Genomic DNA, 56,830 nt, shown 5'->3' with positions numbered 1-56,830 from the left:
GCATCACTATCGCAGTCGACGTCAGAACAAAGCCCGCAGCACCAATGAACGCTATTTTCCAGCTAAAGCCAAACAACATGCCCATACCCGTTAAGGCAATGACCGAAATAAGGATTTGCAAACTGCCCAATCCAAAAATCTCTTTCCGCAAACTCCATAAGTGCGAAGGCTGCATCTCCAATCCGATGATAAAGAGGTACATCACGATGCCGAGTTCAGCAATATGTAAGATAGCTGTGGGATTGTTAAAAAAGGCAAAACCAAACGGCCCAATAATCAATCCAGCAATTAAGTAGCCTAATATCGAACCTAGACCAATACGTTTAAAAATAGGGACGGCAATGACCGCTGCACTCAACAGTACAACAGGCCCAATCAGTCCTAGTGAATCTACTTCTGCACTCATCTTGTTCCCATTTTGGTTGTTGGCAATCCATGCCATTTTCACGCTATTTTAATTTTATTCACTAAGGTCTCGCCTGTACGGAGAGGACGTCTCATCGGTGATCTTTTCGTTCTCGATTTCCAAAGACTTATCATCAACACTCAACATGCTGCGAATTTAAGCATCGCTTGACCTGTCTATGTTTAAAACTATATACAGCATTGTTGCTATACAGCAAGATTTTATTCGAGGAATACAAAACACATCACTACTTCTGAACAGAAGATAATCAAGAGCAGATTTTTATAACAGATAGATACTTAACAATAGTGTTTAGTAAGATTCTATCGTCAAAGATAAATTGTATCTTTGACGATATAGAGATGACATTCGGAATTTTACTCCATCAAAATAAAATTGGACGTCATATGTTCAAGCATATTTTCTCGCCCCAGCCACACAGATAATGGCTGCCAAAGTGACGACCAACATCATCCAACTCACGCTTTCATGTAGTAATAGAGCGGCAAGTGCAAGCCCCATAAAGGGTTGGAATAATTGCAGTTGACCAACAGAGGCAATACCGCCTTGTGCTAATCCTCGATACCAATACACAAAACCCAGCAACATGCTAAAGACAGAAACATAAGCCAATCCTATCCATGCCGCTGGACTAACATGCTGAAATGAGGTGGGCATGCTCCATAATGCTATTGGCAACATCACAGGTAATGAGAGTAGTAAAGCCCAACTAATGACTTGCCAACCGCCCAATGTTCGCGAAAGTTTTGCTCCTTCTGCATAGCCCAAACCACATAGAATAATGGCTGCCAGCATGTATAGGTCGCCTTTCCATGCAGTACTCGTCTCTCCAAGTGCAGCATAGCCTGCTACAAAGAAAGCTCCTAGCACTGAAAACAACCAAAAAAGTGGCTTGGGCCGTTCACCCCCGCGTAGAACTGCAAAAATCGCAGTACTGATAGGTAATAATCCTAAGAAAACAATGGAATGTGCAGAACTTACATGCTGTAGGGCCAAAGCGGTTAAGAGTGGAAATCCTATGACCACGCCCAATGCACTGACCGCAAGTGCAGGTACGTTTGAAGCGGTCGGGCGTGCTTGGCGAAGTAACACCAGAAAAAATAATCCTAATAACGCTGCAATTGTGGCCCGTGCACTGGTTAAAAAGATGGGGCTAAAATCTGCAACGGCGACCCGTGTTGCAGGTAAAGAGCCCGCAAAAATAGCGACACCGATTAATCCGTTTACCCAGCCGCTGGTTGCCTGTTTCATGGCGTGATTCTCTTATCGTTAATCACTAAAGTTGAACATAGACCGCATGTTTGAATCGAGATACAATCCAGTACAATAAATAAAAACTGTTATGTATAAAAAGCCCATACAGTTTAGGAGAAATGGAATGCGCAGCCAAACTCGAATTGATGCCGTCATGGATGAAATTAAACTCAAAATTAGCTCACGCACCTATCTCCCCAATCATCGCCTTCCCTCTGTGCGCCAACAAGCACGTACATTGCAGGTCTCTGTTTCAACCGTTGTCGAAGCCTATGAACGTTTAATGGCTGAAGGCATCATTCTGTCTAAACCTGGATCAGGCTTTTATGTGTCTGGCCCCGTCGCGCCACTGGCTTTAGCCCAAATGGGACCTAAGCTAGATAGAGAGGTCGATCCTTTATGGGTCTCTAGACAAGCCTTGGATACAGATCACTGCACACTCAAACCGGGTTGCGGCTGGTTACCACCCGAATGGTTATATGAGACCGGTGTTCGACGTGCTCTGCGTAGCATGGCAAAAGCAGATAGCTTAGAACTGGTGGAATATGCAACACCAGCAGGACATCCTGAACTGCGACAATTAATTTCTCGTCGTTTAATTCACATTGGCATTGAAGCTTCGCCTGAACACATCATGCTCACCGAATCTGGCACGCAAGCAATTGATTTGATCTGTCGTTTTTTATTAGAGTCTGGCGATACTGTCATTGTCGATGACCCCTGCTATTTTAATTTTCATGCACTCCTCAAAGCCCACCGAATCAATATTGTGAGTGTGCCCTATACCCCCCATGGCCCAGATTTGGAGATCTTTCAGTCTGTTTTAGCTGAACACTCACCACGGCTGTATATCACCAATTCAGGCATACACAACCCAACGGGTGCAGTACTTTCTCCTGTCACGGCGCATCGCTTACTTAAATTGGTCGATCAAACCAATTTAGTCATTGTGGAAGATGATATTTTTGCCGACTTTGAACATACCCCTGCCCCACGACTGGCTGCTTTTGATGGACTCAATCGTGTCATTCAAGTTAGTAGTTTTTCAAAAACGATTTCAGCCTCTTTGCGCTGTGGCTATATTGTGGCCAAAAATGAATGGATTGAAAATCTAATCGATTTAAAGATCGCTACGTCTTTTGGTGGCGGTCGACTTGCCGCCGATATGGCACTGATTGCCTTAAAAGACAGTGGCTATCGTAAGCATATGGAAACAGTGCGCTTACGCCTTGCTCATGAAATGCAAAAGGTCATCACTCAGCTCGAAGCTTTAAATATTCACCCGTGGCTAGTCCCACAAGCGGGCATATTCCTCTGGTGTAAACTTCCCGACGGTTTCGATGCTGCGATTATTGCGCGAGAGTGTTTAAAACATGGCGTTGTTTTAGCACCAGGAAATGCGTTTAGCCAATCCTTAAATGCACAGAATTTCTTACGTTTCAATGTCGCACAATCGGTAGATCCGCATATTTTCGAAACGCTCAAAAATGTGTTAGCTCAACAGCAAAAACTCAGCAGAATAAAAGCCTCTACTTAGAAATAGAGGCTTTTATTAAAATGGTTGAATGGCTTATGAACAATACTCGTCGCGTTGATGCTCAATTAAAGACAGCGCGGCATTCCATGCTTTCAGCATCACCATTTCAATCAATTCACTTTCAAACTGTTGAGCCGTATGTTGACGTACAGCTTCAGACGGAAGATGAAGCTCTGCTCCTCCCGCCATCGCTTTAATCTGCGCTTGGCATGCGCGTTCAAGGAAATAGATCTCGTGAAAAGCACGTTGAATTGAATCTCCTGTCGATAGCAAACCATGATTACGTAAAATCATGACTCGGTTGTGCCCCAAGTCTTTCACAAGACGCTCACGTTCTTCGGTCAATAACGCCACCCCTTCATACTCGTGATAGCTAACTTTATTATAAAACTTCAAAGCATGTTGAGACAAAGGCAATAAACCCTGTTTTTGTGCAGACACTGCAATGCCATCTGCGGTATGCGTATGAATCACGCAGTGCACATCTTTACGTGCATCATGGATCGCAGAATGAATCACAAAACCTGCGGTATTGACCAATTTTCCCTGATCATAATCCGCAATAATATTGCCCGCATAATCAATTTTAACCAAATGCGAAGCCGTCATTTTTTCAAAGGGAATGCCGTATTGATTAATCAAAAAATGGCCGTCTTCGTCAGGTACACGTAGACTAATATGCGTATCAATTAAATCGGTCATGCGGAAATGCGCAATTAGACGGTACAACCCCGCAAGCTGACAACGTGCATCCCATTCTTTTTCTGACACGATATCTTTTAGACTTTTCATCGCATGTAAACTGGTCATTTATTATCCCTATTATCTCTATCCATTAAAGTTAACATTGAGCTTGAAGGAAAAAGCCCAACCCTGCTTAAGTCCGTCTCTCAACATAAACTGATTCTTCGTAAAATAGCGAAACCTGTCTTGAATGATTCTGCTATTTCCATGTGCTATCAAGCAACTTAACACGCTATGACGTCGATGATGTTTTAATACAGTCATTCACGAAGATGGTTTTGCCTTTCAGCATCGAGGGTGCAAAATCAACCATGCTGCGTAGAGTACGAGTAAAATGCGCCTGATCGGAAAAACCCGCTTCCAAGGCAATATCAATCAAACTCTGACCTGCTGCCCAGAGTTTGATAGCATAGCGAATACGCAACCAAAGAATGTAGCGCCGCATTGAAATCCCAAGTTGCTGACTAAACAAGTGCATCAACCTCGACTCAGACAGTCCCGTATATGCCGCGACTTGAGCTACTGTGGGAATCTGCTGAGGTACAAGTTGTTGAATATAACGACAGGCTTGTAAAACGCGGGCATCCCATGGCAATACCTGCAACGGATTTGGGTTTAACGTCGACAGTAGCGTTAAAACCAATTGTTTGGCTTCATCAGGACTGAGCTGCCCAGCGATCAACTTTTGAAACTGTGAATGAAACGTAGCAAGGCAAGCGGCAGGTAAAGAACAAATCTGTTCGCCATTCAGCAATGGATACAAGTGTCCATAGAGTGCATGATCAGGATCAATCATGAGCGCAAGATAAGGCTGATTTTCTGAATCAGTACTGTGCATCACATTGGGTGCCATCACCACAATATCGTGATAACGACGTACTTGGTCGTCTAAAGTGATTGCAAAAGGTGCTCCCAAGCCAATTTGTAAAAGTGCTGGAAAATGGGCATGGGCATTATTCAACTGCTCATGAGTCACATACAAAATGACACCATCCCAAGTGTAAATTTTACTTTGGTGCGCCAACCCTAAACTCGCATCCTTGCTTTGCGATAGCATATTCGTTCAAGACCATCTTTGGTTTACTGTTTAAAACTACGCCTAGTAAACACTAAAGGAGTAGGACATGTTACAGAATACCCAAACCCAAATTAAAAACAATATGCAAGATTTGGTGAATAACGCCCATCTTTCTGCTGCATTGGTTGCAAGCCCTGCTGTGCAAATTAAGGGAAGTGATGGCCGTTATAAAACCTTAAAAGAATTCTATCCCTTCTATCTTTCTCAGCATGAAGATCCCACTTGCAGACGTTTACACTTTGTGGGAACCACCTGTGTGATCGGGATTACCGCGGCTGCGGCGATGACCAAAAATGCAAAACTACTCTGGGCTTTGCCTGTGGTGGGTTATGGATTTGCTTGGGTCGGTCATTTCTTTTTTGAACATAACAAACCAGCTACATTTACATATCCTTTCTACAGTTTCGTTTGTGACTTTAAAATGTATAAAGACATTTTATTAAAACGCGTCGATTGGTAAATAAAAATGCGACTGTCTTATATATTTGTAGGGCAGTCGTTTGATAAAAATCTGACGATTATTGCTAAGGTTACTCGCCACAAAATCCCTATAAGAGCGACACTCCTTAATCGCATCTAATCAACCCATCTACTTAGGCTGCATCAACGTCCACTATACACGGCATCATCATCTGCTCTAATGCAAGGCGATCAACACTCGCAAACAGCTCAATCCAGTCACTCATTTCTCACAGGTTCAATTTATAAAATAAGTCCTTTCTTTTGACCGAAAATCCCCCCTTGAATGCTCAATTACAACCCTACTCTCTAATTCTTTTCAGTGATTAACTTGAGCTTAGATACTACTGTTTTAAAAGTTGAGTGACCTTCTTCAAGTCATCCAAAACTAAAACATAGTACCAAGAAGACAAACAATAGCGATTACAAGTCAAAAAACTCTCAAGGACGATTTACATGAAACTCAGCCCATTGGTGATTGGCATATTTGGAATATCATCTTGCAGCTTGCTCCATGCATCCGCTCTGGATCAATCAGGCCAGTCGATTCTGCCCTTTTTAGAAACAGGACATTATGCTGAAGTCAGCATTGCCAGCGTAGATCCAGACATTTCGGGGAAAATTCGCAACCGACCAGATTTAGTCAGTGATGTGACGAATCTCAATACCGGTAATATGGGAAATAGCTTTCAATATTACAACGCCGCCTTAAAACTACAGCTAACCGAAGACGTCAGTTTTGGCATTTTGTATGATCAACCATTCGGTGCCGACATTCACTATCCGCTGCAATCCAATAATACATTTTCAGATAATGAGTTCAGCCAACAAGGCACTTCTGTAAACGTGGATACCCACAATATCAGTATGCTTCTCGGTATCAGCCCATTCACAAACTTTCAACTTTACGGCGGTGCAGTTTATCAATCGGTAGAAGGTGATGTCTCACTCCGAGGCAATGCCTATGGCCCTCTTTTTAATGGATATGATGCGAAATTTAAAGAAGACCATGCAGTGGGTTGGTTAACAGGTTTAAGTTATCAAAAGCCGGAGATTGCCTTAAAAGCAGCCATCACCTATCGTTCTAAAATCGATCATAAACTGCAAGTCACGGAAACGGTCTTTGGTGAACCTTTAGAAGCTACACTTCCACAGAAAACAAAAATTTCTACGCCTCAATCCGTCAATCTCGATATTCAAACAGGGATCGCTTCAAATACCCTCGCCTATGCCAATCTGCGCTGGGTTAACTGGAAAGAGTTTAAAATTCGCCCGACCCAGTTTGGTGCTTTGACCGAATACATCTCTTCAATCATCAGTGACGGTACTTATGTCGACGGCTTTGATTTAGACAGCTACCAGCACGATCAGTGGACAACAACACTAGGGATTGGACACCAATTCACCCCAAAATGGAGTGCATCAACAGAAATCAGCTGGGACTCTGGCACAGGTGATCCTGCATCTAATTTAAACCCAACAAAAGGCTCTTGGGGACTTGGTTTCGGTGCACAATTTAACCCTACACCCCATTACTTTATTGCAGGTGGAATCAAATATTTTTGGCTCGGTGATGTTGTTGCAGAAGATGGAACTTACCATCTGCCTATATCTGGTATTCAATCCACAGCAGAACAAGCAGATTTTAAGAATAATAGCGCCATCGCTTATGGTTTAAAAATGGGGTATCGCTTCTAAATTAAGTCCATAAAATAAAAGCCACTCGATTGAGTGGCTTTTATTATTCTCGAAAAGTTTGCCATGTTTCAAAAGCATGCTGTTTATACAGTTTTAATTCTGAAAACTGAGGAAGAATCGCTTCACTTTGTGTGGGTCTTAAAAACACAAAATCATCCACTTGAATGTCGAAATCTTTAGGAACATTGACCAACTCTTGGTTACTGCTCCGTCCATACAATAGATGCGGACGACACTGATTAGGATAAACATAATCCGCCAGCCAATAACCACCATAAATAAACAGTGCTTTGGATTTATGCGGTAATTTATTCAATAAAGACATTGCAGGTAACTGTGCAAAAGGCAGAACTTTCAGCACCGGAGTCGCAATCCATAACGCCGGCTGTAAAGGCTTCAATGAGTCACTTTCAAAATCACTGGGTTTGAGCAGCATCGAACCAAAAGAGAGATCATTACAAACGCTCTTTGAGACATGAAAAGTAAAGGTCGGACTACCGCCACCATTAAAACAAAGATCACTGTTCCAAAGTGCTGGAAACTGCGTTTGAATGACCTTTTGATAATTTAAATAAATCTGCTGCGACTCTTGATAGGCCTGATCTGGTTTTTTGATGATCGATGGTATTTTAGTGACATGTGCATCGTAGCCCATCAAGCCTGACAGTTTTAAATATCGTGGATATTGCTGGATCACACTTAACATTTCAGCGAATTGCGTTTCAGACTGCATCCCACCCCGATGTAGGCCCACATCAATTTCAATATTCACTTGCAGACTTATGACATAGTCTTTGGCTATCTCTAAATATTGCAACAACCGTTCTTTGGTATCGATTAACCATTGGATATTTGCATTTGCCCACGCTGAGTTTTTTGCATAAAAAGTGCGAGCTGCTTGGGCAGGCATGGGCTTCCCCAACAAAAGATCAGCTGCGGTGAAATTTTCTAATATCAACTGGATGTGTGGCAGATGAAAGACCATAAAACGCTGTGTATTCAATTTCTCCGACAGCAACTGGAGTAAATCGAGGCTGGCCAACGATTTGACCACTAAACGTGGTTTTAACTGTTCCGCTTGAACAAGCTTCGTTTGAATATATTGGAGGTTCTGTTGTAATGCAGCGTCATCTACAATCAGTTGGGGTGTCGCAATCCCTTGTGTTTTTAAGTCTGAATTGAGTGTTTTAAAATAATGATCTAACATTCTTTTTGTCCTGTTCTGAATAAAAGCGGCCAACTTAAACCAGCTTACTAAGCGTATGACCTATTGCTAAAAGCCAAAGCCATCAACCTGAAATATGGTCAAGTCATGATCTGGCTTGCGCTTAACTAACCATCCTATCTATCACGTACAGCCCTACACTTTAGCCATAGCCTACTCACCTCAAATCATCGCCCCAATCATCCCAGAAACAACTGCTCTAAATAAGGGTTTAAAAACTTGCGCTCAGGGTCCAGCTGCTGACGCAACGCCAGAAAATCATCCCACTTTGGGTATAAATCTCGAAGCTGCATTGCCGTCATACTGTGCATTTTTCCCCAATGGGGCCGTCCCTTATATTTCTGAAAAATAGGCTCCACAATATCAAAAATTAACCGTGGGTCTTGCTTATGATATTGATGTACCGATATCGAAATGGAGTCTTGCTGATAAAACGGACTGATCCAAATATCATCTCCTTTGACAAAACGAAACTCGAGCGGAAAAAAGGTCGCAACCTTATGCTGTCGCAATGCCGCTAATACCTCTTCTAAGCAATCCAAACCGTCATCAACAGGAATCTGATACTCCATTTCATTAAATTTGGTATGACGTACTGTCGGAAAGATCTTGCTTGACCAATCCACAGCCGTTGTTGGCTTAACAAAAGTGCCTAACAGTTTTTGCACATAAGGATTCAAGGATGGAACGTTTTTAATTAATTCCGAACAGACCGTTAACAACGTATCCTCAGACGGATAGCTTTCTTTACGGGGTTGTAGCTTTTCATCTGTCTCATCTAAGGTTTTCAGCATCAGTTTTTCAGCATGGGAAAAAACAAAACATTCAATATGTCGATGCTGATGTTTCCATTGCTGAATAAACTGCATCATGTCTGCTACTGTACAGAGCTGAATATGTTCCTTCAGTTTAAAACGCGGACGATTTTGCATGGTAATTTTGGTCAAGATACCCAAACTACCTAATGAAACACGTCCAGCCGCAAAGATTTCTGGATTTTTGGTGCGACTACAGTTGAGAATTTCACCTGAAGCAGTTAATAACTCAAAATCTTCCACATAAGCTGAAATACAATGCAAGTCTGCACCCGTACCATGTGTTCCTGTTGAGACAGCACCCGCAAGGCTCTGCTGGTCAATATCGCCTTGGTTCATTAAAGCTTGATTGATGGGTTCTAGATATTGATCCAAATTGTACAATCGAGTCCCTGCATAAATACTGCACCGACAGTGCGCTGTATCTGATGAGGCTACACCAGAAATTTGGTTCAATGACACCAAAGTTGCATCGGTGCATACTAGGGGGGTAAAGGAATGTCCTGCCCCCACAACCCGTATTTTCGGGTGACTTTGTACAATATGCTGTAACTCCAATACATTCTCAGGGTGCAAAATGTGTTGTGGATGAGCCTGTTGAAACCCTGACCAGTTCGACCACGTATATGTCTCTTGAGTTTTCATGAACGAATCACTCCACATTCGCCCAGTACATACACTTTACTCAGCCGACTCATTTGATTTTCTTGCTTTGTCCAATCCTTTGGCTTCATTTGATTTTCCTTTCATCACGATGTTGAATTGATCTGCGCTTTGGCATATTGAAAGTTAAACAAAATTATGAGATACCAAAAAGGGTTGAATGATCGCTATTCAGGGGGGCAAAACGGACTTATGCCTAAACAGTCAAATTACACCGTTCATACACGGCAATATATCCCACCCACAATATTGGCGGGGCTGCTGCATTATGCAGAACAGCAGAATTGGGATTACAGCACGTGGTTCCAGCATTCAGGCGTGAATATCAATCAAATCCAGCAAGCCCATGGCTATGTGAGTTTTACTCAGTTATGTCATGTGATTCAAAATGCCTTGGCTTCGAGCCAGCACCCTAGCTTAGGCTTAAAAATTGGCAGTAGTGAAGGCCTGATTTCCATGGGTATTTTAGGTTTTGCCATGCAGTCTTGTAAAACTGTAGCGGATGCCTTAGAGATTGCTCTACGTTACCATCAAGTTTCGGGTAGTGTTTTAAACTTGAACTTTACAATTTCTGGGGAGAGTGTTGAATTAGAGTTCATCGAAAATATTACACCGACAAACCTCAAAATATTTTTCTGTGAGGAACTGCTGAGCAGCATCATGGCCTGTTTCAACGCCATGTTAGGCGATCATCAAGATATTATTCAGTTAGAGCTGACTTATTCTCCGACCACGCATCTTGCCGAATATCAAAAAATTGTCTCCTGCCCGATTCGGTTTAATGCAGACAGAAATGTCATTCGATTTAAACGAAGTATGCTAGAGCGCCCACTCAAAACTTATAGCCCTGCCAACTATGCAACTGCCATCCAGATTTGTGAACGTGCACAACAAGAAATTGATCAGCTCAATAATGCACAATATGCATATTTATTAGACCAGCTCATCGATCAGCACCTTCCTGTACGCTTTGATATGCAACTCGCATCAGACTATTTACAAATGAGCGAGCGTCATCTTCGACGCTCCTTATTGCTAGAAGGCATTAGTTTTCAACAAATTCGACAAACCGTGCTAGAGCGAAAAGCGAAACAGATGCTTGAAAACAATCTCTCCATTGGGGACATTAGCCAAGCTTTGGGTTTTAGTGAGGTACGTGAATTTCGTCGGGCATTTAAACGCTGGACAGGTCAAGCGCCATCTGTTTATAAAAATGGTACCGAATGATCTTAAGCTGACACAGAGGCCTTTTTTTTGTTTTTATTCATTCCCTCTTTAAAAGTTGAAGCTGAAATGTGTTCAATTAAAGCAACCAAACTGCTTCAGTCAGCTGCTTAATTTCATCCATATCATGGCTGACATACAACATCGGAATATGGGTTTCATGTTGGACGGTTTGAAAAAAAGGAAGGATTTCCTGTTTATGTGCCGCATCTAATGCAGACAATGGTTCATCTAATAATAATAAATTTGGCGAATACAACAGTGCCCGACCCAATGCAACACGCTGCTTTTCACCACCTGAAAGCTTCATCGGCATACGACTGAGTAAATGGTCGAGTTTAAGCAGTTCAATAATATAATCGGGATCAAAACGTCGGCTTTCAGGCGGAATGCGCTTATAGCCAAACAATAAGTTTTGCATCACCGTCATATGTGGAAACAGTTGTGCATCCTGAAAAACCAAACCAACATGACGTTGCTGTACATTTAAATTAATCTTATTTTCAGCATCGAACCATGTCTGATGATTGATTTTAATCCAACCCTTGACTGGAGTATTAAGTCCTGCAATAGCATGCAAAATACTGGTTTTTCCTGAACCTGAAGCCCCAAATAAACCAACGACAGGATGTTCAGTTGAAAATGCCTGATCGAGTTTAAATTTGCCTAAATTTAACTGAATATGACAGTCAATCATCGTCTTAATGCCCCCGTTTGTTTTTCTGATAGCGATGGAACCACTGGGCAAACCACAAAGCCAAAAATGCCACAGTTAATGACAGGATAATCAGTCGCCAGACCGCCTGTTCGGTGTCAGGTTGCTGCATCAGGCTATACATGGCCAAGGGCAAGGTTCTGGTCTCCCCTGCAATATTACCGACAAAAGTAATAGTTGCGCCAAACTCGCCCAGACTGCGACAAAAACATAAAATCGCCCCCACCAATATGCCACTGCTGGCTAAAGGCAAAGTGACATAAAAAAAAGTGCCCAAGGAGGAAGCACCGAGCGTTTTCGCCGCCATTTCTAGACGTTGATCCACCAACTCTATGGCCAAACGAATCGATTGAACCAAGAGTGGAAAACCCATCACGGCTGAGGCCAAAACTGCACCTTTCCAATTAAATGCAAAATTGAGTCCAAAGGGCTCAAGATACTTACCCAGTATCCCGTTTCCTCCAAAAACCTGTAACAGCAAATATCCTGGCACCACAGGCGGCAGCACCAGAGGTAGAAAAATAAACGTTTCAAATAATGATTTGCCAAAAAACTCTTTACGTGCCAAAACCCAACCCACTGCCAACGCAGGGATCAGGCTAAATGCCAAACAGGTTGCAGCCACTTGGCAGGATAACTTGAGTACTTCTATTTCTTCAGCCGATAAAGAAAACATCATCACTTAGCAGCAGATAAAACGGTAAAGCCATATTTTTTAAAGACTGCATGTGCTTGTTTACTTTGTACAAACTGATAAAACGCTAGCGCATCTGAATTATTTTTGACAAGACCTAAGGGATAAACAATTGGGGTATGGGTGCTGATAGGGAAAACGCCAACGACGGTGACATCTTTACTGATAGCAGCGTCGGTTGCATAGACAATGCCAAGCTGACATTCACCACGTGCTACAAAGTTGAGCGCAGCTCTGACATCCTCAGTTTCAACCAATCTTGGTTCAAGTTTTGACCACCACCCCAATGCGGTCAGTGCTTGTTTCCCGTATTTTCCGACTGGGACACTTTTGGTGTCCCCTGTACAAAGCTTGCCCTGAAAGGCAGTAGAAGGATCAAAACTTTTATCCATTTTTATTTTGACGGGCTTAGCTTTTGGCGAAATTAGAACAAGACGATTGCCCAATAAATTCACACGTTTATTCGGCACAATTAACTTTTTATTTTGCAGATAATTCATCCATTGTTCATCTGCCGAAATAAAAACATCCGCAGGTGCACCCGCTTCAATTTGCTTGGCCAAGGTCGACGATCCTGCGTAAGAGGTTTTCACGCGTACTCTTTTTTGTTGTTCAAACATTGCATCGACATCTGCTATAGCATTGGTCAAGCTGGCCGCTGCATAAACGGTAATGGCTTGCTCTGCATGTACCTGTGCCCCAAGAGCCAAACCACAACACAACATCGCATATTGCATGCACTTATTCTTAAAATTAAGCAGCACCATATTCCCCTTAAGCGTTATAAATTGACCGATATGTTTTCAAAAATATATGGATACACAAGCAACGTCAATTCTAGAAACAGATTATTTATCGTTCAAGTTAAAGTGTTTGTATCTTAATCACGTGACTGATACTGCTCTTACAATCGAGTGAGTAGATAAGAGGTTTTATCAAATAGAGGAAGCTTATTCATGTATGCCATGAATCAATATGAGAAGGATCTAGCTGACCTGACTAGGTTATTGTTTAAGGTGTCGAGCTATTTCTGCAAAATCCTGTTCAATTGCAAGGCGTGCTTTTATTTCCATCTGTCTAAATTGACTTAAAATACTTTCGCCCAAGTCTGTGAGTTTTGCCCCACCCCCATGCGTTCCACCTTTTTGAGTTTCGACCAATCCTGACTGAAAGCTATGATTCATAGTTTCAACCAACTGCCATGCACGGCGGTAACTCATATTCATACTTTTTGCAGCTTGAGAAATTGAACCTGTACGACGAATTTCTTCCAATAATTCTGCCTTACCCGGCCCAAATGCAATATCTTGATTGAGAAGTATTCTGAGCTGTAATTTTAATTTGACGTCCTGCATACATTCACTCAAATAAAGACCTGTCATCGACACAGATGACCTAAAGAAAAACCTTTTACTTTTTATACAGCAAAATTTTGAATATCAAGTATATAAAACAAAACCATCACCGCGGCAAAAACTCGCTAAGGTCAAACCTGACTGCTTTGCCATATTAATCGCCATACTGGTTGGGGCTGAAATACACGCCAGCAAGGCAATATTTAGTTGAGCACACTTACGAATCAACTCATAACTGGCGCGGCTGGTCATCACGACAAATCCTTGATTTACATCATAATGATTTTCTGCAATATAACCCAATAGTTTATCTAAAGCATTGTGTCGGCCTACGTCTTCAAATAAAGCCACTATTTCCCCTGCTTCAACCCATGCAGCCGCATGTGCACCACCCGTCATTTGGGTGATTTTCTGTCGGGTATTAAGTTGAGCAATGGCTTGCGGTATTTGAGCCAACCATGACTCAGTAACTTGCGTGGTAATTTGAGGTAAATCCAAATGAAGCTGCTGTAAACTTTCAATTCCACAGAGCCCACAACCCGTGCGTCCAACCATCATCCGCCGATGTTGTTTGAGCGCCATAAAGGCCCGAGTAGAAATCGTCATTTCGACTTGAATCCCAAATTCAGTTTCGTGTATGTCCAAAGCATAAAGCTCTTTCAAACTTGTCAAAATACCTTCAGACAAGCTAAAACCTTTGGCAAAGACTTCAATATCGGCTGGCGTTGCCATCATTACTGCATGGGAAATCCCATTATAAACCAAGGCAATAGGGTGTTCTAGCACTACAAAATCAGATTGTTCAACAGCTCTATTTTCACTTAAACGCTGAATATCAACAGCTTCATACCCCAGAGAACTCAACTTAGACGCTCGAATATCCATAATAATTTTCCAATCCTCCCTAAACACTAAACCTTTCAATCATAAAAAAAAATGACACCTCTAAATCAGGTGCCATTTCAGCATTAAATCAACTAACCTCTCGATTCACGATCTGATTGGCATCTTCAGGATCAACCGCTTGTGCCAAGTTGAAATGTTCAGGTGCTTGACCTGCATGTAAAATCACAGGCACGCTTTTCGAAGCCGGTATTTTGGCGTATTTATCATGGCTACTGAGTGCAACCAATGGATTAGTCTCTGGATAATAGGCTGCAAGGCTACCCCGTGGAATGTTATACGGAACGATACGGAAGCTTTGAACCACACGTTTAACACCGTCCGAATAAATACTTTCGATATCCACCCATTGATCTGCAACAAAACCAGCCGCTGCAATATCTTCTGCATTCATAAATAAAACACGGCGCTGACCAAATACCCCACGATAACGGTCATCGAGTCCATACAAGGTGGTGTTGTATTGGTCATGAGAGCGTGTGGTCATCAGGGTATAGACTTTTGCCCCTGTATATTGTTCAGCGTATTTATTCTCTTTATCGGCATACACTTCAGCCAACGGCGTAATTAAAAACTGTGCCTTGCCTACAGGCGTATTCCACACATGCTGATTGGCAGGATGCTCTAAGTGAAAACCACCCGGCTGATAGACACGTGCATTAAAATCATGGAATTCATCAAATACGTCTTCAATCGAATCTCGAATACGATCATAACTTTCTACATACCATTTCCACTTGATATCACTGTCTGGCAAGACGGCTGCTGCCATACGCGCCACAATGTCAGGCTCTGAAAGTAGATTCTTAGAAGCAGGCTCATTACGCCCTGCTGAAAGATGCACATTACTCATAGAATCTTCAACACTCACTGCCTGTGGCCTATGCTGTTGCATATCAATTTCGGTACGCCCCAAACAGGGTAAAAGTAATGCCTCTTTACCACAAACCAAATGGCTACGATTCAACTTCGTTGCAATCTGTACTGTTAAATCACAACGACGTAAGCCTTCTTGTGTATACGGTGTATCTGGAGTGGCAACAGCAAAGTTACCACCTAAACCAATAAAGACTTTTACATCACCTTCATACATCGCCTTAATGGTATCCACCACGCCAAAACCATGTTCACGTGGCGAGTTAATGCCGAATACTCGGTCCAGACTATCCAGCAATTTTGGGCTTGGTCGTTCATTGATCCCCATGGTTCGATCGCCCTGCACATTACTGTGCCCACGAATCGGTGCTAAGCCTGCCCCTGGACGACCAATATGCCCTCTTGCCAACATTAAGTTTGCGAGCATATGTACATTCGCAGTCCCATGCCGATGCTGTGTAATCCCCATGCCCCAACAGAAAATGGCCGTTTTGGCATCCAAATACATTTTAGCTAAAGACTCTAAATGCTCAGGGCTAAGTCCCGTATGTGTATGAATATCGGACCATGCAGTACGATCTATTTCTTCCATCATGTCATCGAAACCAACCGTGTTCATCTCAATAAATGAACGGTCAAAAACGCTCTTTTTCCCAGCTGCCAGTGCTTGAATGTCCCATTCACGTAAATGTTTCAGCATCCCAAACATGAGCGCATAGTCACCGCCTACGTTGGGTTGGAAATAATAACGACTAATGGGTGTACTGCCATTGGTCATCATCTCAACAGGTGCTTGCGGATCTTGGAAACGTTCTAAACCACGTTCTTTTAAGGGGTTAATGGCAACGATATTGCCACCACGGCGCGACACTTCACGTAAAGTCCCCAACATCCGCGGATGGTTGGTGCCCGGATTATGCCCAAAACTGAAAATCGCATCGGCGATATCAAAATCGTCTAAAGTCACCGTTCCCTTACCCAAACCAATTGAGTCACGTAGGCCAACACTGGTGGTCTCATGGCACATATTGGAACAGTCTGGAAAATTATTGGTACCAAAAGCGCGGACAAAGAGTTGATATAGAAATGCCGCTTCATTACTGGCACGGCCCGAAGTATAAAATGCCGCTTGATCTGGATGATCCAAGGCATGTAAATGTTTTGCGATTAAGGCAAAAGCATCATCCCATGAGATAGGCACATATTTATCGGTCGCGCTGTCATAGCGCATTGGGTCGGTTAGACGACCTGAATCTTCAAGCAAGAAATCACTTTGTTCAGACAGCCAACTGACCGTATGGGTCGCAAAAAATTCAGGCGTAACACGTTTTGAAGTGGCTTCAAACGCAACAGCTTTCGCACCGTTTTCACAAAAGTTAAAGGCATGTGCATCTTTCTTTTCAGGCCACGCACATCCTGGGCAGTCAAAACCCGTGGGTTGGTTAATATTGAGAAGCGTAATCGCACCTTTTTTGAAAACTTCCTGTCTCTTTAAGTTTCTTGCAACACTTAACAACGCGCCCCATCCACCCGCAGGATTGGTATAAGGCTCTATTCGTGCATAGCTGGTTTCTTCATCATGCTTTTTATCTTCAGTGTTTTCCATCTCACCGCCCTCAATATTTATCTTCGGTAAAAAGTTCTGCAATGAGCAATTCACTGTTCGCTTTGCTCATACTTGCAAGCGATTTGGATTGCTCAACCCTTTTTTATTGCTCTTTTCTTATTCATCATGCCTGCGTTTCTTGGCACAATTCCAAAAACACTTCTGATCAAAAATATCACCCTTTTGGCATGTAATTTCAATAGATGAATTATTACAAAAGACAATGACTTGATGGATCGTGTTCGAGGAATACCCTCTCATTTTTTGAAAATGAATGAACTAAACAACTTCAAGACGCCGTTTGATCTTTGAAATAAAACATTTCATACTCTCGTTTATAAAAACTAAATCGTATGTAAATACGAGGTGGAGCGACTATGGACGGTTCGACGACTACACGCTTAGAACATAGGTCAGCGCAACTGATCGATCAATTTGGCCGTCATAAACATAAACTCCGAATCTCACTGACAGATCGTTGTAACTTTCGTTGTAGTTATTGCATGCCCGATAGGCCGGAATGGTTGGCAAAAAAAGACATCTTGAGCTTTGAAGAGCTTTTAACCTTTTGTGAAATGATGGTGGGGCTAGGCATTCGGCACATCCGCTTAACAGGTGGTGAGCCTTTGATGCGTCAAGGCGTAGTCAATTTTATTGATGCTTTGAATCGGCTCAAACCACAGGGTTTAGAACGTATTTCCATGACCAGTAATGCTTTCTATTTAAACAAGTATGCACGAGCGCTAAAAGAAGCAGGACTAGATGATCTTAATATCAGCCTCGATAGCATTCATGCAGACACGTTTATGAACATGACCAAACGTCCGATAGCACCTGTTCTCGAAGGCATCGCTGCAGCTCAACAAGCCAATCTCCCGATAAAATTAAACTGTGTTTTGGTGGTAGGACAAAATGATCATGAAGTGCTTGAACTGACCCAATGGGCTTATCAACAGAAGATCGCATTACGTTTTATTGAATATATGCCTTTAGATCAACCTGAGCACTGGCAGCCTCAAAAAGTCATCACTGAAGATAACATTATCCAAACACTTGAACCCCATTTTCAGATTCAGAAACAAGCCAGACAACATGACCCTGCAACCATTTATCTGCTCAATGATCAGTACACATTAGGCATTATTTCCACCATCAGCAAACCATTCTGTCAAAGCTGTGACCGTTTACGTATCACTGCAACGGGAGAGCTTTTTACCTGTTTATTTGCCAATACGGGAACACCGCTGCGCCATTTACTTCAACAAAAAGATCCCGCTTTATTACAAGCCCAGATTCTGAACGCGGTATGGCATAAAAAAGCGGGGTTTATTGAACATCAACACGCCCCAACACGCAAAATCAGTATGCATGCCATAGGGGGTTAATTAGCGCGTTAATTTTGAGTTTGTCCGTCATTCGACTGTATCCGCTTTTATTTTTGTGTTATCTAAATACATCATAAACTTTTTCTCTTGATCGAACAGTTTCACTTTAGATCAACACTTCAATGTTTCGGAATACTTTATGAAAAACGTTGGCATGAAGCCAGAAAGCTATCGCGTTGCAACTGCAAGCTCTGAACTGCTTGCCCCTGCACATTGTTTACAACTTCTTGCCGACGGCAATACCGAAAAAGGTGATGCTCTCAAAACAGCCCGCATAGCTGGGATTTTAGCCGCAAAACGTACCGATGAACTGATTCCGCTGTGTCACCCCCTGCCTATTTACCGCGCCGATGTCGATTTTGAACTGCTTGTCGACCGTGTGGTTATTCGTGCAACCGTTGAAACGATTGGGCCAACAGGTGTAGAAATGGAAGCGTTGACCGCTGCCAGTATTGCGGCCCTCACCATTTACGACATGCTCAAACCCCATTGCGAACCGCATGAGTTGATCATTCAACAATGTAAACTCGATCTGAAAAAAGGCGGAAAATCACACTTTAAACGTCATTTGCGTCAGCCTGTTTCTGCGGCAGTATTGGTTCTATCAGATACCGTTGCCGCAGGGCGTAAACCCGATACTGCTGGCCGCTCTGTCGTCGAGACCTTAACCGAGGCTGGTTTTGATCCAATTCACTATCAAATTTTACCTGACGAAGCCGATCAGTTAAAAGGATTGGTCTTAGAGCTCACTCAATCTTATGCCTGCATTATTACTGTAGGCGGAACAGGCATCGGCAAACGTGACATTACAGTAGACACACTTGAGCCTTTACTTGAACGTGAGCTCAATGGCTTGATGGAAGCCGCACGTGCTTTCGGACAAAAACGTACCCCTTATGCTGCGATGTCACGTGGCGTTGCAGGTTTTATCGACCGTTCATTGGTGATTACCCTTCCGGGCAGCCGTGGTGGTGCAAGTGAATCTATGGCAGCCATTTTACCTGCTTTGGTTCATATTTTTGATGTCTGCCGTGATCTACCTCACCCGGGAGGTTATGAATGAGTTGCTCTGGCGTTGGTTTAATTACACTCGATCAAGCTCTTGAACACTATAGCGCCGTCCAAACATTGCCTGTCGTTACTTTGCCTTTGGTACAGGCGCATCGGCATGTTTTAGCGGCAGATGTTACATCAACAGTTGCCTTGCCTCTATTTACCCAAAGTGCAGTTGATGGCTATGCGCTGCGCTCTGAAGACTTGCAAGCTGGAATTACCAGCTTTGAATTGGTTGGTGAAATTCGTGCAGGTATTGAAGAACATATTGAGATTCAAGCAGGACAAACCGTTCGTATTTTTACTGGGGGCAAACTGCCAAACTCAGCAGATACTGTGGCTCGACAGGAAATTATTACGCGTGGCCATAAGCAAGCGACTCTAACTCAAGCTTTGGACAAAGGTGCAGACATTCGTTATCAAGGTGAGGAGTTGTCCATCGGGACAACACTTGCACAGCAAGGCCAGCGTTTAGGCAGCGGTTTAATTGCGGCACTCAGTATGGCGGGTGTTCAGGATGTCGAGGTTTATCGCCAACCTAAAATTGCAGTGATTATTACCGGTGATGAAGTCAGTACGCAACTGGACAATGAATCTAAAGTGTTTGATGCCAATGCCCCAATGATCCTCACTTGGCTCAAAGAACACGATTTTGCTGAAGCCCATTTAGAGCATATGATTGATGATGAGAAGTTACTCACACAAGCGCTCTCGAATGCTATGAATCATTATGATGTAGTCATTACTACAGGCGGTGTTTCGGTAGGCGATTATGACTTGATTCGACCTGTTTCAATGGCTTTAGGTGCAAAAGAGATTTTCTGGCAAGTTGCACAAAAACCGGGTAAACCACTATATTTTGCTGAATATCAGACAGACCATCATCGTTCTTATTTGATTGGTTTGCCTGGGAACCCTGCTGCTGTACTCACCTGTCTTGCTGTACATGTATCGACATTATTGGCGGCTTTACAGGGGGTTACGTCTCCTGCACCCGCGTGGAAAAAAGCTCGCTTCAACGACAGCATTAAACAAGACAGCCGTGAGCAACTGGTTCGCATGGTATTAGATGTCAACGAATTTGGACAATTAACCGTTTCCAAACTCGGCAAACAACAATCCCACATGCTCAGTAATTTAAATCGAGCCAATAGTATAGTTCGAATCCCTGCTCGATCTGATGCCCCTGTAACATTGGACTATGTCGATTTCATCTCGATCTAAGAACATCGATTGGATAGTGATACAAACCAAATACTTTTTGCACACGGTCTAAGACTTGGACAGCTTTGTCTTAGACCGTACATCTCAATATTGAACGATCGTTATTGCTACCCCTATACACAGATGTTAGGTCTAAATCATGCAAAACAACCCAGCAACAACACTCCAGCAACAACACTGGTGATTTTAGCGGGTGGGAAAGCCACACGAATGAATGGGGTCAATAAACTTTTGCAAAGATTTTAGACTATTGTTTTGATGTACTGCTAAGCATAGCCCCTAAAAAAATGGATTATAGCGGTACAGTATGGAACAAATTGAAACAAGAAAAAGGCAGATAATACAGTATTTATAGGTGTTTGAGGTTATTTTGGTATGTATTGAAATAAGTAAATGGTGCGCTCAGCGGGACTCGAACCCAAGATAAAACCTAAATTTTACTCATACAATTTAATAACTTAGTGAAATATAGAGTTGTTTATAGGCTTGATATGGGAATTATGCCCTTCGACCAGGTACTTCCATGCTTCAGTATTAGAAAAATAGGATTTAGGTTTTAGGTCTGTTTTTAATTAAGTACCCTATTTGCTTATCGAGTAATAAAGTAATAGCCAAAAAAAAGTGCCTAAATAATTAGGCACTTATATAAAAATCTCCAAGTAAGATATGGAGTAAGATCCCAGTAAGTTAAATCACTGGTTAATGTAATTATTGATTTTGGTTAAGTAGTCGGGAATATCTTCGGCTATGAGTTTTCCATAGTGTTTATAAATCATTGATGTATCACTATGGCCAAGCTGATCTGCGATCCATTCTGGTGGCACCTGCCCTGAAGACAATAATTGACTTGCGAATGTATGTCTTCCCTGATTAATTCCACGGTATCGCACACTGGCCTTTTTTAAATGCCTTCTCCAGATGTAGCGCAACTCATAATAATTAAAAGGTCGATCGTACTCTTGATTGATCCACACAAAATGCAGTCGTTCCTGCTTATACGTTCGGTTATCCCGTTGTAAAACATTCACAACTTGAGCGTAACGATTGCCTGTGATTGCGTACTGTCTGCGTAGTGCCTGAATTGCGGGCTGTAATAGCTTAATTTCGCGCTTTCTGCGGCGATTCTTAGTGACTTTGTGCAATCCCTTAACATGATTGCGATTGACCTGTATTGTGCCTTTTTCGAGGTTTATATCTTCCCATGCAATAGATATCTGTTCAGAGATTGATAAGCCTGTCCAAAAAATACAAGGCAGTAAATTTTGTATGTCATGGTTGGCCATTGTTCCCAAAATCATTGAAATTTCAGTTTTGGAGAATGGGTCTGGCTCAAGATTATCCAATTGCTTAATGACGATATTTTCAAATGGGTTATAGGGAATTTTATTTTCCTGTCGCCATAGTTCATGAATAGACGCAAGCCGGGTAATCACCTCGCGAATGGTTTTGGGTGCAAGGTTTTCTTTTAACTCATTGATCCATTTTTTCACGGCTGCCGTGTCAATGTCTTTCGGATGGATCTTAGCCCAACGTGGCGTGACGTGTTTCTTGATGTGGCTGTAATAGCCATCAAACGTACTCGGTGCAACTTCCCAACGGATCATTTCTTTGTACTGAGCAATGTAGTAAGACATTTGGTTCTTTTTCAAATGTCTTGAGTTGGGGAAATGCTTGGCTAAATTGAATTGGTCTAACTCAATCTCGAGTTTAATTAATTCAGCTAATTTTTTGGCTTTCTCAACGTTCTCTGGTGAGAATGGCCAGTTTAAAGTTTCTTTAATCACGGGTTCTGATGGATGTGTTTTCATCCAAATTCGCATGCTTTTGCCGCGAACTTCTAATCCTGCAGACATGGAAAAACCTACATTTAAGTATTTAAAATATTGGGGATATTTTAGAGGAACGCACCTCCGAGCGGAGGTGCGTGAAAGGTGCTCAAATTAGTTGAAAGGTAGCTCGTTTTGTTCGTCTATGCTGCTTCTAGCAAGGAGTTCATTTTCTAAAGAGATTTTTAGATAAGGATCATCCGTTTTGCCAAGCAACCAGTGAATATTTTTATCCTCTAAATCCTTAATTGAAGTACCTTTATACTTCCCATAAAAAATATGGGTTGGATACCTAGCACTTTCAGAGAAATCGAATAACTCTTCAAAAGACGAAATTTTAGTTTCACGGACAATTGCCGCTAAAAGTGAATATGTCGTTTTACAGTCATTTAATGCTGAATGTGCATTTTTAAGACCACGTCTAGTTGCCTTGCGATCGGAACTTACCTGATAGGCCAAAGCAGTTAAATTATGCGATTCTAAGTTTGGCCATAAAAAACGAGCCATTGCCAAAGTGCAAATTGCTTTGATGCCATTCGTTGATGTACCAGCGCGATTAACTGCTGCAATGTCATAATCAATATTATGGCCAATCAAATATTCAACACCAATTTCCTTCGGAAATTTAAACTTAGTAAAAGCTGGGCATTTGACTAAGTCCTCATCGACGATGTGGTGTACGGCCATTGCCCCAATGTTAATCGGCTCACTTGGTTTAAAGCGTTTAGTGAAGTCGAATTGAGTTGGAATTAATGGAACATGCCCGCCAATCTCATGAAAAACTACCCCCATTCCAGCAGCTTCAATAATATCGCCATGCAATTTGTGGGTTTCTGTATCAAAAATTAATGCTGTCATGATTATTCCATCCACTGCACACAGTTTTCAGTTTCGCACTTAGCTGCGATATGCCCATTTACTGCACTAATTTGATAACTCAATTTCCCTGCACTACAAATTGGGCAAGGCATTTCACCACCAAAAGTTAGTTGTGGTTTTTGGGTACCATGTTTGTCTGTGATTGCTTGGCGGGCAATTGCGATCGCTTGAAAATTCATTATTCTTGTTCCTCCCAGTCAAAATCCTCCCCAAGCTGTTCGCGATTATCTTCATCAATCAAAATGACGGAAATAATTTCATAATCTTCAAGCTCTTTCATAGATGACATTTTTTCAAAGGCTTCATTCATACTAGAAAACTTGCCATGAAGAGCTCGGATCTCAGTCGCAATACACGGCCCAAGTAATTCAATTGCTGACTGATGTATTTCTGTATTTTCTAAACTTTTTCGAATACGTACTTGATAGTTTTGAATCATTGTTTTTCTCCAAGCATCAACATTACGGAAGAAATTAAACAAGAAAAGACCATGTTCAGTAGCAAGGCATTTTTGAAATTGAAGTTCATGCAGATAACTCCTGTTGATCTAACTCACAACGGCACTTACCAATACGGAAATATTCAATAGGTCCTGGTGCATCCTTTGGAGTAATTTCAAAACGATTAAGTTGGTATGTACGAACAGGTGCTTTCACCGTAATTTCATCACCCTTAATTTCGATGATTTTTCCACTGTGCGCTTTTTGGCTTACAGCAATATGCCCATTGCCTATATTTCTGCGTTTTTGGATCATGAAATTCACTTCATCGCCCACTTGGTAGGCTTCAAAATTTGGAAGGATTAAACCACCACAGTTACAACGATATTTAGACATGGACTATGCTCCCAGTACTGCAGTGCTTGGGTTATGTACCAATTTTGACAATTGGCGATTTGCCCAACGCTTGCGGTGTTCAATGTCACTTGCCGTTAAAGCCACCAAGTCTTTAAAGTTCGCCTGACGTTTAAAACTGGTATGAGGGTGTGTCTTTTTCATTTTGAAAAAATTCGGATGAATTAACTCAGGTGTTAGTACAGCGTTTGACGCTGAAGTTTTGGCAGAAACGTTTTGTAGGTTAGAATCGTTTTGCATTATTTGGTTCTCCAACTGATTGATGTGACACATACAGGAGTGGCCGCTTCTGTATGTGTGCTTTCTAAAAATTAATTGAACTGAAATCGATATCCTTTACGTCGATCAGCTAATGCTGCAAGTAATAAAAGTTTCAAAAATGCCTCTGCAATATCTTCTTTATTGCCCTCCTGTTTTTCTTCGACCATTTCAGGAGTAGGAACTTTCAGCGAATCATAAAATTCATTTGCATAAGCCCACTGGTGAATACTGGTTGGTTTTAAGTCGCCTTTACGCGTATGCCAAGCTTCGCAATTAGCACAATATCTAACTGGTGGCGCCATCGTGCGATCGACAAATACAACAATAAGCTCGCGATCTGGCTCAGGTAGATCTGTAGGTGCTTTGAATAGTTCAGTGGTTTTTGACATGGTTGGTTCTCCTAAAATTGGGATTAATCCCGTTGTGAAGTTGGTTTTTCAAAAATCCAACAGCGTTTGGTGGTACTACTAATTTTGCTTTGTATGGCTTTATTTGCTTCAACAAAGCGGTAGTGCAAACTGTGGCGTAGCGCATTTTGAAGTTCATTTACTTCAGGCAATGGATAGCGGTAATCCGCTGCGACTTTGTATAAATGAGCAAAGTTAATTGCGAACCAATCTGGTCTGGCTGAGTGATTTAGTACTGTATCGTGGTGAGTTGGGTTCTTGATGGCATCTTCCATTTCTTCGACGGTGTTCCAGAAGTTTTGGACAATGATTGGATCTGACTTGAGCACCTTGTCTCGGTTCTGCGCCATGCCAAATAATTCATCACGCACCTTTTGTTGTATATCGTTTGGAATTAAGTCTTTTAAAACATGGGTACACAAAGCATCGAATAACGCCAAAAGTTGGGCATGGTTATGAATCACACGCGAACTTTTAACGTTGTACTTTTCTTGGTGAAGTATTTCGTCGTATCTTTCCATGCCCAAGCGGTAGGATTCGAGTACGGCATTTTCTTTTTCGATACAAAGTAGAATGAACTGGCTGATTTGAGACTGTTCATATCGCTCAAGGTTACGAGAGGCGTACAAGCCTTTTTTAGACATTTGCTCTTTAGTGAATTTGTATTGAACAATACGTCCCATCACTGCTTCAGTAGACACAATTTCAGCGTTTTGGCTGATCACCAAGGTGCCCATAAATGGCGGTTCATAGGTTTCATTCCCGCCATTTTTAACCCCTTTTGCACCAAGTGAACCGTTGTCATATAGGGTTTTTAGTGCGTTCCAATCGAACTGTTTTACTGTGCCTTTGTCCCCTTCACGGTCTGACTCGAGTAAAACTACAGGTAAATTGGAAACCTGTCTGAAGGTACGTAATAAGCCTGATATAGATGATTTACTTGGATCGATACCTTCATAGTTTGAGCGACCAAATAACTTCCATAAAAATGAAAGCAAAGTCGATTTACCAGTTCCTGGTTCACCCACCAATTCTATAAATGGAAATGATTTGTGTATGCTTCGGATTTGCTGTGCAAAAAGGCTTCCAAAAAATGCCGTTAATGCCACCATCCCGCGAACATCATAGGCATCGAGTAAATCTTTCACCCATGCATCTGTATAGTCACTGGCATTGTTGTTAATTTCTAATTGAAACGGTGCACGTGCTTTTAAGTTGGTTTTGCGTGGAAGTTCAAAATATTCCTCTTTATTGATTTTAAAACGTCGACCGCTTTGGACTGCAATGTCACACAAAACATAGGTTTGATGTTCTTTGTGATAACCAACGTAATTAATGAGTTCAACTCGTTTGATGTCGCGCAGTTCCCTTTTAAGAAATGCGAGTAATTGCTTACTGTTACCTTCATAAAACACACCCGGTGCAATATGTGTTAGTCGCTCACCGAATGCACCTGCAGATGTGATTTGTGATGAAGTAAAAGTGTTTTTAATCGTTTGGCCACCACGCGGAAAATCAACCTTAAAAAAATATGAAGCTTCGTCAATTTCCTTTTGATATTGGTAATACAGACCATAGGGGCGGCATTCCATCATAATTTCTACTGTTGAAGCATGTTCCAATGCTGAGTCTCTGCGCTCGGCAATGAGTAGGTCTTTTTCTTCTTGTGCCCAGTCTGCATTGTCATCTGTAGCATGTAGACCTTTCATGTAATCGTCATATTTGTCCATGTCCAACTTGAACCAATACACTTGATTTTTAAAGTCAAAAGGAAAAGATTTCATGCCTTTATGCTTGTAGATAAGTATGCCTTTATCAACAGCCTTCTCTGCAACAAGTAAAGCACCGTAATATTTATATGTTTCTAAGTCGCTGAACTTCAGTCGATCTTGTTTATATAAATCGTTCCAGTCCTGTTTTTTACGTCCACCCGGTGGCAAAGCAACTTCACATTCGAAACCGTCTGCTTGTGCAAGTTCGATATTTTTAAAAATACCTTTATGACCTGCTTCGTCGTTGTCAAACGCCCAAACCAGTTTTGGAAAATTAATCCCTGCTTCAGTACATTTTTGTGCGATTTCATTTAAAAATATTGAAGGATAATTACCACTACTTAAAGCTGAAAAACTGGTAATACCTGAAAGCCAAAATGCAATGGTGTCGAAAATACCTTCAGTAATGAAAATTTCTTTCGATTCTAAATAATTGGTATTTGGTGTGAGCCAAGCATGCCCCATTGATGACCAATCTTCTTTAAAAGTCGTTTTAGGCAAGACATCCTGTTGATCCAATACACGCTGCCACCATCCCTCATTACCTTGTTCATCCGTAATAGGAAAACGTAAGGTTATAGAGGTGGTTTTTTTAGGCTTATAGCGGGTAATCGACTCTTGTGCATACAAGCCTTTTAATTGTTCTAATGGAAAACCTCTTTCCTCAATTAAATACGCGTTAACAGTACGTAAAGGATCTTCAGGTGTCGGTTCAAAGCGTTTTTCCCACTTTTCAAAAAGTTCAGGAAAAAGGTCACGGACATGATTTTCATGCCCGCATTCATTTTTACGTGGACAGAAAACTATCCACGGATCTTCGGCAAATGCCCAAGCTGATGATTCTTTGTGGTTACAGTCAGGACATCTGCCACGAAGTTTGTCGCCATTTGTAGAGGGCTTACGTTTAAAGCCATAAACATGCTCAAGTTTTTGTTCAACTTGTCTTTGTGTTTCTGGGAACATCATTTGATTGATTTGCCTTATTACAAATGCCGTTTACGTTTAATTTCTTCCCCTGCCAAATCGAGCATTTTTACTTGAATACGTTCTCTGACTAGGAATTCGATAGTTTCTTCAATTGAGGAAAGCCCCAACTGCTGCTGCACTTCTTGCAAGATTTTTAATTCTTGCTTTGTCAGTGCAATTTCATGTTTGAGCATTGCTTCAGCTCCTAGAAAGCTGTTTTTCCGCGCCTTCACTTAATATCTTGTACAAATTAAAATCGTCATCGGAATCATCGACTAGGGTGTGGATCGCTTGTTTCATTGCCATTTGGCGAATCAGCACGCTGATTTCTATACCTGAGAGATTCGATGCTGCTGTGAGTAAGCTTGTTTCATCGTTGGTTAAGTTGATACTGAATCGGTTATCACGAGGCTGCTTTTTAATACGACGATGTTGTAAAGACATGGAGTTATCCCTCTTGGTTGTTGCTTTTACCTTGCATATAAAACTTGGCGATAATGCTTGATTGGCTTTGATCAGTTTGTTCTGCCATTTTGTTGATTTCGTTTGCTTCTTCTTTGGGGAGATAAACGTTGAAGCGGACACGCCCACCTGTGATCTTTTTTGATCTAGGGCGATGATTTTGGGGTGAAGTTTCTGTACCCATACAGTATCCTACGGTTATAGTGATGTGCTAAGGGTCACTATAGCATAAATATTTAGTCTATCAATATGTATCGGTGAAATATATGTCCGAAAACTATGATGAGCTGTCCGCCATCATTTCTGATCGCTTTAAGTCGGAACTAGAAAGAAATAACTTGCGTGCAAAATCACTGAGCCGTGATATTGGAGCGCATGAAAATACGCTAGGAAATTACGTGCGTAATAAAGTGCCCGATCAATGGGTGTACTTGGCTAAGCTGCATGAACAAGGTATTGATATTCGTTATGTGCTGCTTGGTATTGATCCCGAATTTTCAGGACTGACGAGTGAAGAAAGTTTGTTATTAAAGGCTTACAGACAAATAAGCCCTGAAGCTCAAGAAGCATTGCTTGGACTAAGTAAAGTAATGGCCAAGGAATCGGAAAACTAAAAATGATAGCCAAATAAAAAGCCCACTTTGAAGTGGGCTTTTTTCTTATTCCTCTATTTGGCTCTGGACTTGCTCTAAGTTAAATTCGAGTGCCATAAGCTTATAAATCAGATCATTATTGCTATAGGTTACGTCTTTGTCGTTCCCTGCAGCCTCAAGTGACTGTCTCCAAATACGTAGACTGGACAATGTTTGGTCTATAAGTAGTTCTTTATCAAGTGTTTGCATGTGATTTGCCCTATCAATTTGATTTAATTGAAATTGCCAAACACGCACCTCTGCACCGTTCCAAATGGGACTTATTACCGTAAGCTCTCCATTAAACTTAGGGTATATCAAGTCATTTAGCGATTGTTTTAAGACATCGATATCTAAATCTTTGGTCGGTTGATCATTTTTAGATAGTTCATTGAGCAAATCATTCAACTGATCTGGACAGACTGAAATCAGCCCTTTGGCTGTGTCATGGTTAAAGGCAAACTGGGCCTTTACACACTGGTCAATCATTTGAAAAAGTTTTTCACACATGAGCTGGCTTTTTGCACTGCTTGCTTGTACACGCGGTGCGATAGGAACATAAGGAATTATATTATTATTGTTTGGAATCATGTGCTTATTCCCCTAAAAAAAGAATGGAGAACGTCAGCACTGCCATACAAATTTGGGCTAGTCCAGCGAATGTATTTTTGAGAAGTTTTAGATTTTTACGTTTCTTTAAGCGTTGCTCGAAAGCTGCTAAGTCGGTAATTGGTGTGTGCTCGATGATGTGAGCATTTTTTGAATGTGCAGACGCACGGGCTTGAATCTGTCTTTTCATGACTAAATTCCTTTGAGTATAGGTTTGAAACCTACCGCCATTCTTTCCACGGAATGGTGGCAGACCGACAGGGGTGGAAATACCGCACTCAAAGAAACGGCCAGTCAAAGACTGCCCTGCCGATCTACCATGACAAGTCTAGCAGATGCGACTTTTTTTAAGCAAAAAAAATCCGCATAGAGCGGTGATTAATTCTGCCCTTTGAGTGTGTTTATAGGTTTCCACGCCTATGCACCGATTTTGCGGTGCTTTTACATGTTGCCGATAGTGAGGTGTTATGTCAATATAGTGAGGTACTATTTTTTATAAGCTTTTGTTTTTGGTAAATTTATGAGTGAAGATAATTTTAATTTAAATGTTCATAGTAGTTTCATAAACTTATCAACTAATTTACATCTATTACAAAATACTTTGGAATCCACTTTAAGTGAATTTCCAGGATTAGCAACTCATGAGATTCACATACCAGTAAGTCTTATTAAAGAAATAAATAATAATGAAATCTTATTAAGAGAATGCATTAATATAGTTATAAAGCAAACTAGAAAAGTTAGCTCAATACTTAAAGATAATATCTTAAATGAAATATATCTTAGTAAAGATATTTTTAATAATAAAATTAAAAACTTAGATCATAATATTTCTTCAGTTATGTCCATATCAACTAACTTAATTAATACGTCATCAGTTTCTATCAATAATATAAAAAATTTTGAAAAGAAAAATATAGTCGCAAACCATATAAATTTTGAAACACAAATACGTAAATTCGTTCAAGAAATAAGTTATTTAATCTTAAATATTAAATCTAACCTTATTGAAATTAGCAGTTTAATTAACGAGCTGAACATTGCAATTACTTCTGAAAGATATGAATTTAGTGAATATTTAAAAGAATCCTTTCAAAGAAAAATTTCTCAAGATGCACAATTACTTTTTAAAAAAATTGAAAATAACTCAAACAAAATAATATCTAACTATGAATTTGAGGTTAAAAAAGTTCAAGATGAGTATAGTAAGGTTTTAAATGACTTCAACTTACTAAAAGAAAGTTTCGAAAATAGCGAAAAAACAAATAAGGAATTACTGTTAAAATTATCTAATTACGACAAGAAATTAAGTGAAAATTTAGAAAATAAGAATAAAGACATTAATATTAAAATGAACGAAAAATTTAGTGAAATTGATAGTTCCTGTAATACAAAATTAGCGGAAATTGAGAGTTCTTGTAATACAAAATTAACGGAAATTGAGAGTTCTTGTAATACTAAAATAGAGGAAATTGATGCGACCTATATGACAGCGAAAAATACTTATAAGCAATTTTCAAAACTAGCAGAAGGGGCAGCACTATTAAGTCTTACAGATAACTATAATCTTAAAGCTAAGGAGGAACAGGCTGAATATAAAAAGTTTCGTGGTTATACGAGTTACGCACTGTATGCTGCTATTGGCTGTACTATATTAATTCTCGGAATTCCAATAGTTGAATATTGGGCTGAAAATCCTCCAGTTAATACTAATTATTTTACAGTATTAACTAGACTGACTATCTCATTTATGTTTTTTGTACTCGCTTTATTCTTTTCAAAACAAGCAGCAAAACATTATGAATGCTATCAAGAAAATAATAGAACCTATCTTCAGCTCTCATCACTTGAACCGTTCATTGCTAATATGACACCAGACGAACAAAAAGAAATTCGCAAGGGGCTGATACCTAGTTACTTCAATCAAGGGACGGATGGGAAGTTTGCAGCTAAGGGCGATGAAGTTGACTTACCAACTAATATCCACGCGATCGTTAACAGAGCATTTGATCTAGTTGGCGAAAAGAAAGAGCCTAAAGCAGCTGAAAATACAGCTACAGACACTAAAGCCTCAGTTTGATTGAACTTTAGGGAAAGCTAAGTTAGGACTTGCATTCCTTTTTGAGGTTGTCGATAGTACCCTGTTATGGCAAAATAGCGAGGTACTATTTTTATAAACTATTCATTATGAAAAGAATTTACCCTCTAATTATTTCACTTTTAACATTAACTGCATGTTCAAATGAACCTCAAAATGCCACTGATACGGCACAAGCTGAGTTTGATAAAAAGCAAACTGAAATTCAAAAAAATATAGCTGAACAAGAAGAACAAGACCGACCACAGTTTGAACTCCCTGCAGTGGACTTCACTTCTCCAGTGGCAAGAGTTGACCTGAAAAATGATGAAGAAATTATCGCTTCGGTTGGCTTGCCTGTCGTTGAAAAAGAGTCTGGTGCTAACCAAAATGGTGAGCCAATGACAACATATTACTTCAGTGAAGATCAACGTAATGGTTTGGAACTGAGTTTAAGCCGTGAGTTTGTAGATGTAGCATGGAAGTATGATGCTGGTAATCCGCAAAAAGCTTTTGCCGTATTTGACGATGGCCAACGTATCACCAGAGCTTTATTGGGTGGAGAAATCGGAGCTGGTTTATATTCAAGTATAGTTAAAGGTTCGGATATAGATGCAATGACTTTTGAGGATGGTACAGCAGTTAATCATGCACGATGTGGCGAGTCTATGTGTCGTTATCAGGTGGTGAGATGAAAAGATATATTTATGCTTATAAATCACCTTATGGTCAACCAAAATTGTCTATTGAGCTAGAAATTTTTAATAGAAATAGAATAATTGGCATATATCAAATATTCGACGGAATAAAAGAATATCGTTCCTTATTTAAGTACGAAGATTATGCTCATTTATCTAAAGATTTTCACTTATACCCTTTGGAAAATAATACTTTTAAAAAATGCATTTTCTGCCATAAAACTTCTGATGATGTTGATTTTGAAAAGCATCCACATGTAATTCCATATCTTTTAGGTAATCATTTTTTATTACATTATGAAGAGTGTGATGATTGTAATAAACATTTTGGTGAAACTCTTGAATCTGAACTCGATAAATATTTCAAGCCATATAGAACTTTAAACCGATTAAAAAATAGAAAAGGGAACTTAATTAATACAAATTTTAATAAGAATAGATCATTTAAATTTGATGAAAATCAAAACAAATTTATGATACAACTTCAAGAGGATGAATTTAACTTAAACTATGATTCAAACAAAGTTACAATCGATTTTAAACAAGAAAAATATACTCCAGTACAAGTTTATAAAGCTTTCATGAAAATTTTCTTTGGTTTATTACCGCGTGATCACTTGCATAAATTTGAGCATTTGAGGAAATGGATAATAAATAAAGATCAAAATAAAAAAATTTTCTCACCACTAACGGTCATAAAAACTCGATTAGATGGATTTACTAAAACGCCTCTTGATGTATCTATTTTATACAAAAAAGTTTCAAGTTTAGATGAGTTCAAGACTACTCTGCCCATAAAAGAAAATTTTGAATATTTAGGATATATTCGCTTTGCAAATGTGGTTCTTGAAATACCAATATTCTCAGATTTAGTATTTGAGAAATTCAAAGTGATGAAAGACTCTGGTATGAAACTAGAATTTTCTTTTCCATATATTCCTAAACCAGGTTATCCGACTAATAATGAATTAGTTGATTTTTCTGAAACAAGGCAAATTAAGAGCAAAGAACAAATATTTTTTTCTTATGATGGTGTTATAGAAAAAAGATTGGTTAGCAAATCGGATTTTAAAAATGAGGGTTAAAATTACAGCTTATTCTTATTCTGCGGTTAGAGATCAGGTCGTGAGATATGTTAATACCTAAATGCAATCAAGAGTTTTTTAAAATTATAAATAAATGGTATAGAAATCGTTGGAGTATTACCCTCCTCTTTTGCATTTTTATTATATGGATTTTTTTTCCATTTCTTTTAACTTGGCTTGCAGAACATTTAAATTTTCAGATTCAAAATGCTGATGATGTAAATTATGGTACATTTGGCGATACTTATGGAGCATTAAATACACTTTTTAGTGGTTTGGCTTTTGCTGTACTTATTATTACCTTGTTTCTACAACGTAAAGAATTACATGATCAACGTTTAGAAATACAAAGAGCTACGGACATCGCAGAAGGTCAAAGAAAAATAACAGATCAACAAAGAATACTAATCGAACAACAAATTCATGACGTAAAGGTTCAAAATTTCTATACTCTTTTCTTTAAATTTTTAGATGAAAAACATCGAAAAGTTGAGGAAATGGATAAACGTTTGACTAATGGAAACTTCAATGGAGACACCCATTTCGACAAATTTATCTATTTTATTGAAAATCATTTTGGAGACTCAATTAGTAAACTTTCTATATATAAACCAGACTTTGATAATAATTTGCTTAAAAATGTAATTCACGAAGCAGTAATTTATGCAAATAGACATACAGCTAATGTAATACTAGATTCTGAATACATTGAGTATTTGTGCTTTATTCTTAGGTTTATTGAGTCACATAAAGAGCTTGATATTATTGAAGATGCAATTCAGATCTTTGTTTCTTACCAAAGTTTCAATGAAAGCTATACTATGCTTCTTATGACGATTTATCTAGGCGATGATGAATTGAAAAATTACATTGTACGATATGCACTTTTACGAAAAATAAAAACTTCAGCTTTTGAAAATGATAACTTTTTTAGGCTAGCTGATGCTCTCTTCGGAAAAAAATCATATTCTCCATAAATATAAAAAGGTCACTTTTCGTGACCTTTTTCTTTTTCCCTATATCCTGCCAACCACATCTGCGGTGCCTCTGCCCAGCTTCTTAAATGACTAGGTTCTTGAATTCCATAATATGAATTCATGAACCTTTCGTGCCACCATTGATACATACCGTTGTGGCGTCTTAATCCGCATGGATTCATATCTTCACAAACACTTTTATAAAATAGTTCAAAGAGTTGTTCTGGATTCACTGTATTAATCCCCTGAATAACTACTACTAGATGAATCTGATCCGCTGTCCCAACTGCTCGAGGAGCTACATTCACTCGAATATGATGGAGGAGTATAGGAGGGGTCTGGAGCATGATTCTGAATAGGACGATGAAAATCAGAAGTCATTCGACAAGGTTCAGGCTCACTGCCAACTGAATTAATCAGATTTTGCTGTTGTTGTACCAAATAAAGATCAGTTGTATCGATGCTTGTAAGCCGTCTTTCAGAAGGAGATCTAGCCGCTACAGTTTGTCGACCGATCTCTGGTTTTGGTTTAGCTTTGCAACGATGCGTTTGGAAAAACCAAGTACGTGTTCCACATATATTACATTTGGCCATGATGGTTGCCCTCTAACTTTTTAATATCCTGTTTCAGTTCATAAATTCTTGTACTCAAAAAATGATAACTAACGCCTATTAGAAAAGTGGCTTTTGAATACGTCCAATCTTTGGTAATCACTAGGGTGATTAAAAAATACATAAACCCTAGAAATAGTGAGACTAATAACGCTTTACTAATCATGGTCAGGGTCCTTTATGAAATCGTCATTTGCTGCTTTGAGTTCTTTTAACTCTTGAATGGTTGGTAACTGAATAGATGGATCGGGCGTTGCACTTGGAGAAATCACGTAAGTCAGTTCGATATTTCCGACACAAGAAAAACTACAAAGAATATTTGGACACTGCAGTCGAATTTCTTTAAGGAGTGGATGTTTTTGTTCGCTGCTTCTTATTTTTAAGTTGGTCACCTTACAATGTGGACAGATCATTCTTGGTCGTGAACTGTCCGCGTTGGTTTTATTGAAACTTACAGCCGTCATACTCACCCCAGATTAAGAATATATTTTTCACCATTCTAAAATAAAAGAATAAATATTTGTTCTTTTTGTTGAATTTTAATAAGATTTCGCCTGTTTTGCTCATGTAGAAAAAACTTATGCAAAATTTGAAATGCCAATGCTGTTTTAAGCTACTGGCAAAAGTTGGGGCTTTTGATGCATTAGAAATAAAATGCCCACGCTGTAAAACTTTAAATACATTTCAGAGCACCCTGAGTGCCTTACCTGAACGCCCAGAGCGTCAAATCGACACAGGTAAGATCGATGACAAACACTTCTGTAATTCCGCAATACAATCCTAAAGGTCACAGCTTTTCGGGCTGGCTGGGTGGTAAATCTCAACTTGCACGAACCATTATTGACTTAATGCCCGAACATAAAACCTATGTTGAAGTATTTGGTGGTGCTGGATGGGTTCTCTTTAAAAAAACGGCTTCTCCAGTTGAAGTGATTAATGACGTTAATGATGACTTAATCAATTTATACCGAGTTCTGAAATATCACTTTGAAGCATTCTTAGACGAGTTTGAAAATACCCTTTTCTCACGCACGTTGTTCAATGAAATGAAAAAGAACGATCGTGGACTGACAGATATTCAACGAGCAGCTAAATTTTATTATTTGCTTCGTGCTGCCTTTGGTTGCCAGTTGGATGGCTCGTTTTCATATAGCCGTGACCGCAAAAGCCGTTTAAAACTTGGGGAAGAGTTGCGCGAGCATTTAGTTTCAATTCACACCCGGCTGCAGAATGTTGTGATTGAAAATGCGAGTTATGATTATGTCCTCAAACGTGTCGATGGACCCGAAACGCTATTCTATTTAGACCCGCCCTATTGGGACTGCGAAAATGCTTATGGCAAAGGGATTTGGTCTAAACAGGACTTTTATGATTTGAAGGATTACCTTGATAAAATTCAGGGCAAATTTATTCTCAGTTTGAATGATACACCTGAGGTCAGAGAGCTATTCAAAGACTATAAAATCCAGCATAAAAAGATTCGTTGGTCTGTGAATAGCAAAGCAGCGCATGAAGAGCATAATGGCAATGAGTTGATCATCACCAATTTTTAAGCAGTCTCTTTGACTTGTTGCAACATATCCTTTTTAGCATTGAGCCGTGGCATTTCGTTTTTTAAACGTTGTTCTGCGGCTTTTTTGCTTTTATAGACGTGATTAATAATTTTGGGATTGGATTGGTCGCCCAATGTAACCCAATAGCGAGGTGTCGCTTTTTTCCCGATCGTGTATTGGGTTTTAATTCCTGTATAGGGCTTAATTTCCAATTCGTTATGTGCTGAGAATTTGCCTGTCTCTGGATCTAGCAATGCGTACTCGCGATCTAGTCGTGCTTGAGCAGCTTCTCTACTCACATACAAATAGGTGAAATGCTTAGGGTTAGATTGATCCCCCTTTGTCAGCGCAACGGCTTTGTTTCCTGACTGGTAATAGACCACAACACCTGTCCATTTTTTATCTTTTTCAGATTCAAACTGGTCTTCGAATAACTCGGAGACATCATCAACATCTGGGCAAAACACTTCAAGCTCTAAGGCTGTGGTAAAACCATTACTGGCATCAATGCTATGAGTGATGCGCGTACCGAGCCAATAAACCGCGTCGATCTGTTCTTTTAGACCATCAAATAGAAAGGTCATTTCAGGGATAAGGTCTGGATTGCCATAGGCTAAGTTATAGCTAAAGGTCAGCGATGTACGTTTAAGGTCTGTCAGTTTTGCTTTGGCCACCAAAGTTGCCGATTGTTTGTCTTGGTGAATATGGCGAAGTTCTTTGATGTTTTGGTTACTGGCATCACCATAAACGACTTCAAGCTTTTTCCCTTGTGCAGCATCATAATAAAACGCACGTACTGCAGTAATTTCATCACCGCCATCAGTATTGCTATAGCGGTGGCTGTCCCCTTTATCGCGGGTAATCAGATATGTTGGAAGGTCTTGGCCAGAGATGGTCTGAGAAGCACCTTTGGGCATAAACAGTAATTTGCCGTTTTTAATTGATGCAATTGCATCATGTTCATCTGCCAGTCGCGTCAGTAAATTTGCATCGGATTCGTTTTGGATCAAATTGATAATTTGATGTTTGGCCAGTGATTGGTGCACCGATAAATCAAGCTCATGTTGGAATGCGATTGCCTGTAATACGGCTTCTAAAGTGACGTTACTGAAGCTACGTTCTTTTTTCTGTTTAAGACCTGATTTTAGGTCGGCACTGGAGGCACGAATGGTCAAAATATCGGGTGCTCCCGAATGTTCAACCTCCTTCACTTTGTACAAACCTTTGTAGACTAAGCCTGTATTGCTCCAACCGATCCATGCCTGAATCACTGCATCTTTAGGTGGTAGGTTCAATAAGCCGTCATGATCTGAAAGTGTTACCTCGAGCGCATCACTTTCCATGCCCCGATTATCTGTAATCGTTAAGCTATTGAGCCGATCCTGAAATTTGGTGCCGATGTCGACACCATCGACCAATAGTCTATAAATGGCCTGCGGATAGCTATCATCAAGTTCACTCATCAGGTTCATAAGACTTTTCCTACAATGCTACCTAAGACGTTCCCCATCAAAGTTCCTGCAGTTTGCGTTTTGGTGAGCTTTAAAGAGAATTCAACCTTTTTGGGCAGACCGTCTTTGAAGAAATAGGTTTGTGTCTCATCGACCGAATCTAACTTCCACATCCCATAAATTTTCCCATTACCCGCAATGAGGGGAAAGGACTTACCCGTGTCCCCCATCACACGCAATGCAGTAATTGATAGCTGCTGGCCAAACTCGGGAACAATTGAACCTTCTAGTGTGATGGTATCTTCCCCTTTGCCCACGTACTGATACGCGGGCATGCTCCCTACACGGTTGTTACTGGCATGATTCCATGCCGTACTACGTTGTAAGCTTTGATATGTGGCTGTAGGGATAGAAAATACAAACATGCCTAAGATCATCATCATTGTTTAAATTCCTATTCATCATCCATATAACTGCTACGCGCACGTGCTTGCTTTTGCTGATCACGACGGTTCAACACGCCCTCAATCATGTTCTGCAGTTGTTGAATTGTTTGTCCTGGTGCAGCAGTAATTTGGATGGTAATGGTGTCGCCTTGAACGATGACATCACCACGGTTTGTACTTGAAAGTCTTTGCACCGGATTAATTTTTGCTAAAGCCGGTGCAACATTAATTTTCTCAAGTGCTGTGTGAGAATTAGGATTAAAGACATTCAACACTTGATTGAATTTTTCTTTGAGACCAGGAAAGCCTTGTTCAAGTCCTACACCAATTCCCCCCATAACATGACCGCCTAATGCAGCCATGACGCGAGACGGGCTATGAATATCCATGCGTTTAGTGAAAACATTCGGAATGTAGTTGGTGACTTCGCTCCACACCGATTTAAGCTTATTAAAGCCCGCTTTAATCCCGTTTATGAGTCCATCAATAAGCATGCCGCCAAAGCCTGTAAATTTTTGCGGTAATTCAATGCCGAACCAACTTAATACGGCCGCAAATGCCCGATAGAACAATCCTAGAGGTGACCAATTTAAAATAGTGGAAGAAATGCCTAAGATGCCTGAGCTAAATCCAGTTTTGATCTCCTGCCATGCATTTGCTGCACCCGTTTTAATTGCATTCCACTTTTCCAAAAACCACGGTCCAATGCTTCCCCAGTTTTTATAGATGAGATATGCCCCAACTGCGATCGCGGTAATGATTAGACCAATAGGATTCATGAGCAATGCACGGCTTAACCACAAGAACATACGACCGACACCGAAAATAGCTGTTTTAAGAAAGCCAAATACAGTCGGAACTTTGCTAAATACAGTCGCTAAGGCAGTCCCACCAGTCGCTGTTGAAGTCATAATGAGCCTTAGACTTAACATCCCTATAATAAGTGGGGAAAACACCAACAGCGCTCCACCAATCGCAATCAGACTGGTTGCAATCACCAATAGTCCAATTCCCAGTGCTTTTGCTAAAGTAGGGTTCTTTTCCATCCATCCAGTAAAGCCCTTTAGTGCGTCTGTGGCGATTTCAATTGCGTTGGTATAGACAGGGAGAATCGTGGTACCGAATTTGAGATAAGCATCATGCAGTTTGGCTTTAGCTTCAATTTCTTTACCAGTTGTGGTGTTTTTTGCTCGATCACTTAACTGATCGATGTTTTCTGCACCCGCATTCAACTTGGCATTTTTATGAATTTGCTCACGTTGATCGTACATTGTCGAAAATAGGCTAGATGCCGTACGGTTTGTAAAAATACTGCCGATAGCATCATGAATTTGACCTCTCTCGGTAATACCTTTTTTTGCCAATTCAGGCAGTAGCACTTTTTCCATCCAAGCGAACTGGTCTTTCTTGAATAGGTCTGCACCTTTAATTGCACCAACGTCTAGGAATGAAATCTGGCCAGCTTTATCATGTTTTAGTTTGCTCGGATCTGCAATTAAACCAAGACGTTCCATGTTATTTGCTGCACGTTTGGTGGTTCGACCTTGATAAATATTCTGATAGGCTGACATCGCAGCAGTACCATATCTATGTCCGCCTAGCTCCTGAACAATCGGCTCCATTTTGTAATAGAAGGCTTCATCTGTAAGTCCTTTAACTGCAATGCCGCCTGTTTTAATTGCATTTAGCCATTCAGGTGCTTGAACACGTCCACCAGTAGCCGTAACGACTTGTTGAATAATATTGGCTTGTTTGTTGAAGGCTGCTTCGCTTTTTAAACCATTTCGAAGTTCAATGACTTTAAGCATGTCCATGAATAAACGTTCGTTTTCAGCTCCCTGCTCTGCACCGAACATGGCTTCATTACCGAATTTCATTTTTGCCAACGTCGGGGCGACCATTTTGGCATGATGTACGTCTGCAAATGCCGTTACTCCATCTAACATTAAACCCATGTTGTCTAATGTCGATGTACCAAAGGTTTTCATTGCACGAGCATATTGAGTTGCTTCTTTGGTCGCATCCTTACCCAAACCTAAAGCACCAATACGATTTTCTGTAATGTCCATGCGTTTGGTTTCGTCAATTGGCTTACGCATGGCATAAAGTGCACCAACACCCGTTGCAGCAGCTCCTGCACCATACATAGCAGCCGTTTTTGTATGACCAATCCATTTTTGACTATTTGTCTGAAGACCGTTTAAAGACTTCAAATGGTTTCTTTGGCGATCAATCTCGGTGTTTGTGCTCTTAATTTTGTTTTTCAGTTCTTCCTGGTGCTGACCAAGATTGGTTGATTTTAATCCTGCATTATTCAGTTCCTGACGAAGCTGCATGAGCTTTGGTCGACCTTCGGTGACGACTTTATTTAGACGTTTAACTTCTGCTTCAGTCTTTTTAAGTTCTGATGAAAGTTTGGAGTTTGGATTGGTGGCCAATTGTTGTTTAAGTGACTGAACTGTTTTTTTATGGCGTTCTAACTCTTGTGACGCCTGTTTAACGTCATCCTTTAGCTTTTTAAAAGTTGCTAGTTTTTTCTGTTGACTTTCAAGGTCTTTCAATTGGTCATTGGTTTTTTTTAATGCAACACTGGCAGCATTACTGCTACCAGCGATGATTTTAAGAGCAGGACTAAGTTTATCTCTCCCCCCAAAAAGAACCTCTAATCTTAATTTTTTCATTCGGCATCTGACCCATTACGTTCAATGGCTTTTTGATGCCATTGCATCATTTGACTAAGTGTCATGTCGGCATAAGCTTGCGGTGGCCAGTGGAACACCACCGCAATGTTTGAAATCGCGTCGTCTACTGTTGGCGTAAGTGTTCTACACGCACTGATTTCGGTTGCAAAAAAAGCACGAGTACACCACCGATTTGCACGAGATCCGCAGGATCTAACTGGTTAATTTGAGACTTGGTCAATGTGGGTGTGGACACACGTGGAATAACGTTACAAATAGCGGTGACATCACCATTTAAAAGATCGGCAATTTTCACGCCCTGAAGTGCAGTGACATTTGGTTTTCGGATTTCGATTGATTTGATTTCAAGTGTTCCCATCATGATTGGGCTTTCGAGATCAACAGTTTGAATATCTGGGTCAATCGCTGCGGTGTTTTCTTGTTGCGCTAAAGTTTTCAATGTAAACATTCCTTAATAGAAAAAGAGATATAAAAAAACCTCCTGCAGCACTGAACTACAGAAGGGTAGGAAAATTAATGGCCAATATTGGCGCGGTGTTTTTCAAGCAGATCTACACCGTTGACACGTTCAATCATGTTCGGAATATCAATCAAAATTTTCTCAACACCATCGATCGATAACTTGTAATAAGACCAGATGGTTTTGATTGAGGTTTCAGTGTCATCCCCTGCTTTTTGGTTTCCGAAATCAATTTCTTCATGACGGCCACGAACCACTATTTCGACCGCTGTAGTTTCGCCTGTGTCATCGCGCTGATATGAACCTGTGAAACGCAACATGTGTGCACCAACCGTTGTTGCGCCAAACTGTTCGATAACGAGTCCGTCAATACCGCCCAATTTCCAGTTGAACTCGGTTGCGTCATCACCCAAACCTAAATCGATTTTGACGTTGCCATTCATACCGCCACCACGCCAGTCTTCAAATTTGCGGACTAGCTTTGGAATAGTGACTTCACCTGTTTGGCCAAGGTAAGAATTACCTTCGTTAAACAGATCCATCATTTTTAATTTTTTGGGTAAAGCCATGCTGTTTTTATCCTTTTTATGCCGTCATACGTGAAGCAAAGTCAGCCAAATATTTGTCTGTGATACGCTGACGTAGGGTTAAATCTTCAAGTGGTGGGACTGGTGTGTAGTCATAGTCCAAAATGAGTCGACCACTTTTGAGGGTTTCTTTGCTGTTGACTGAATCATCAAACCAACACTCACCATCGATGATGTAGCCTTGCGTTTTCAGATCACGGAATTTGGCATTGATCCCTTCGACAATGTCACGGGCCAAACTTGGATGTAGTGGTTTATCCACTGCCCACATGTGCCCTTCAGCCATCGTGTCCGCAAGAACTTGTGCTGTACGAGTAGAGTTTTCAAAAGCAAAAAGTGGATCATCAGTACAAGTACGAGAACCCCAAAAGCGGAGGCCGTTACTTTGAATTAAGGTCGTGACTTCATTGCTGTTGAGATAACCTGCATCGGTATCCATGCTTTGAAGTTGCCAGAACACGTCTTTGGAAATACCAGTAACGCCATTGACTGGTACGTTTGATAAGGTTTTGTGCCAGCCAATATCGTTGTCGATTTTTGCGCGTAAACCGAGTGCACGTGCAGTGGCTTCAAAGGTCTTGGTCGATGAAGTGACCGTGTCCCATCCTAAAAAGTCTGGCCAAATAAGCATGGTCTCGCGTGAACCAATCGCATCGCGGTAAGCAACTGCTTCTTCTTTGGTTTCACAACCATGTGCAGATACATAGTTAAACGCACGTAGCTTTTCAGCGATTCCACCTAGTGATGCGGTGACAGCTGCAGTATCGAGTCCTGGTGCACCTAAAATTCGCGGTTTTACACCGAGATGTTGTTCTGCAGTCAGCAAGGCTTTCATGCCTGTGTATTTGCCGTTTACCGTTCCACCAATAACTGCAGTGGTTTGCTCTGCTTCATCTGTTTTTTGGTCGACACGCACAACGACGACTACAGCATTGGTCTGATCGACAATGGCCTGTAATGAACGTGCAAGTGTCCCTTGTGTACCTGCGTTTCCAATAGCAGCTTGAATATTGATAATTAATACGGGTTTATCCAGCGGGAATGCTGTTACATCTGCATCTGAACCTGTAGCAATGAGTCCAATGACCGCAGTGGATACGGTTCGGATAGGACGAGTACCTTCATTGAGCTCATGGACTCGTACTCCATGATGATAAGAATCTGTAGCCATAAAAAAGCCTGTGATCTGTTGTAATGTTTTCAGATCACAGGCTTACAAATTGGGATTTTTTTGTCAGTCCTTTAAATTTGTATATGCGTTATATACAAAGAATACTTCGATAGATCAAACTGTCCTTTGATTGCTACCAAATACACACGATATTCCGTATCGCCATAATTACGATTAATTAAACAGAATATTGCCTGTTTTAAAATGTCTTAACGATTCATTATACCTGTCATCCAAAGATTACCTGCTTGCATTTTCTTCAATGCATCAACAGGTAGGTAATAGTATCCTGCAAAGACAGTAAATGAGTCACTTTCGGTTAATGGCTCTAAAGCTCTGTGCTTTTCATATGTCTCAATTTTAAAATTAAAAATAATATTATCTGGGGTTAGTTTTAGCGCACCCGTTTCATCAAAAACTTTATAGGTTGTAGAGGTAGTAGTATAGCCCTGTAAAATATAAGAATAATTAGCCCCCATAGGTTCAATTATCCTTAACGGTACTGGTGTCGAAAACTGTGTAGGATGATTAATAGTTAAAACACCATTAGCGAACTCTACACTGTATCCAGATTTTCTATACCCAGCTATATCAAATACCCCATTTTGATATTTAACCTGCATCATGTTTTCAACTTCAGCAAAAGCAGCAACTCGAAGCGCACTATCTGATGAATAAGAAGAATAATTTTTATGCCGTGATATCCAATTGGGGTCAGTTAGTGCACTAACAACGGGTTGTTGTGCAGTAATAGGTTTGGCTGGAGTGCTAAACACTACATATCCTTGTGACGGGCTTGAAGTTGCTGCTGAATATTGCACATAATCTTTCCAAATTTCAGGTATTTGTGTGATCGTACCATCGCCTTTCGCTGTAAAATATAGCGGAGCTGCAATTTGGAGGTTTGCGAAGTTTTGAGCGACGGAACCACCGATACTCAGCATATAGGGTGCTAATGTTTCATCAACGGTCGCAAGTAAAGTTCCAACCTTCTTAAACTGATGTTCGTAATTTACTCTTAAAATATAATTCCCTGATTTTTCCACACCTGTAAATCCAATCGGGGCATGTGCGTTATCAGCAATAAAGTAGGGTGTTCCATCTGGTTTAAGTCGTACAGCCCCACCCATTAATCCAGCAGGTTGGCCAAATGTGGTAGGAAGGTTTTTATCTAATTCTTCAAATAAATGATCGCTGTGTGCAATTGCGTCTTCTTTGGCCTGCATTACAGATCGTGTTGTTGCTAAAACAATATCAGGATCAATAATTAATTCAAAAACTCCACTGTTATCAACTTGAATAACAATACGAATTGTTTGAATTTTTGCCGCCCCCTCTTCTACAGAGGGTTTATAAGTTGGAGGATAGTTTGCAATTGCCAACATGGTATTGCCTGTATTGTCGTACAAAGCAATTTCACGAATATTAAACCCGCCTACAGCAGACGGAATAACTGCTTCACATACGAGCCAGTTTTCATTTTTTTCATGGACTTCAACTTTATTAATTCCGACTCGATAAACTTCATTTACCAAAGAAGTAGCATGTTCATCAGGCTCTGGTACAGATCCAAGTCCATCACCAAATGCCATATACGAGATTGGTACCTTTGAACTACTGTTCAGTGCAGCTGTTATGGCATTTAAGCCAGAATCGGTTAATTTTGTATAGTAGCTCATAGGGTAACTCCAAAAGGATAAATCTCTGTTGTTTGATGTTCGTAAAAGGCCCAAAAGATGCTTGGCAAAATACTAATGACAGGTATTTCTGGGTAAATCGTTGTTTCATCACCGCTATAACAAGCTGCTAAAGCATGGTAGTTAGCTATGCTAGGTTGCACATTTATTTGTATGTTTTTACAGTGCCGAGTTAATGGCTTAGCGTCATCAATAAGTTGAAGTAATACTTTTAGCCCTTGTTCTGTTAAAACTTGGTTATTTGTATCTATTAGGATTTGGAAAGTTCCTGGTTCGCTAATCGGTACTTCTTGCCACCATTCATAAATTGTGACGTTATAACCAAATGCTTCGACGATTTTGCGAAGTGCATAATTCGTACCTTTGTATTTATGAATTTCGAAACTGGCTTTAATTTGTGCAATTTTTTGTTCTTCAGACCAATTTCGGTTCCAGCGATCAACAGAGTTTTGCCAAGCAATTAAAGGGAGAAAATCGTTAGGTAGATTTTTTAGTGTAGCTATACTTTTGATATTTACTTCAAGCTCAATGGCATTAGACGCTGCATGACAAACATGTCGTTCAAGGGTTGTTGAATTTGGGGGTAGAAGTGTAGCCATTAAGCTTCCCCTGCATTAATAGTGATATTGGTGCAATGAGCCACTTGAACAGCACTAATTTCAATATCAGTCGTAATACTGGAAATCACCACTCTTACAACACCTGAGACATGTAACAAGTTATAAAGCTTTGATATGTAGATTGAACGACCAATTCTACGGCTTTCATCTAGATAGCTTTGCACTGCAGCTTTAGCTGAAGAAATGAGTGAATCCGATTCAGGTAAACTGGTTGTGTAAATTGTTGCAACCAATTCAAATGGCACAACTTCAACAGATTGAACTGTTAAACGGTCAGCGACAGGTCGGCGTACATCATCATTTAAATAATTTTGAACAATGACCAAAAGTTCACTGGTTGCTGCACCTGTTGTGGTGTCACTTTGTAAAATTGTAACTAAAGCTTCTGCAGGTGCTGGTGATGATGCTTTTGCATCAACGACACGACCATCACTGGATAATGCATGATATTCATATGCAGACGTTGGTCCAGCGACACTCAAGGAATCAAAAACAAGGGATGCTCTATGACGCAAGGCATCATCTGTTTCATACACAGCACCTGTCTCGATAGTTGCTTCACTCACAAGCAGTCGTGTAATTCCATAATTTGCCACCACCGCATCTAAATCCGTTTTTTCAGCGAATGCCAGCAGAACTGAAAGTGATGCATTATTAATTCTGTTTCTTAAAATGACTTCCCGATACGCATTTTCTTCTAAGAATTTAGTAAGCGGCTCACTTTCTCTTTGTAGGACTTGACGAATTTGATCTTGCTCAACTTGGTCAAATAAACTGATTAAGTATTCTTTACGCTCTGAAAGAATACTTTCGAAATCTATTTCTTCGACCATGCTTGGTTTTGAAAGTTGTGAAAAATCAACACTCATGCTTGAGCCCCCATATTTAATGGAATTCTTAAATTCATTTCTTGTCCTGTGGTTCTATAGACACCTTCAATGTCAAAAACCAAACCTGTACCATCTACACCACTGGCAGTGATTTGACTAATGTTGATGCGGTTTTCCCAAGTTGAAACTGCTGTATAAATTGCGCTGTAGCACTTCAAGATCAAAGCATCATTAATGGACTGATCTATTAATTCAAAAATCAATGATCCATAGGTTCGGCGCATAACCCGACTCCCAATGGGAGTCGTGATGATGTCCTCTATTGATTGCTGTATTGACTCGTGGACTGTACTGATCGTTTGACCATTTTTTTTATTCATCATGGAACGGGTGCTCCTGAAGTACTTCCACCTGACTGAACGCCCGATGTTTTATGATTTTTCAAACTGATATCACCTGCTTTTACATCGGCTTCTGTACTGAAGTCACCTGTAGAATGGCTGCTACCTTGTACAAGTTGACTGCCACCGACTGTGTTATTTCCCGTCATGGCTGTACTACCATTGACCTGAACATTGCCATTAATGGTCGTATCTCCATTAATGGTGACACCACCTAATGCGGTCAGAACTGCAGTTCCTCCTTCAGGTAAAATGGCTTCCAGTGCATGTGAACTAACGTCATAGCAAATCAGGCAACCATCTGAAAAAAGTCGAATCACTTTATTTAGGTCACTTGATGGCGCAGGGTTGGTTTCATTGTTCAAGCCCGCTATAGCAACACCCATGTCTAAAACACCCGAAGGGCTGAGAACGACAACTTCTTCCCCAATGCTTGGAGGATCCCAAGTTCTATCGGCTCCAGCTCTTAAATTTAAATAACGGATATTTCCAGTCGTAATCTCGCCTAAATTGACGGTGACTGTTGTATAGGGTTGAGACGGTTCAATGGTCTTGATCCGTCCAAAACGGATAAGATTTTCAAGACGACGGGCTAGATCTGCATTCATGTTGCAATCGTTATGCAGCCCGCCTTTTTATGCATGTGATTATTTTTGTATATGCGCTATATACAAAGGATTGTTCTTATTTTGAAAAATGGTCTAAGACTTCAGATTCAATCATTTCTAATTCTGCGGGGGTAAAACCTAATAGCTCTCGGCTGTCATATTTGACGGACGGACCGCCCTTTTCAACTCGATCTCTTAAACCATATTGGTGAACCCGGGCAATGTTGGCCACTCTGTTCATAAAGCCAATAGCCACCCCTTCAGAGGTTCGTTCAATCTTCATATATTTTGAAGTTTTAATAAGATTGAACATTTTGTTTTTGATTTTATTTTTCTTGTCCCTTAGTCGTTTTTTTCGAGGCACAAAAGCACTGCCATCGGGATTTTGTTGTCGCGTTATCCTGGTCTTTTGTGATGCCCGAACTTTGCGGGCAATGCTCATTTCTAATTTTCGACGCTCGGCATCGCTTAACTTGGTAAGCAATGGAGCAAGATAATCGTTTAGTGCCTGAAGCTCTGCCATAAATTAGGGCCCAAAGTAATGATTTTCAGGTGGCGCAGACATCCACTCAGCCAAGACTTCACCCGTCTTATGATCGATCATTTTGAATGGCTTAGGTTCAGCCGCAGTTTCATATTGAGGTTCATCGGGAAAAGAAATATCGAGTGTGCCATCGCCTTGACGTTTCACAATCACCCGTTCAGTTAAAGGAAAGGTTAAAGAAAGGTCGACTGTATGATTGCTCAGTATTTCAGTTTCAAACTTGAATGCCTCTTTCGATTTTTCAGTGTTCACTAATAGCTCATGCTGATGCGTACGCACCCAATCGAACAAAGGCAGCATGACTGCATCAAGCTCCCCTGCATAGTCAGTTAGGATTAAATTGATTTCATAGACATATTCAAATGAAAGGCCATTTGCCATAGTGCAACGAACATTACCTTTGTCTGTAAAAATCAACAATCGATCAGGATCACGTTGGAGTTCTTTCACCGCATTGAGTAAGTGACTTCGTAAACTATCGGGCTTTCTCATTGTTTTGTTCCTGAATTTTGATAATGGAATCCACCTGCGCTGAACACTGTGCTCGAGCAAGTTCCGTTTGCTCTAAAGCCAAGACCAAATCTAGATTTGTGCTTAGGCTAAATATGGGTTTATTGCAGGGGATGAGCACTGGATACAATTTGACTTCTGTTATGGGTTGGGGCTGTGTTGAACATGCTGCGAACTGCATCAGGAATAGGCTGAACAGACCAACTTTTAGAAGGTTCATCATGAGCAAAAATCTCTTTTAAGGTGATTTGACGCTGTTCAAATTTGGACTGTAAATCACTTTGTACCTTCTGCAATTCAACAATGCTTTTTTGCTGTTCAGACACACTGGTTTGAATGGATTTTATTCTTGATGCTTGCTGCTCGAGCTGCTGTTGTTTTTCACTCAGCGCTTGCTCCAGTGCACCAATTTTTTGTTGTGATTTGAGTACAAATTTAAATGTCAGCACCAAAGCCACACATATAAATAACAATATGAGTGGCTTTACTAATGGGCGAAGTAAAGTCAGTGGCATCATGCGACTTGCTTTGCTCCATAAATCGGCTCAAGGTGATCCCATTCTTTTTGGAACTTGGCTTGGTAACCGAGTTTTTTATAATTTGGACCGTTGTAAAGCGTGAAAACTGCTGTCCAATCTTCTGCACGTAAGGCTTCTAATAATGAAACTTTTTTCCCGCCAACTGTGCCAGTTTTCCATTCAATAAAGCGGATAAAGGCTTCAAGCTGCAGGGATTCACTGGTTTGCATTTGTTTCTCGAATTCGAAAACAGATTCGTAACCTAACTCTTTCCAGTTTTCACCCATAATTTGGAACTGCCCCCAACTACAAGACATCAAGGCAGACTCAGGATGAATGTTTTGAGCTAACCGCAAGCGGGTGTATTCCGCTTCATTTCCCTTATAGCCACCCGTTTTAGGATTTACGATGCTTGGGCATGTTTGTGCTTGTAAACTGGCAAACGACTTGCCTTTAAACTGCCCTAAGTAGAAGTACATGCGATGACGTTCAAATAGGATTTTGGCTTTACCATTTTTTAAAAAACCCACCCCACGTCCTTCAACTGCGCCAAAGACACGGATGGTCAATTCAGACACTTTTAGACGTTTTGCAGCGGCAATATAGTCGCTGTCTTTGAGCAACTTACTAACGTCGGAACCTGCAAGTGCAGCGCGGGTTTTATCCCCGACTTTTCCATCGACCAAAATGCCTTTGTTCTTTTGGAATTGAATAACTGCAAATTCTGTACTTTCACCAAAAATGCCGTCGGTACTGAGAGGCTTACCTGTTTTGCTTTTATAGCCAAGTTCTTTAAGCTTTTTTTGAACCAAGACGACTTCATCGCCTCGAGCACCATATTTAAGAATCATTGAGTCGTACTCCAGATGAGTTTGGCCACATTACCTTTGGATCTCCAGATGAGTACCCCTAGAAGTACTGCAAAGATGGCATCCCATAAGGTGACCGGGTCTTTGAAAAATAAAATGTGAATGGACTGGCCTAAGAATGATCCAATTAAGAGGGCTGCTAACCATGAGTAGCCACGGTGGAAATTTCCACCGTGGCTGAAGCAAGCAATACGAAATCCGCATAATAAATAGGCTAAGACTGCGATCCATTGAAAGAGAAGTTCAATCATGGTTTTCCACCTCGGAAAATGTTCAAAATGTCAGACAGCTTGGCTGCTTTAACCCAATCCACCACTTTGATTAAGATGAATAAGCAAAGGGTTGAGGTAATGAGCGCTGCGACTGCATCTGCTTTTAAGAAAGTATGCTCAGTGATTAAAGGAGCACTGATATAACCAATACCCGTTGCAAGGAGCATGTTTCGGATACGCTGAAAGGCGTTTAAATCTTTTTCAAATGTGGCAATAAAAGCTGCCCCAAGTACTGCCCCTAACAATGCGTTTCCATTGATAAATGGAAATAATGAAACAGCACTCAATGCTGCAATGGTTACTGGTGTTGTTGGTTCTGCCATTTAATTAGTCCCATAGCTGGATGGTTTGTTTTGTTTGTTGTGGTGTTTCTATATCAGGCAGAATGACTTCCGTCCCCATCGGAATAAAAACGCCATGGTCGATAATGCTTGGATTTGCTTCGAGTACCATTTCCACTACACCAGCGCTGCGTCCGTATTCACGCCAACAAATGGTGTCGATGGTGTCGTTTTGAATTGCGATGATGGTTTTGCTCATATCAGCTCCACGACTGTGTGGTTCTGACCTAATAAATGCTGAATAGCCCATTGCTTGTTGCGACGATAATCATCCACCGTGCACTCGGCTTGTTCGGCTTTTTTTGCACCTGCGTTTGAACTGTCATAATTTCGATAGTTCTCATTTAATTTGGCAGCGACACCGTTGGCCACTGCAGACAAATACAAAAAGTCGGTATCAGGTTGATCATTGATTTGTGTTGTCGATAGCTCTGACAAAGCCCCTGCTTTCGCTTTGAGGGACGCTAATAATCGGTTGGTGTCGAGCACTTCTTCGATGATTGCTTGCTGAAGTCTTTCGTTGGTAACCGCGCCATCAATACGGACAATTTCTCGGATTTGATCCAAAACAATAATCGGATAAAACGGGTCACTTTTGATTTGGATGTGGCTTGGTGTGTTATTGCCATTTGCGACGAATCCCATGCTATCCCCTGCCGTTGTTTTTGTTAGTGCATGGGTGGGAACAATGGTTTTAATGAGTATTACAGTGTAATGACATCACCATTGTTCGCCCATGCGGTGCGTGGGCACTCGGTTATGTCGGTTTGAACTGCAGGTCGCCCTGGTCATCCACGACTTGTGAACCTTTTGCATTGAGCAAAGGTTCAGTTTGTTTTTCTACTTCTGGTGGGAACTTTTTCAACAATGTCTCCATTGTTTTTAAATCCTGTTTACCACCACACTTATCATCCAGTTCAATTGCGCGTTCAAGATGTGCTTGTGCTTCTTGAGCAAAAGCAATGTCTGACTGACTCGGTTCATCTTTGCTTTGGATCTGTTTAATCGTCGCTTTGCCTAAAGCAACTAAAAGCTTTGATTTAACTTGATCAGGCATGTCTGGAAGTTTTTCATCAAACTTTGTTTGGAGGACAAGTTGCTCTAATTGCTGCAGTACCCCAATTTCAACTTCAGCATTGGTTTTCAACTGCTTCAAAAATGCGTTAGCAATTTCTTCAGTCACCAAAGTAGCCGTTTTACGCTCAAAACGATCTGGCATGATCATGTTATGCCATAGTGCAAATTCAGCCATTTCTAGTGCTTTTGCATAATTTCCAGTGTCAATGCACCAGACCAAAACCGTCATAAAGACTTCATCTTGAACACCTGTATTGGCCTCTATGATTCCATCTACATACGGCAGGTAAGTTGGAACTAACCCTTGCTTGAGTTGAATTTTTGCTTCGGTGGACTGAATCTGTTTGAGACGTCGACGGTCATTATTTAGCTGCATTAATTGCAACTCATAAGCCGTTTGCGACTCCATAGTGCCAAACTCAGCAGCGGAAACCGCTGCTGCTTTCGCACTGTGTTTGAGAAAATGTTGTCGTGCAAAGTTCATTCAACATTACTCCGCCAAGATTTCGATTTTTTCAGCCATCGCAGCAAGACCTAAATCTTCAATGTAGTAATCTTCATTTGAAGACTCATAGTTTTCGATTTGGTCACGTTTCGGGTTATCGATGACGGTACGTCGACGAGATCCTTCTTGCACATAAATCGATAAGTTATCGAAAGTGGTGACTAAGATTGCATCTTCAGGGAAAAATGGCACTGCATAGACGGGTAAATTGCCCATACGCTTTTGGCTGATAATGATGTCTGCAGCCAGCTTTTCAGAGTTCGGCTGATCTTGGTTGACCAATGGGAAATATTTATCCGCTACAGTTTTACGGTTACAAAGCACCACAAGATCAGGGTTGTCCTGGTGTACTTCATCGATCATTTCATCAACTAAGGTCATCACCAAAGCGTCTACATTTTTGTAGTCACCTAATTTTCCAATAGTAATTTTGCCCTGTGCTGCACCTGAAGAAAGTACACGTGCCACATTTTCTTCACGCATTTTTTGCAGCCAGCCTTTGTTAACGTCCTGCAATTTTGGATTGGCCTCAATGTCTGTGGTCGCGGCAAAAGACGTACCGTTAAAACCAATCATGATACGGTCAAGACCTTGACGCTTTTGGATCTGACCAGAAAAACGTGCATAGAAGTCTTTAAACTTTGCCCATTGATCCAACTTCTGATATTTGATGGCGGTATCAAAGTCTGTTTTACGACAGAAGTAGAATCGCTCATCCATATTGCTTGGGTCTTTTGCCTGACGATCGTTCGTATCAGTATTGGTACGCGAAGCGGTTGGACGCGAAATCCCTAAACCTACCGCTGAACCTGATTGTTCATCTACTAAAAAGACATTAATTTTTTGTAGAAATGCTGATGACAATTGAATTTTATCTTCTAATTTTTGTTGCACAGTCGGGGCAACATTAAATTTATGAGAAACTTTTTCAACGTTATTCAGCTGGGCTAATTGAGCCATTGCAGCATTATATTTAAAACGTGTTTCGTTACGCATGATGTGTACTCTTTTTAATTCTGGAATGGGTTGGCGAATTGGTCTAGCAATCAACTACTTCGTTGAATTTCGAATTGCCAGATTTTGGACGAGGTTCATCGTTTGGCTCGCCATTGAGCTTATTTTTCAGCTCAGTAAAGTCGTTTTGAAGTTGCTCATGTGCTGTATTCAAAGTGTTGAAATCATTTTCAATTTTTGAGACAGCTTTGCCTTGATTTGCCGTTTCTGTGGCAATTTCGACAATGGCCTGTTCTTGCTCAGAAAAAGATTCCGCAGACTTTTTGTCGTTTTGTTCTTGTTTTGAGAATAATTTTTTTACTTTGTCGAGTAAGCCTGCGGAATAAGATTGCTGCTCTTTAACCTCTTCAAATTCGAAAGAGACTTCTTGAGCAGCTGTAAACAAATTTTCTGGTTTCTGTTTCTTGTCGGAGAATGGGTTTACTTTTGCACCAGCTGCAAACTGCAACATTTCTGTCCCCAAAGATGCTGGACTATCAGTCACGGCTAAACCGACCAAATATGCTGAACCTTTGTTTGCAAAATTGTCATCCACTTCAATAGAGGTATAAACTTTTTGCTTTTTCTTGTTCAGTTCAATCAGGCTTTGGGTAGGCTCGATTTGAGCAAAAAGCGCATCTTTTTCTTCACCATCAATGATGATTTTTTCAGTTTTCAGTGCCAAAACATCGCCATAAGCACCAAACACTCCATCTGGAAAAACACTACGGAAATGTTCCATATTGATACGAGCACCGTAGGTATTCGGATCATAGTTATCAGCCATTTGGATAATCCAATCGGCTTGAATTTCACGTCCGTCCGTGGTGTCTCCAGCTACAGCAATGCGGAACCACTTGGATTTATATTTTTTATCTTCTTTGCTCATTTGCAAACCTATTCAGTAAATTGATTGTCGGATAAAAATCACGTTTTCGAATAGGTGCAGAATGGGCAATGTTACATACTCACCGCAATGCGAAATTTTTGTATATAGCTCATATACAAATTATTCAGACTGCTAAAAAGATGAGGTACTGCCAATGTTTGCACATTAAAGCAAATAGCCCTTGGCAATGAATGATTTATCTCCAATAGCAAACTTACATCTGATTATGGACAACAAACTGAAAGCCAAATTTTTATATTGGCTTGGGTGGAAAATTGTCGATATTGCAGAAGTACTAAATGAAAATGAGCGAACAGTTCAGGCATGGAAAACACGTGAGGATTGGGAAAAAGAAAAGCCCGAAAATCGTGTTGAAAATGCTTTATCTCTTCGCTTGATGATGCTCATTCTTAAAAATAAAAAGACTTCGGGTGACATAAAAGAAATCGATGTATTGATGCGGGCATATAAAGAATTTGCCCGAATTGAGAAATACCGAAATGACGGAACTGAAGCAGATTTAAACCCTGAGATCCGCAAGCGAAATACAGCACCACGTAAAAAAGTTCCGAACCATTTTACAGAAGAACAAATTGAAGAACTGGTGTTGGCTTTTGAAGAGAACCTGTTCGATTACCAATGGAATTGGTATCGGGCTATGGATCAGCGCTCCCGTGCAATTCTTAAAAGTCGTCAGATTGGTGCAACCTATTATTTTGCCCGTGAAGCTCTGATCGATGCTTTAAAGACTGGTCGTAATCAGATTTTTTTATCAGCTTCAAAAGCGCAAGCCCACATTTTTAAGCATTACATCAAAGCCTTTGCAGCCGATGTTTGTGGGGTTGAACTCACGGGAGATCCGATTGTTCTTTCCAATGGTGCAGAGCTGTTGTTCTTAGGTACAAACTACCGTACAGCACAGGGACATCACGGGAATTTTTATTTTGACGAATTTTTCTGGACTCATGGATTTAATGAGTTAGAGAAAGTTGCATCGGCAATGGCTTTACATAAGAAATGGCGTAAAACCTATTTTTCTACTCCATCAACTATTACTCATGAAGCGCATTCATTTTGGACTGGTGAACGATTCAATAAAGGCCGTCCAAAAAACAAACAAGTTAAGATTGATGTCTCTCACTCTGCTCTGAAAAAAGGGCGACTCTGCGAGGACAAGATTTGGCGCCAAATTGTCACCATTTTGGACGCTCAAGAAGGTGGATGCGATCTATTCAATATTGATGATCTTCGTTTTGAATACTCTGCTGATGACTTTGAAAACTTGTTGATGTGTGAATTCGTAGATGATGGCCAATCCATGTTTCCGCTCAACATGCTTCAGCATTGCATGGTGGACAGTTTAGAAACTTGGACTGATTTCAAAGTTTGGCATTCACGCCCTTATGCCAACAAACCAGTGTGGGTCGGATACGATCCCGCTTTGACTGGAGATAATGCTGGCTTAGTTGTAGTCGCCCCTCCTGCTGTGGCGGGCAGCAAGTTCCGTGTATTAGAACGACACCAGTTCAAAGGTGATGACTTTGCCCAACAAGCAGAACATATCAAAAGCATCACTTTACGCTACAACGTAACTTATATCGGTATTGATACAACAGGCATGGGCGTGGGTGTTGCAGAACTTGTACGACAGTTCTTTCCTGCTGTTCATTCATTTAAGTATTCGCCCGAAGTTAAAGCTCAGCTTGTTTATAAGACTTTGGATGTCATCCGCAATGGACGACTTGAATACGATGCAGGTGATAAGGATTTAACTCAGTCACTCATGAGCATCAAAAAAACGATTACAGCTAGTCAAAAACAAATCACGTTTACTGCAGGTCGATCAGAAGACATTGGGCATGCTGATCTCGCTTGGGCACTTATGCATGCAATCTATAACGAACCACTGGCTGGCATTACAGAAACAAACACTTCCGTATTGGAGATTTACTCATGAACCCATTTTCAACAGCCAAAAGTTTAATGAACACTGCACTGAACTTTTTACCGCAGCCATTACAACAAACAGTTTCTCATAAAACGGAAGCATTTTCCTTTGGTGATGCTGTTCCAGTATTGGATGGAAATGATTTATCAAACTATATGCAATGTTGGTTTAATGGCCGTTGGTATGAACCACAAGTCAGCCTTGAAGGTCTGTCGAAAAGCTGGAAATCAACACCGTTTTTAAGTAGCGGGATTATTTTCAAACGGAATTTTTTAGCCAACCTATATGTTCCTCATCCTCGTATGAGTCGACAGTCTTTTGAGCAAGTCGGATTGGATTTCATTTGGTGCGGAAATACTTATGTTGAAGATGTTCGTTCGCGCTTGAACAATACAATTGAGTTCAAGCCAGCTTTAGCAAAATATACAAGAGCTGGAGAAAATAAGGGGCAATACTTCTACTTAGATCAAGGGCATCGCGGATATATAGAGCATGAGTTCCCCCAAGACCGTATTTGCCAAATACGCGAGACAGATGTAGATCAAGAAATTTATGGTACTCCTGAATATATTTCTGCTCTACAAAGTGCTTGGCTAAATGAATCGGCTACCCTCTTTCGTCGTAAGTATTACAACAACGGATCTCATGCTGGATTTATTCTTTATGTGAATGACCCAGCCAGTGATCCAAATGACATCACTGCCCTGCGTACAGCATTAAAAGAAAGTAAAGGGCCGGGTAATTTCCGAAACTTGTTCTATTACAGTCCAAATGGGAAAAAGGATG

65 protein-coding genes and 1 pseudogene (2 of these 66 cut by a window edge) are annotated in these 56,830 nt (G+C 40.7%); 16 read left to right on the top strand and 50 right to left on the bottom strand.

The window, feature by feature from the left end:
• Positions 1–406: the 5' end (the start) of a monovalent cation:proton antiporter-2 (CPA2) family protein gene (locus JZ787_RS05760; protein ID WP_346311895.1), read on the bottom strand. Its footprint begins 1,436 nt before the window's first position; 406 of the gene's 1,842 nt are visible here — the first part of the coding sequence; it begins with the start codon at positions 404–406; its stop codon lies off the left edge, out of view.
• Positions 407–817: 411 nt separating this feature from the next.
• Entirely contained in the window at positions 818–1,678 is an 861-nt protein-coding gene (locus tag JZ787_RS05755; protein WP_346311894.1) for a DMT family transporter, read from the bottom strand.
• Between the two features lie 127 nt (positions 1,679–1,805).
• On the opposite strand from JZ787_RS05755, the gene JZ787_RS05750 reads away from it, so the two are divergent.
• On the top strand, positions 1,806–3,218 hold the full coding sequence (locus tag JZ787_RS05750; RefSeq protein WP_346311893.1) for a PLP-dependent aminotransferase family protein: 1,413 nt from the start codon (positions 1,806–1,808) through the stop codon (positions 3,216–3,218).
• A 33-nt stretch (positions 3,219–3,251) separates the two neighbouring features.
• On the opposite strand, the gene JZ787_RS05745 is transcribed toward JZ787_RS05750, so the two are convergent.
• Together JZ787_RS05745 and JZ787_RS05740 are read right to left on the bottom strand one after the other, a co-directional pair.
• Positions 3,252–4,028 (bottom strand): class II aldolase/adducin family protein, encoded by a 777-nt coding sequence (locus JZ787_RS05745; protein WP_346311892.1) that lies wholly within the window; start codon positions 4,026–4,028, stop codon positions 3,252–3,254.
• A 166-nt stretch (positions 4,029–4,194) separates the two neighbouring features.
• Positions 4,195–5,019: an AraC family transcriptional regulator gene (locus JZ787_RS05740; RefSeq protein WP_346311891.1), complete on the bottom strand. Its 825-nt coding sequence runs from the start codon at positions 5,017–5,019 to the stop codon at positions 4,195–4,197.
• A 67-nt stretch (positions 5,020–5,086) separates the two neighbouring features.
• Between JZ787_RS05740 and JZ787_RS05735 the strand changes: the two genes are divergently transcribed.
• Positions 5,087–5,500 carry a DUF962 domain-containing protein gene (locus JZ787_RS05735; protein WP_346311890.1) on the top strand — a complete coding sequence of 138 codons (414 nt, stop codon included), beginning with the start codon at positions 5,087–5,089 and terminating at the stop codon, positions 5,498–5,500.
• 455 nt (positions 5,501–5,955) lie between these two features.
• Complete coding sequence (locus tag JZ787_RS05730; protein WP_346311889.1) at positions 5,956–7,197, top strand: transporter; 1,242 nt, start codon at positions 5,956–5,958, stop codon at positions 7,195–7,197.
• A gap of 43 nt (positions 7,198–7,240) precedes the next feature.
• Here the strand turns inward: JZ787_RS05730 and JZ787_RS05725 are convergent, their stop codons facing one another.
• Positions 7,241–8,404, bottom strand: coding sequence for an alanine racemase (locus JZ787_RS05725; RefSeq protein WP_346311888.1), 1,164 nt, complete (start codon positions 8,402–8,404; stop codon positions 7,241–7,243).
• Positions 8,405–8,601: 197 nt separating this feature from the next.
• Positions 8,602–9,882: a D-arabinono-1,4-lactone oxidase gene (locus tag JZ787_RS05720; RefSeq protein WP_346311887.1), complete on the bottom strand. Its 1,281-nt coding sequence runs from the start codon at positions 9,880–9,882 to the stop codon at positions 8,602–8,604.
• Between the two features lie 156 nt (positions 9,883–10,038).
• Between JZ787_RS05720 and JZ787_RS05715 the strand changes: the two genes are divergently transcribed.
• Positions 10,039–11,127, top strand: a complete 1,089-nt coding sequence (locus tag JZ787_RS05715; RefSeq protein WP_346311886.1) for an AraC family transcriptional regulator — start codon at positions 10,039–10,041, stop codon at positions 11,125–11,127.
• A 76-nt stretch (positions 11,128–11,203) separates the two neighbouring features.
• Here JZ787_RS05715 and JZ787_RS05710 read toward each other — a convergent pair whose 3' ends face one another.
• From JZ787_RS05710 to JZ787_RS05685, 6 genes are all read right to left on the bottom strand, one after another.
• The gene (locus tag JZ787_RS05710) at positions 11,204–11,821 is read right to left on the bottom strand and encodes an ATP-binding cassette domain-containing protein (protein ID WP_346311885.1); all 618 of its coding nucleotides are present in this window, start codon (positions 11,819–11,821) and stop codon (positions 11,204–11,206) included.
• Positions 11,822–11,825: 4 nt separating this feature from the next.
• Entirely contained in the window at positions 11,826–12,518 is a 693-nt protein-coding gene (gene modB / locus JZ787_RS05705) for a molybdate ABC transporter permease subunit (protein WP_004982482.1), read from the bottom strand.
• On the bottom strand, positions 12,518–13,270 hold the full coding sequence (gene modA / locus JZ787_RS05700) for a molybdate ABC transporter substrate-binding protein (RefSeq protein WP_346311884.1): 753 nt from the start codon (positions 13,268–13,270) through the stop codon (positions 12,518–12,520). The genes modB and modA overlap by 1 nt, the downstream gene beginning before the upstream one ends.
• 267 nt (positions 13,271–13,537) lie before the next feature.
• The gene (locus tag JZ787_RS05695) at positions 13,538–13,888 is read right to left on the bottom strand and encodes a winged helix-turn-helix domain-containing protein (RefSeq protein ID WP_087013338.1); all 351 of its coding nucleotides are present in this window, start codon (positions 13,886–13,888) and stop codon (positions 13,538–13,540) included.
• A gap of 84 nt (positions 13,889–13,972) precedes the next feature.
• On the bottom strand, positions 13,973–14,773 hold the full coding sequence (fdhD, locus tag JZ787_RS05690; RefSeq protein ID WP_346311883.1) for a formate dehydrogenase accessory sulfurtransferase FdhD: 801 nt from the start codon (positions 14,771–14,773) through the stop codon (positions 13,973–13,975).
• An 88-nt stretch (positions 14,774–14,861) separates the two neighbouring features.
• Complete coding sequence (locus tag JZ787_RS05685) at positions 14,862–17,273, bottom strand: FdhF/YdeP family oxidoreductase (protein ID WP_346311882.1); 2,412 nt, start codon at positions 17,271–17,273, stop codon at positions 14,862–14,864.
• A gap of 377 nt (positions 17,274–17,650) precedes the next feature.
• Here JZ787_RS05685 and moaA point away from each other — a divergent pair, with 377 nt between their 5' ends.
• The 4 genes and pseudogenes from moaA to JZ787_RS05665 form a co-directional block, all read left to right on the top strand.
• Complete coding sequence (moaA, locus tag JZ787_RS05680; protein ID WP_346311881.1) at positions 17,651–18,658, top strand: GTP 3',8-cyclase MoaA; 1,008 nt, start codon at positions 17,651–17,653, stop codon at positions 18,656–18,658.
• A gap of 139 nt (positions 18,659–18,797) precedes the next feature.
• Positions 18,798–19,721 carry a bifunctional molybdenum cofactor biosynthesis protein MoaC/MoaB gene (moaCB, locus tag JZ787_RS05675; RefSeq protein ID WP_058951692.1) on the top strand — a complete coding sequence of 308 codons (924 nt, stop codon included), beginning with the start codon at positions 18,798–18,800 and terminating at the stop codon, positions 19,719–19,721.
• Positions 19,718–20,935: a molybdopterin molybdotransferase MoeA gene (locus JZ787_RS05670; protein WP_346311880.1), complete on the top strand. Its 1,218-nt coding sequence runs from the start codon at positions 19,718–19,720 to the stop codon at positions 20,933–20,935. The genes moaCB and JZ787_RS05670 overlap by 4 nt, the downstream gene beginning before the upstream one ends.
• A 123-nt stretch (positions 20,936–21,058) precedes the next feature.
• Positions 21,059–21,178 (top strand): annotated as a pseudogene (locus JZ787_RS05665) (hypothetical protein); the annotation flags it as partial.
• A 449-nt stretch (positions 21,179–21,627) separates the two neighbouring features.
• Here the strand turns inward: JZ787_RS05665 and JZ787_RS05660 are convergent.
• The 11 genes from JZ787_RS05660 to JZ787_RS05610 all read right to left on the bottom strand — a co-directional run bounded on the left by JZ787_RS05660 (position 21,628) and on the right by JZ787_RS05610 (position 28,546).
• Positions 21,628–22,788, bottom strand: a complete 1,161-nt coding sequence (locus JZ787_RS05660) for a tyrosine-type recombinase/integrase (RefSeq protein ID WP_346311879.1) — start codon at positions 22,786–22,788, stop codon at positions 21,628–21,630.
• A gap of 87 nt (positions 22,789–22,875) precedes the next feature.
• A complete protein-coding gene (locus JZ787_RS05655) occupies positions 22,876–23,619 on the bottom strand; it encodes a 3'-5' exonuclease (RefSeq protein ID WP_346311878.1) in 744 nt (247 codons plus the stop codon).
• Positions 23,620–23,621: 2 nt separating this feature from the next.
• Complete coding sequence (locus JZ787_RS05650; protein ID WP_346311877.1) at positions 23,622–23,819, bottom strand: hypothetical protein; 198 nt, start codon at positions 23,817–23,819, stop codon at positions 23,622–23,624.
• Entirely contained in the window at positions 23,819–24,079 is a 261-nt protein-coding gene (locus JZ787_RS05645) for a hypothetical protein (protein ID WP_346311876.1), read from the bottom strand. Before JZ787_RS05645 ends, JZ787_RS05650 begins: the two co-directional genes overlap by 1 nt.
• Positions 24,080–24,164: 85 nt before the next feature.
• Positions 24,165–24,476 (bottom strand): hypothetical protein, encoded by a 312-nt coding sequence (locus JZ787_RS05640; protein WP_346311875.1) that lies wholly within the window; start codon positions 24,474–24,476, stop codon positions 24,165–24,167.
• Positions 24,477–24,479: 3 nt separating this feature from the next.
• Positions 24,480–24,734 (bottom strand): hypothetical protein, encoded by a 255-nt coding sequence (locus tag JZ787_RS05635; RefSeq protein WP_346311874.1) that lies wholly within the window; start codon positions 24,732–24,734, stop codon positions 24,480–24,482.
• A 71-nt stretch (positions 24,735–24,805) separates the two neighbouring features.
• Positions 24,806–25,144 carry a hypothetical protein gene (locus tag JZ787_RS05630; protein ID WP_346311873.1) on the bottom strand — a complete coding sequence of 113 codons (339 nt, stop codon included), beginning with the start codon at positions 25,142–25,144 and terminating at the stop codon, positions 24,806–24,808.
• A 23-nt stretch (positions 25,145–25,167) separates the two neighbouring features.
• Positions 25,168–27,900 carry a toprim domain-containing protein gene (locus JZ787_RS05625; RefSeq protein WP_346311872.1) on the bottom strand — a complete coding sequence of 911 codons (2,733 nt, stop codon included), beginning with the start codon at positions 27,898–27,900 and terminating at the stop codon, positions 25,168–25,170.
• A gap of 17 nt (positions 27,901–27,917) precedes the next feature.
• Positions 27,918–28,094, bottom strand: coding sequence for a hypothetical protein (locus JZ787_RS05620; RefSeq protein ID WP_346311871.1), 177 nt, complete (start codon positions 28,092–28,094; stop codon positions 27,918–27,920).
• Positions 28,095–28,098: 4 nt separating this feature from the next.
• Entirely contained in the window at positions 28,099–28,344 is a 246-nt protein-coding gene (locus JZ787_RS05615; protein WP_346311870.1) for a hypothetical protein, read from the bottom strand.
• 4 nt (positions 28,345–28,348) lie between these two features.
• Positions 28,349–28,546: a ribbon-helix-helix domain-containing protein gene (locus tag JZ787_RS05610; RefSeq protein WP_346311869.1), complete on the bottom strand. Its 198-nt coding sequence runs from the start codon at positions 28,544–28,546 to the stop codon at positions 28,349–28,351.
• Positions 28,547–28,628: 82 nt separating this feature from the next.
• On the opposite strand from JZ787_RS05610, the gene JZ787_RS05605 reads away from it, so the two are divergent.
• Positions 28,629–28,976: a hypothetical protein gene (locus JZ787_RS05605; RefSeq protein ID WP_346311868.1), complete on the top strand. Its 348-nt coding sequence runs from the start codon at positions 28,629–28,631 to the stop codon at positions 28,974–28,976.
• Positions 28,977–29,021: 45 nt separating this feature from the next.
• Here JZ787_RS05605 and JZ787_RS05600 read toward each other — a convergent pair whose 3' ends face one another.
• A complete protein-coding gene (locus JZ787_RS05600; RefSeq protein ID WP_346311867.1) occupies positions 29,022–29,585 on the bottom strand; it encodes a hypothetical protein in 564 nt (187 codons plus the stop codon).
• 4 nt (positions 29,586–29,589) lie between these two features.
• Positions 29,590–29,793, bottom strand: coding sequence for a hypothetical protein (locus JZ787_RS05595; RefSeq protein ID WP_346311866.1), 204 nt, complete (start codon positions 29,791–29,793; stop codon positions 29,590–29,592).
• A 330-nt stretch (positions 29,794–30,123) separates the two neighbouring features.
• On the opposite strand from JZ787_RS05595, the gene JZ787_RS05590 reads away from it, so the two are divergent.
• The 4 genes from JZ787_RS05590 to JZ787_RS05575 all read left to right on the top strand — a co-directional run bounded on the left by JZ787_RS05590 (position 30,124) and on the right by JZ787_RS05575 (position 34,440).
• Positions 30,124–31,683 carry a hypothetical protein gene (locus tag JZ787_RS05590; protein WP_346311865.1) on the top strand — a complete coding sequence of 520 codons (1,560 nt, stop codon included), beginning with the start codon at positions 30,124–30,126 and terminating at the stop codon, positions 31,681–31,683.
• Between the two features lie 107 nt (positions 31,684–31,790).
• Positions 31,791–32,375 carry a hypothetical protein gene (locus JZ787_RS05585; RefSeq protein ID WP_346311864.1) on the top strand — a complete coding sequence of 195 codons (585 nt, stop codon included), beginning with the start codon at positions 31,791–31,793 and terminating at the stop codon, positions 32,373–32,375.
• On the top strand, positions 32,372–33,463 hold the full coding sequence (locus JZ787_RS05580) for an HNH endonuclease (RefSeq protein WP_346311863.1): 1,092 nt from the start codon (positions 32,372–32,374) through the stop codon (positions 33,461–33,463). The genes JZ787_RS05585 and JZ787_RS05580 overlap by 4 nt, the downstream gene beginning before the upstream one ends.
• Positions 33,464–33,510: 47 nt before the next feature.
• Positions 33,511–34,440 carry a hypothetical protein gene (locus tag JZ787_RS05575; RefSeq protein ID WP_346311862.1) on the top strand — a complete coding sequence of 310 codons (930 nt, stop codon included), beginning with the start codon at positions 33,511–33,513 and terminating at the stop codon, positions 34,438–34,440.
• A gap of 11 nt (positions 34,441–34,451) precedes the next feature.
• Here JZ787_RS05575 and JZ787_RS05570 read toward each other — a convergent pair whose 3' ends face one another.
• Positions 34,452–34,673 carry a hypothetical protein gene (locus JZ787_RS05570; protein ID WP_346311861.1) on the bottom strand — a complete coding sequence of 74 codons (222 nt, stop codon included), beginning with the start codon at positions 34,671–34,673 and terminating at the stop codon, positions 34,452–34,454.
• Positions 34,674–35,210: 537 nt separating this feature from the next.
• Complete coding sequence (locus tag JZ787_RS05565) at positions 35,211–35,516, bottom strand: ogr/Delta-like zinc finger family protein (RefSeq protein WP_346311860.1); 306 nt, start codon at positions 35,514–35,516, stop codon at positions 35,211–35,213.
• 282 nt (positions 35,517–35,798) lie between these two features.
• On the opposite strand from JZ787_RS05565, the gene JZ787_RS05560 reads away from it, so the two are divergent.
• A complete protein-coding gene (locus JZ787_RS05560) occupies positions 35,799–36,605 on the top strand; it encodes a DNA adenine methylase (protein ID WP_346311859.1) in 807 nt (268 codons plus the stop codon).
• Here the strand turns inward: JZ787_RS05560 and JZ787_RS05555 are convergent.
• The 23 genes from JZ787_RS05555 to JZ787_RS05445 form a co-directional block, all read right to left on the bottom strand.
• Positions 36,602–38,077, bottom strand: a complete 1,476-nt coding sequence (locus JZ787_RS05555; RefSeq protein ID WP_346311858.1) for a contractile injection system protein, VgrG/Pvc8 family — start codon at positions 38,075–38,077, stop codon at positions 36,602–36,604. The genes JZ787_RS05560 and JZ787_RS05555 overlap by 4 nt on opposite strands.
• On the bottom strand, positions 38,074–38,499 hold the full coding sequence (locus JZ787_RS05550) for a phage tail protein (protein WP_279732237.1): 426 nt from the start codon (positions 38,497–38,499) through the stop codon (positions 38,074–38,076). Before JZ787_RS05550 ends, JZ787_RS05555 begins: the two co-directional genes overlap by 4 nt.
• Before the next feature lie 11 nt (positions 38,500–38,510).
• Positions 38,511–41,183 (bottom strand): phage tail tape measure protein, encoded by a 2,673-nt coding sequence (locus JZ787_RS05545; RefSeq protein ID WP_346311857.1) that lies wholly within the window; start codon positions 41,181–41,183, stop codon positions 38,511–38,513.
• Positions 41,180–41,281, bottom strand: a complete 102-nt coding sequence (locus JZ787_RS05540) for a GpE family phage tail protein (RefSeq protein ID WP_228259157.1) — start codon at positions 41,279–41,281, stop codon at positions 41,180–41,182. The genes JZ787_RS05545 and JZ787_RS05540 overlap by 4 nt, the downstream gene beginning before the upstream one ends.
• Before the next feature lie 26 nt (positions 41,282–41,307).
• Positions 41,308–41,643 carry a phage tail assembly protein gene (locus tag JZ787_RS05535; protein WP_346311856.1) on the bottom strand — a complete coding sequence of 112 codons (336 nt, stop codon included), beginning with the start codon at positions 41,641–41,643 and terminating at the stop codon, positions 41,308–41,310.
• A gap of 74 nt (positions 41,644–41,717) precedes the next feature.
• Positions 41,718–42,233, bottom strand: a complete 516-nt coding sequence (locus tag JZ787_RS05530) for a phage major tail tube protein (RefSeq protein WP_279732234.1) — start codon at positions 42,231–42,233, stop codon at positions 41,718–41,720.
• Positions 42,234–42,249: 16 nt separating this feature from the next.
• The gene (locus JZ787_RS05525) at positions 42,250–43,422 is read right to left on the bottom strand and encodes a phage tail sheath protein (protein ID WP_346311855.1); all 1,173 of its coding nucleotides are present in this window, start codon (positions 43,420–43,422) and stop codon (positions 42,250–42,252) included.
• Between the two features lie 209 nt (positions 43,423–43,631).
• Positions 43,632–45,101, bottom strand: coding sequence for a phage tail protein (locus JZ787_RS05520; RefSeq protein ID WP_346311854.1), 1,470 nt, complete (start codon positions 45,099–45,101; stop codon positions 43,632–43,634).
• Positions 45,098–45,718 carry a phage tail protein I gene (locus JZ787_RS05515; protein WP_346311853.1) on the bottom strand — a complete coding sequence of 207 codons (621 nt, stop codon included), beginning with the start codon at positions 45,716–45,718 and terminating at the stop codon, positions 45,098–45,100. The genes JZ787_RS05520 and JZ787_RS05515 overlap by 4 nt, the downstream gene beginning before the upstream one ends.
• Positions 45,718–46,608: a baseplate J/gp47 family protein gene (locus JZ787_RS05510; protein ID WP_346311852.1), complete on the bottom strand. Its 891-nt coding sequence runs from the start codon at positions 46,606–46,608 to the stop codon at positions 45,718–45,720. The genes JZ787_RS05515 and JZ787_RS05510 overlap by 1 nt, the downstream gene beginning before the upstream one ends.
• Entirely contained in the window at positions 46,605–46,952 is a 348-nt protein-coding gene (locus tag JZ787_RS05505; protein WP_346311851.1) for a GPW/gp25 family protein, read from the bottom strand. The genes JZ787_RS05510 and JZ787_RS05505 overlap by 4 nt, the downstream gene beginning before the upstream one ends.
• Positions 46,949–47,578 (bottom strand): phage baseplate assembly protein V, encoded by a 630-nt coding sequence (locus JZ787_RS05500; protein ID WP_346311850.1) that lies wholly within the window; start codon positions 47,576–47,578, stop codon positions 46,949–46,951. The genes JZ787_RS05505 and JZ787_RS05500 overlap by 4 nt, the downstream gene beginning before the upstream one ends.
• A gap of 76 nt (positions 47,579–47,654) precedes the next feature.
• The gene (locus JZ787_RS05495) at positions 47,655–48,101 is read right to left on the bottom strand and encodes a phage virion morphogenesis protein (RefSeq protein ID WP_346311849.1); all 447 of its coding nucleotides are present in this window, start codon (positions 48,099–48,101) and stop codon (positions 47,655–47,657) included.
• 3 nt (positions 48,102–48,104) lie between these two features.
• Entirely contained in the window at positions 48,105–48,614 is a 510-nt protein-coding gene (locus JZ787_RS05490) for a phage tail protein (protein WP_346311848.1), read from the bottom strand.
• Between the two features lie 119 nt (positions 48,615–48,733).
• Entirely contained in the window at positions 48,734–49,150 is a 417-nt protein-coding gene (locus JZ787_RS05485; protein WP_130234939.1) for a DUF2570 domain-containing protein, read from the bottom strand.
• A complete protein-coding gene (locus tag JZ787_RS05480) occupies positions 49,147–50,001 on the bottom strand; it encodes an N-acetylmuramidase family protein (RefSeq protein ID WP_346311847.1) in 855 nt (284 codons plus the stop codon). The genes JZ787_RS05485 and JZ787_RS05480 overlap by 4 nt, the downstream gene beginning before the upstream one ends.
• Positions 49,998–50,270 (bottom strand): phage holin family protein, encoded by a 273-nt coding sequence (locus JZ787_RS05475; RefSeq protein ID WP_130234937.1) that lies wholly within the window; start codon positions 50,268–50,270, stop codon positions 49,998–50,000. The genes JZ787_RS05480 and JZ787_RS05475 overlap by 4 nt, the downstream gene beginning before the upstream one ends.
• Complete coding sequence (locus tag JZ787_RS05470) at positions 50,267–50,614, bottom strand: putative holin (protein ID WP_130234936.1); 348 nt, start codon at positions 50,612–50,614, stop codon at positions 50,267–50,269. Before JZ787_RS05470 ends, JZ787_RS05475 begins: the two co-directional genes overlap by 4 nt.
• A gap of 4 nt (positions 50,615–50,618) precedes the next feature.
• Entirely contained in the window at positions 50,619–50,831 is a 213-nt protein-coding gene (locus JZ787_RS05465; protein ID WP_130234935.1) for a tail protein X, read from the bottom strand.
• Positions 50,828–51,277, bottom strand: a complete 450-nt coding sequence (locus JZ787_RS05460; RefSeq protein WP_346311846.1) for a head completion/stabilization protein — start codon at positions 51,275–51,277, stop codon at positions 50,828–50,830. Before JZ787_RS05460 ends, JZ787_RS05465 begins: the two co-directional genes overlap by 4 nt.
• Positions 51,278–51,389: 112 nt before the next feature.
• Positions 51,390–52,193: a phage terminase small subunit gene (gene gpM / locus JZ787_RS05455; RefSeq protein WP_346311845.1), complete on the bottom strand. Its 804-nt coding sequence runs from the start codon at positions 52,191–52,193 to the stop codon at positions 51,390–51,392.
• Between the two features lie 6 nt (positions 52,194–52,199).
• Positions 52,200–53,210 (bottom strand): phage major capsid protein, P2 family, encoded by a 1,011-nt coding sequence (locus JZ787_RS05450; RefSeq protein ID WP_346311844.1) that lies wholly within the window; start codon positions 53,208–53,210, stop codon positions 52,200–52,202.
• Positions 53,211–53,253: 43 nt separating this feature from the next.
• Complete coding sequence (locus tag JZ787_RS05445; protein WP_346311843.1) at positions 53,254–54,096, bottom strand: GPO family capsid scaffolding protein; 843 nt, start codon at positions 54,094–54,096, stop codon at positions 53,254–53,256.
• Between the two features lie 187 nt (positions 54,097–54,283).
• Here JZ787_RS05445 and JZ787_RS05440 point away from each other — a divergent pair, with 187 nt between their 5' ends.
• Both JZ787_RS05440 and JZ787_RS05435 read left to right on the top strand, forming a co-directional pair.
• Positions 54,284–56,053: a terminase family protein gene (locus JZ787_RS05440; protein ID WP_346311842.1), complete on the top strand. Its 1,770-nt coding sequence runs from the start codon at positions 54,284–54,286 to the stop codon at positions 56,051–56,053.
• Positions 56,050–56,830, top strand: the 5' portion of a protein-coding gene (locus JZ787_RS05435; RefSeq protein WP_346311841.1) for a phage portal protein. 281 nt of this gene lie beyond the right edge of the window; only the first 781 of its 1,062 coding nucleotides appear in the window; it begins with the start codon at positions 56,050–56,052; the stop codon falls past the right edge of the window. The genes JZ787_RS05440 and JZ787_RS05435 overlap by 4 nt, the downstream gene beginning before the upstream one ends.

This window comes from Acinetobacter sp. BWR-L5, assembly GCF_039655985.1.
In the GTDB taxonomy this organism is placed as follows: Bacteria; Pseudomonadota; Gammaproteobacteria; order Pseudomonadales; family Moraxellaceae; genus Acinetobacter; species Acinetobacter johnsonii.
Note: the sequence above shows the minus strand (reverse complement) of the source record. Positions and strands in the feature narration are given on the sequence as shown.

Coding starts and splice junctions, on each gene's coding strand:
- JZ787_RS05755 (WP_346311894.1), bottom strand. CDS start 1,678: ATGAAACAGGCAACCAGCGGCTGGGTAAACGGATTAATCGGTGTCGCT.
- JZ787_RS05750 (WP_346311893.1), top strand. CDS start 1,806: ATGCGCAGCCAAACTCGAATTGATGCCGTCATGGATGAAATTAAACTC.
- JZ787_RS05745 (WP_346311892.1), bottom strand. CDS start 4,028: ATGACCAGTTTACATGCGATGAAAAGTCTAAAAGATATCGTGTCAGAA.
- JZ787_RS05740 (WP_346311891.1), bottom strand. CDS start 5,019: ATGCTATCGCAAAGCAAGGATGCGAGTTTAGGGTTGGCGCACCAAAGT.
- JZ787_RS05735 (WP_346311890.1), top strand. CDS start 5,087: ATGTTACAGAATACCCAAACCCAAATTAAAAACAATATGCAAGATTTG.
- JZ787_RS05730 (WP_346311889.1), top strand. CDS start 5,956: ATGAAACTCAGCCCATTGGTGATTGGCATATTTGGAATATCATCTTGC.
- JZ787_RS05725 (WP_346311888.1), bottom strand. CDS start 8,404: ATGTTAGATCATTATTTTAAAACACTCAATTCAGACTTAAAAACACAA.
- JZ787_RS05720 (WP_346311887.1), bottom strand. CDS start 9,882: ATGAAAACTCAAGAGACATATACGTGGTCGAACTGGTCAGGGTTTCAA.
- JZ787_RS05715 (WP_346311886.1), top strand. CDS start 10,039: ATGAGATACCAAAAAGGGTTGAATGATCGCTATTCAGGGGGGCAAAAC.
- JZ787_RS05710 (WP_346311885.1), bottom strand. CDS start 11,821: ATGATTGACTGTCATATTCAGTTAAATTTAGGCAAATTTAAACTCGAT.
- modB (WP_004982482.1), bottom strand. CDS start 12,518: ATGATGTTTTCTTTATCGGCTGAAGAAATAGAAGTACTCAAGTTATCC.
- modA (WP_346311884.1), bottom strand. CDS start 13,270: ATGCAATATGCGATGTTGTGTTGTGGTTTGGCTCTTGGGGCACAGGTA.
- JZ787_RS05695 (WP_087013338.1), bottom strand. CDS start 13,888: ATGCAGGACGTCAAATTAAAATTACAGCTCAGAATACTTCTCAATCAA.
- fdhD (WP_346311883.1), bottom strand. CDS start 14,773: ATGGATATTCGAGCGTCTAAGTTGAGTTCTCTGGGGTATGAAGCTGTT.
- JZ787_RS05685 (WP_346311882.1), bottom strand. CDS start 17,273: ATGGAAAACACTGAAGATAAAAAGCATGATGAAGAAACCAGCTATGCA.
- moaA (WP_346311881.1), top strand. CDS start 17,651: ATGGACGGTTCGACGACTACACGCTTAGAACATAGGTCAGCGCAACTG.
- moaCB (WP_058951692.1), top strand. CDS start 18,798: ATGAAAAACGTTGGCATGAAGCCAGAAAGCTATCGCGTTGCAACTGCA.
- JZ787_RS05670 (WP_346311880.1), top strand. CDS start 19,718: ATGAGTTGCTCTGGCGTTGGTTTAATTACACTCGATCAAGCTCTTGAA.
- JZ787_RS05660 (WP_346311879.1), bottom strand. CDS start 22,788: ATGTCTGCAGGATTAGAAGTTCGCGGCAAAAGCATGCGAATTTGGATG.
- JZ787_RS05655 (WP_346311878.1), bottom strand. CDS start 23,619: ATGACAGCATTAATTTTTGATACAGAAACCCACAAATTGCATGGCGAT.
- JZ787_RS05650 (WP_346311877.1), bottom strand. CDS start 23,819: ATGAATTTTCAAGCGATCGCAATTGCCCGCCAAGCAATCACAGACAAA.
- JZ787_RS05645 (WP_346311876.1), bottom strand. CDS start 24,079: ATGATTCAAAACTATCAAGTACGTATTCGAAAAAGTTTAGAAAATACA.
- JZ787_RS05640 (WP_346311875.1), bottom strand. CDS start 24,476: ATGTCTAAATATCGTTGTAACTGTGGTGGTTTAATCCTTCCAAATTTT.
- JZ787_RS05635 (WP_346311874.1), bottom strand. CDS start 24,734: ATGCAAAACGATTCTAACCTACAAAACGTTTCTGCCAAAACTTCAGCG.
- JZ787_RS05630 (WP_346311873.1), bottom strand. CDS start 25,144: ATGTCAAAAACCACTGAACTATTCAAAGCACCTACAGATCTACCTGAG.
- JZ787_RS05625 (WP_346311872.1), bottom strand. CDS start 27,900: ATGATGTTCCCAGAAACACAAAGACAAGTTGAACAAAAACTTGAGCAT.
- JZ787_RS05620 (WP_346311871.1), bottom strand. CDS start 28,094: ATGCTCAAACATGAAATTGCACTGACAAAGCAAGAATTAAAAATCTTG.
- JZ787_RS05615 (WP_346311870.1), bottom strand. CDS start 28,344: ATGTCTTTACAACATCGTCGTATTAAAAAGCAGCCTCGTGATAACCGA.
- JZ787_RS05610 (WP_346311869.1), bottom strand. CDS start 28,546: ATGGGTACAGAAACTTCACCCCAAAATCATCGCCCTAGATCAAAAAAG.
- JZ787_RS05605 (WP_346311868.1), top strand. CDS start 28,629: ATGTCCGAAAACTATGATGAGCTGTCCGCCATCATTTCTGATCGCTTT.
- JZ787_RS05600 (WP_346311867.1), bottom strand. CDS start 29,585: ATGATTCCAAACAATAATAATATAATTCCTTATGTTCCTATCGCACCG.
- JZ787_RS05595 (WP_346311866.1), bottom strand. CDS start 29,793: ATGAAAAGACAGATTCAAGCCCGTGCGTCTGCACATTCAAAAAATGCT.
- JZ787_RS05590 (WP_346311865.1), top strand. CDS start 30,124: ATGAGTGAAGATAATTTTAATTTAAATGTTCATAGTAGTTTCATAAAC.
- JZ787_RS05585 (WP_346311864.1), top strand. CDS start 31,791: ATGAAAAGAATTTACCCTCTAATTATTTCACTTTTAACATTAACTGCA.
- JZ787_RS05580 (WP_346311863.1), top strand. CDS start 32,372: ATGAAAAGATATATTTATGCTTATAAATCACCTTATGGTCAACCAAAA.
- JZ787_RS05575 (WP_346311862.1), top strand. CDS start 33,511: ATGTTAATACCTAAATGCAATCAAGAGTTTTTTAAAATTATAAATAAA.
- JZ787_RS05565 (WP_346311860.1), bottom strand. CDS start 35,516: ATGACGGCTGTAAGTTTCAATAAAACCAACGCGGACAGTTCACGACCA.
- JZ787_RS05560 (WP_346311859.1), top strand. CDS start 35,799: ATGACAAACACTTCTGTAATTCCGCAATACAATCCTAAAGGTCACAGC.
- JZ787_RS05555 (WP_346311858.1), bottom strand. CDS start 38,077: ATGAACCTGATGAGTGAACTTGATGATAGCTATCCGCAGGCCATTTAT.
- JZ787_RS05550 (WP_279732237.1), bottom strand. CDS start 38,499: ATGATGATGATCTTAGGCATGTTTGTATTTTCTATCCCTACAGCCACA.
- JZ787_RS05545 (WP_346311857.1), bottom strand. CDS start 41,183: ATGAAAAAATTAAGATTAGAGGTTCTTTTTGGGGGGAGAGATAAACTT.
- JZ787_RS05530 (WP_279732234.1), bottom strand. CDS start 42,233: ATGGCTTTACCCAAAAAATTAAAAATGATGGATCTGTTTAACGAAGGT.
- JZ787_RS05525 (WP_346311855.1), bottom strand. CDS start 43,422: ATGGCTACAGATTCTTATCATCATGGAGTACGAGTCCATGAGCTCAAT.
- JZ787_RS05520 (WP_346311854.1), bottom strand. CDS start 45,101: ATGAGCTACTATACAAAATTAACCGATTCTGGCTTAAATGCCATAACA.
- JZ787_RS05515 (WP_346311853.1), bottom strand. CDS start 45,718: ATGGCTACACTTCTACCCCCAAATTCAACAACCCTTGAACGACATGTT.
- JZ787_RS05510 (WP_346311852.1), bottom strand. CDS start 46,608: ATGAGTGTTGATTTTTCACAACTTTCAAAACCAAGCATGGTCGAAGAA.
- JZ787_RS05505 (WP_346311851.1), bottom strand. CDS start 46,952: ATGATGAATAAAAAAAATGGTCAAACGATCAGTACAGTCCACGAGTCA.
- JZ787_RS05500 (WP_346311850.1), bottom strand. CDS start 47,578: ATGAATGCAGATCTAGCCCGTCGTCTTGAAAATCTTATCCGTTTTGGA.
- JZ787_RS05495 (WP_346311849.1), bottom strand. CDS start 48,101: ATGGCAGAGCTTCAGGCACTAAACGATTATCTTGCTCCATTGCTTACC.
- JZ787_RS05490 (WP_346311848.1), bottom strand. CDS start 48,614: ATGAGAAAGCCCGATAGTTTACGAAGTCACTTACTCAATGCGGTGAAA.
- JZ787_RS05485 (WP_130234939.1), bottom strand. CDS start 49,150: ATGATGCCACTGACTTTACTTCGCCCATTAGTAAAGCCACTCATATTG.
- JZ787_RS05480 (WP_346311847.1), bottom strand. CDS start 50,001: ATGATTCTTAAATATGGTGCTCGAGGCGATGAAGTCGTCTTGGTTCAA.
- JZ787_RS05475 (WP_130234937.1), bottom strand. CDS start 50,270: ATGATTGAACTTCTCTTTCAATGGATCGCAGTCTTAGCCTATTTATTA.
- JZ787_RS05470 (WP_130234936.1), bottom strand. CDS start 50,614: ATGGCAGAACCAACAACACCAGTAACCATTGCAGCATTGAGTGCTGTT.
- JZ787_RS05465 (WP_130234935.1), bottom strand. CDS start 50,831: ATGAGCAAAACCATCATCGCAATTCAAAACGACACCATCGACACCATT.
- JZ787_RS05460 (WP_346311846.1), bottom strand. CDS start 51,277: ATGGGATTCGTCGCAAATGGCAATAACACACCAAGCCACATCCAAATC.
- gpM (WP_346311845.1), bottom strand. CDS start 52,193: ATGAACTTTGCACGACAACATTTTCTCAAACACAGTGCGAAAGCAGCA.
- JZ787_RS05450 (WP_346311844.1), bottom strand. CDS start 53,210: ATGCGTAACGAAACACGTTTTAAATATAATGCTGCAATGGCTCAATTA.
- JZ787_RS05445 (WP_346311843.1), bottom strand. CDS start 54,096: ATGAGCAAAGAAGATAAAAAATATAAATCCAAGTGGTTCCGCATTGCT.
- JZ787_RS05440 (WP_346311842.1), top strand. CDS start 54,284: ATGAATGATTTATCTCCAATAGCAAACTTACATCTGATTATGGACAAC.